This window comes from Aerosakkonema sp. BLCC-F183 (assembly GCF_041929145.1).
GTDB lineage: Bacteria > Cyanobacteriota > Cyanobacteriia > Cyanobacteriales > Aerosakkonemataceae > Aerosakkonema.
In genome coordinates, this window is record NZ_JBHFNU010000032.1 from 1 (window position 1) to 57,671 (window position 57,671).

45 protein-coding genes and 1 pseudogene are annotated in these 57,671 nt (G+C 44.0%); 23 read left to right on the plus strand and 23 right to left on the minus strand.

Annotation, left to right across the window (positions count from 1 at the left end):
* The first annotated feature begins 143 nt into the window (after positions 1–143).
* Genes ACE1CD_RS08245 through ACE1CD_RS08255 form a run of 3 tightly spaced genes read left to right on the plus strand, consistent with a single transcriptional unit; the run spans position 144 to position 2,527 of the window.
* Positions 144–1,094, plus strand: a complete 951-nt coding sequence (locus ACE1CD_RS08245) for an alpha-E domain-containing protein (RefSeq protein ID WP_374798345.1) — start codon at positions 144–146, stop codon at positions 1,092–1,094.
* Between the two features lie 24 nt (positions 1,095–1,118).
* A complete protein-coding gene (locus tag ACE1CD_RS08250; RefSeq protein ID WP_374823062.1) occupies positions 1,119–1,619 on the plus strand; it encodes an ester cyclase in 501 nt (166 codons plus the stop codon).
* A gap of 53 nt (positions 1,620–1,672) precedes the next feature.
* Entirely contained in the window at positions 1,673–2,527 is an 855-nt protein-coding gene (locus ACE1CD_RS08255) for a transglutaminase N-terminal domain-containing protein (RefSeq protein WP_374823065.1), read from the plus strand.
* A gap of 48 nt (positions 2,528–2,575) precedes the next feature.
* Here the strand turns inward: ACE1CD_RS08255 and ACE1CD_RS08260 are convergent, their stop codons facing one another.
* Complete coding sequence (locus tag ACE1CD_RS08260; RefSeq protein ID WP_374798351.1) at positions 2,576–2,956, minus strand: cupin domain-containing protein; 381 nt, start codon at positions 2,954–2,956, stop codon at positions 2,576–2,578.
* Positions 2,957–3,002: 46 nt separating this feature from the next.
* On the opposite strand from ACE1CD_RS08260, the gene ACE1CD_RS08265 reads away from it, so the two are divergent.
* Positions 3,003–3,179, plus strand: coding sequence for a hypothetical protein (locus ACE1CD_RS08265; protein ID WP_374823068.1), 177 nt, complete (start codon positions 3,003–3,005; stop codon positions 3,177–3,179).
* Here the strand turns inward: ACE1CD_RS08265 and ACE1CD_RS08270 are convergent.
* Positions 3,157–6,663: an ATP-binding protein gene (locus ACE1CD_RS08270; protein WP_374823071.1), complete on the minus strand. Its 3,507-nt coding sequence runs from the start codon at positions 6,661–6,663 to the stop codon at positions 3,157–3,159. The two genes, ACE1CD_RS08265 and ACE1CD_RS08270, sit on opposite strands and share 23 nt — an antisense overlap.
* 404 nt (positions 6,664–7,067) lie before the next feature.
* On the opposite strand from ACE1CD_RS08270, the gene ACE1CD_RS08275 reads away from it, so the two are divergent.
* Positions 7,068–8,213, plus strand: coding sequence for a sulfate ABC transporter substrate-binding protein (locus tag ACE1CD_RS08275; protein ID WP_374823074.1), 1,146 nt, complete (start codon positions 7,068–7,070; stop codon positions 8,211–8,213).
* Between the two features lie 53 nt (positions 8,214–8,266).
* Here ACE1CD_RS08275 and ACE1CD_RS08280 read toward each other — a convergent pair whose 3' ends face one another.
* Together ACE1CD_RS08280 and ACE1CD_RS08285 are read right to left on the minus strand one after the other, a co-directional pair.
* Positions 8,267–9,733, minus strand: a complete 1,467-nt coding sequence (locus ACE1CD_RS08280; protein ID WP_374823077.1) for an MFS transporter — start codon at positions 9,731–9,733, stop codon at positions 8,267–8,269.
* Between the two features lie 276 nt (positions 9,734–10,009).
* Complete coding sequence (locus ACE1CD_RS08285) at positions 10,010–10,939, minus strand: LysR family transcriptional regulator (protein WP_374798361.1); 930 nt, start codon at positions 10,937–10,939, stop codon at positions 10,010–10,012.
* 157 nt (positions 10,940–11,096) lie between these two features.
* Between ACE1CD_RS08285 and ACE1CD_RS08290 the strand changes: the two genes are divergently transcribed.
* From ACE1CD_RS08290 to ACE1CD_RS08300, 3 genes and pseudogenes are all read left to right on the plus strand, one after another.
* Positions 11,097–11,786, plus strand: a complete 690-nt coding sequence (locus ACE1CD_RS08290) for a type 1 glutamine amidotransferase domain-containing protein (RefSeq protein WP_374823170.1) — start codon at positions 11,097–11,099, stop codon at positions 11,784–11,786.
* Positions 11,750–12,433, plus strand: a pseudogene (locus ACE1CD_RS08295) (NADPH-dependent F420 reductase); the annotation flags it as partial. The gene ACE1CD_RS08290 and the pseudogene ACE1CD_RS08295, both read left to right, overlap by 37 nt.
* Positions 12,434–12,907: 474 nt before the next feature.
* Positions 12,908–16,051: an MFS transporter gene (locus ACE1CD_RS08300; RefSeq protein ID WP_374823080.1), complete on the plus strand. Its 3,144-nt coding sequence runs from the start codon at positions 12,908–12,910 to the stop codon at positions 16,049–16,051.
* A gap of 215 nt (positions 16,052–16,266) precedes the next feature.
* On the opposite strand, the gene ACE1CD_RS08305 is transcribed toward ACE1CD_RS08300, so the two are convergent.
* Both ACE1CD_RS08305 and ACE1CD_RS08310 read right to left on the minus strand, forming a co-directional pair.
* Positions 16,267–16,410: a hypothetical protein gene (locus ACE1CD_RS08305; RefSeq protein ID WP_374823083.1), complete on the minus strand. Its 144-nt coding sequence runs from the start codon at positions 16,408–16,410 to the stop codon at positions 16,267–16,269.
* Between the two features lie 16 nt (positions 16,411–16,426).
* On the minus strand, positions 16,427–17,263 hold the full coding sequence (locus ACE1CD_RS08310; RefSeq protein ID WP_374823086.1) for a hypothetical protein: 837 nt from the start codon (positions 17,261–17,263) through the stop codon (positions 16,427–16,429).
* 298 nt (positions 17,264–17,561) lie between these two features.
* Between ACE1CD_RS08310 and ACE1CD_RS08315 the strand changes: the two genes are divergently transcribed.
* Together ACE1CD_RS08315 and ACE1CD_RS08320 are read left to right on the plus strand one after the other, a co-directional pair.
* Positions 17,562–18,902 (plus strand): arsenic transporter, encoded by a 1,341-nt coding sequence (locus tag ACE1CD_RS08315; protein ID WP_374823171.1) that lies wholly within the window; start codon positions 17,562–17,564, stop codon positions 18,900–18,902.
* A 182-nt stretch (positions 18,903–19,084) separates the two neighbouring features.
* Entirely contained in the window at positions 19,085–21,016 is a 1,932-nt protein-coding gene (locus ACE1CD_RS08320) for an ATP-binding protein (RefSeq protein WP_374823089.1), read from the plus strand.
* 122 nt (positions 21,017–21,138) lie between these two features.
* On the opposite strand, the gene ACE1CD_RS08325 is transcribed toward ACE1CD_RS08320, so the two are convergent.
* Entirely contained in the window at positions 21,139–21,381 is a 243-nt protein-coding gene (locus tag ACE1CD_RS08325; protein WP_374798371.1) for a hypothetical protein, read from the minus strand.
* A 612-nt stretch (positions 21,382–21,993) separates the two neighbouring features.
* Positions 21,994–22,242 (minus strand): KGG domain-containing protein, encoded by a 249-nt coding sequence (locus tag ACE1CD_RS08330; protein ID WP_190464445.1) that lies wholly within the window; start codon positions 22,240–22,242, stop codon positions 21,994–21,996.
* 737 nt (positions 22,243–22,979) lie between these two features.
* Here ACE1CD_RS08330 and ACE1CD_RS08335 point away from each other — a divergent pair.
* The 4 genes from ACE1CD_RS08335 (at position 22,980) to ACE1CD_RS08350 (ending at position 28,091) form a co-directional block, all read left to right on the plus strand.
* Complete coding sequence (locus ACE1CD_RS08335; RefSeq protein ID WP_374823092.1) at positions 22,980–24,155, plus strand: PAS domain S-box protein; 1,176 nt, start codon at positions 22,980–22,982, stop codon at positions 24,153–24,155.
* A gap of 590 nt (positions 24,156–24,745) precedes the next feature.
* On the plus strand, positions 24,746–26,638 hold the full coding sequence (locus tag ACE1CD_RS08340; RefSeq protein WP_374823095.1) for a PAS domain S-box protein: 1,893 nt from the start codon (positions 24,746–24,748) through the stop codon (positions 26,636–26,638).
* Between the two features lie 85 nt (positions 26,639–26,723).
* The gene (locus tag ACE1CD_RS08345; RefSeq protein WP_374823098.1) at positions 26,724–27,278 is read left to right on the plus strand and encodes a type IV pilin-like G/H family protein; all 555 of its coding nucleotides are present in this window, start codon (positions 26,724–26,726) and stop codon (positions 27,276–27,278) included.
* Positions 27,279–27,281: 3 nt separating this feature from the next.
* Positions 27,282–28,091: a Nif3-like dinuclear metal center hexameric protein gene (locus ACE1CD_RS08350; RefSeq protein ID WP_374823101.1), complete on the plus strand. Its 810-nt coding sequence runs from the start codon at positions 27,282–27,284 to the stop codon at positions 28,089–28,091.
* Between the two features lie 3 nt (positions 28,092–28,094).
* On the opposite strand, the gene ACE1CD_RS08355 is transcribed toward ACE1CD_RS08350, so the two are convergent.
* From ACE1CD_RS08355 to ACE1CD_RS08380, 6 genes are all read right to left on the minus strand, one after another.
* Positions 28,095–30,599 carry a hypothetical protein gene (locus ACE1CD_RS08355; protein WP_374798381.1) on the minus strand — a complete coding sequence of 835 codons (2,505 nt, stop codon included), beginning with the start codon at positions 30,597–30,599 and terminating at the stop codon, positions 28,095–28,097.
* 260 nt (positions 30,600–30,859) lie between these two features.
* Positions 30,860–31,408: a hypothetical protein gene (locus tag ACE1CD_RS08360; protein WP_374823104.1), complete on the minus strand. Its 549-nt coding sequence runs from the start codon at positions 31,406–31,408 to the stop codon at positions 30,860–30,862.
* A 40-nt stretch (positions 31,409–31,448) separates the two neighbouring features.
* Positions 31,449–31,874, minus strand: a complete 426-nt coding sequence (locus ACE1CD_RS08365) for a hypothetical protein (protein ID WP_374823107.1) — start codon at positions 31,872–31,874, stop codon at positions 31,449–31,451.
* A gap of 59 nt (positions 31,875–31,933) precedes the next feature.
* A complete protein-coding gene (gene secF / locus ACE1CD_RS08370) occupies positions 31,934–32,923 on the minus strand; it encodes a protein translocase subunit SecF (protein WP_374823110.1) in 990 nt (329 codons plus the stop codon).
* A complete protein-coding gene (secD, locus tag ACE1CD_RS08375; protein WP_374798389.1) occupies positions 32,920–34,320 on the minus strand; it encodes a protein translocase subunit SecD in 1,401 nt (466 codons plus the stop codon). The genes secF and secD overlap by 4 nt, the downstream gene beginning before the upstream one ends.
* Before the next feature lie 376 nt (positions 34,321–34,696).
* Positions 34,697–35,680 carry an alpha-ketoacid dehydrogenase subunit beta gene (locus ACE1CD_RS08380; RefSeq protein ID WP_374798391.1) on the minus strand — a complete coding sequence of 328 codons (984 nt, stop codon included), beginning with the start codon at positions 35,678–35,680 and terminating at the stop codon, positions 34,697–34,699.
* A 119-nt stretch (positions 35,681–35,799) separates the two neighbouring features.
* On the opposite strand from ACE1CD_RS08380, the gene ACE1CD_RS08385 reads away from it, so the two are divergent.
* From ACE1CD_RS08385 to ACE1CD_RS08395, 3 genes are all read left to right on the plus strand, one after another.
* Positions 35,800–35,958, plus strand: coding sequence for a Uma2 family endonuclease (locus tag ACE1CD_RS08385; RefSeq protein WP_374823173.1), 159 nt, complete (start codon positions 35,800–35,802; stop codon positions 35,956–35,958).
* 496 nt (positions 35,959–36,454) lie between these two features.
* On the plus strand, positions 36,455–37,342 hold the full coding sequence (gene lgt, locus ACE1CD_RS08390) for a prolipoprotein diacylglyceryl transferase (protein WP_374823113.1): 888 nt from the start codon (positions 36,455–36,457) through the stop codon (positions 37,340–37,342).
* 97 nt (positions 37,343–37,439) lie between these two features.
* Positions 37,440–38,207: a peptidase gene (locus ACE1CD_RS08395; protein WP_374823116.1), complete on the plus strand. Its 768-nt coding sequence runs from the start codon at positions 37,440–37,442 to the stop codon at positions 38,205–38,207.
* An 85-nt stretch (positions 38,208–38,292) separates the two neighbouring features.
* On the opposite strand, the gene ACE1CD_RS08400 is transcribed toward ACE1CD_RS08395, so the two are convergent.
* The 6 genes from ACE1CD_RS08400 to ACE1CD_RS08425 form a co-directional block, all read right to left on the minus strand.
* A complete protein-coding gene (locus ACE1CD_RS08400) occupies positions 38,293–42,120 on the minus strand; it encodes a filamentous hemagglutinin N-terminal domain-containing protein (protein WP_374823119.1) in 3,828 nt (1,275 codons plus the stop codon).
* A gap of 192 nt (positions 42,121–42,312) precedes the next feature.
* Positions 42,313–42,510, minus strand: a complete 198-nt coding sequence (locus tag ACE1CD_RS08405) for a hypothetical protein (protein ID WP_374823122.1) — start codon at positions 42,508–42,510, stop codon at positions 42,313–42,315.
* 10 nt (positions 42,511–42,520) lie between these two features.
* A complete protein-coding gene (locus ACE1CD_RS08410; RefSeq protein ID WP_374823125.1) occupies positions 42,521–43,588 on the minus strand; it encodes a hypothetical protein in 1,068 nt (355 codons plus the stop codon).
* 46 nt (positions 43,589–43,634) lie between these two features.
* The gene (locus tag ACE1CD_RS08415; RefSeq protein ID WP_374823127.1) at positions 43,635–45,185 is read right to left on the minus strand and encodes a hypothetical protein; all 1,551 of its coding nucleotides are present in this window, start codon (positions 45,183–45,185) and stop codon (positions 43,635–43,637) included.
* Positions 45,186–45,229: 44 nt separating this feature from the next.
* Positions 45,230–46,924 (minus strand): polyprenyl synthetase family protein, encoded by a 1,695-nt coding sequence (locus ACE1CD_RS08420; RefSeq protein ID WP_374798407.1) that lies wholly within the window; start codon positions 46,922–46,924, stop codon positions 45,230–45,232.
* A gap of 257 nt (positions 46,925–47,181) precedes the next feature.
* Positions 47,182–48,177, minus strand: a complete 996-nt coding sequence (locus ACE1CD_RS08425; RefSeq protein WP_374823130.1) for an RICIN domain-containing protein — start codon at positions 48,175–48,177, stop codon at positions 47,182–47,184.
* Positions 48,178–48,780: 603 nt separating this feature from the next.
* Between ACE1CD_RS08425 and ACE1CD_RS08430 the strand changes: the two genes are divergently transcribed.
* Positions 48,781–50,082: a glycosyltransferase gene (locus ACE1CD_RS08430; RefSeq protein WP_374798411.1), complete on the plus strand. Its 1,302-nt coding sequence runs from the start codon at positions 48,781–48,783 to the stop codon at positions 50,080–50,082.
* 14 nt (positions 50,083–50,096) lie between these two features.
* On the opposite strand, the gene ACE1CD_RS08435 is transcribed toward ACE1CD_RS08430, so the two are convergent.
* Positions 50,097–50,606 (minus strand): hypothetical protein, encoded by a 510-nt coding sequence (locus tag ACE1CD_RS08435; protein ID WP_374823133.1) that lies wholly within the window; start codon positions 50,604–50,606, stop codon positions 50,097–50,099.
* A 327-nt stretch (positions 50,607–50,933) separates the two neighbouring features.
* Here ACE1CD_RS08435 and ACE1CD_RS08440 point away from each other — a divergent pair, with 327 nt between their 5' ends.
* The 3 genes from ACE1CD_RS08440 to gntT all read left to right on the plus strand — a co-directional run bounded on the left by ACE1CD_RS08440 (position 50,934) and on the right by gntT (position 53,461).
* Positions 50,934–51,497, plus strand: coding sequence for a hypothetical protein (locus ACE1CD_RS08440; protein ID WP_374823135.1), 564 nt, complete (start codon positions 50,934–50,936; stop codon positions 51,495–51,497).
* Positions 51,498–51,630: 133 nt separating this feature from the next.
* Complete coding sequence (locus ACE1CD_RS08445) at positions 51,631–51,819, plus strand: PEP-CTERM sorting domain-containing protein (RefSeq protein WP_374798417.1); 189 nt, start codon at positions 51,631–51,633, stop codon at positions 51,817–51,819.
* A 211-nt stretch (positions 51,820–52,030) separates the two neighbouring features.
* On the plus strand, positions 52,031–53,461 hold the full coding sequence (gntT, locus tag ACE1CD_RS08450; RefSeq protein WP_374798514.1) for a guanitoxin biosynthesis MATE family efflux transporter GntT: 1,431 nt from the start codon (positions 52,031–52,033) through the stop codon (positions 53,459–53,461).
* 148 nt (positions 53,462–53,609) lie between these two features.
* On the opposite strand, the gene ACE1CD_RS08455 is transcribed toward gntT, so the two are convergent.
* Together ACE1CD_RS08455 and ACE1CD_RS08460 are read right to left on the minus strand one after the other, a co-directional pair.
* A complete protein-coding gene (locus tag ACE1CD_RS08455) occupies positions 53,610–54,515 on the minus strand; it encodes a DUF3445 domain-containing protein (RefSeq protein WP_374823137.1) in 906 nt (301 codons plus the stop codon).
* 85 nt (positions 54,516–54,600) lie between these two features.
* Complete coding sequence (locus tag ACE1CD_RS08460) at positions 54,601–55,680, minus strand: aromatic ring-hydroxylating dioxygenase subunit alpha (RefSeq protein ID WP_374823140.1); 1,080 nt, start codon at positions 55,678–55,680, stop codon at positions 54,601–54,603.
* A gap of 731 nt (positions 55,681–56,411) precedes the next feature.
* Here ACE1CD_RS08460 and ACE1CD_RS08465 point away from each other — a divergent pair.
* Positions 56,412–56,540: a hypothetical protein gene (locus ACE1CD_RS08465; protein ID WP_374798423.1), complete on the plus strand. Its 129-nt coding sequence runs from the start codon at positions 56,412–56,414 to the stop codon at positions 56,538–56,540.
* Positions 56,541–56,632: 92 nt separating this feature from the next.
* Positions 56,633–57,526: a sulfotransferase domain-containing protein gene (locus ACE1CD_RS08470; protein WP_374798425.1), complete on the plus strand. Its 894-nt coding sequence runs from the start codon at positions 56,633–56,635 to the stop codon at positions 57,524–57,526.
* Positions 57,527–57,671: the final 145 nt, after the last annotated feature.

A 57,671-nucleotide genomic window follows, 5' to 3' on the forward strand; every position in this document is an offset into this window, starting at 1 on the left:
ACTGACAACTGACAACTGACAACTGACAACTGACAACTGACAACTGACAACTGACAACTGACAACTGACAACTGACAACTGACAACTGACAACTGACAACTGACAACTGACAACTGACAACTGACAACTGACAACTAACAACTATGCTAAGTCGCGTCGCTGATTCCATCTACTGGCTAAATCGTTATGTCGAACGGGTAGAAAATATCGCCCGCTTTATCAATGCCAATTTCAATCTAATTCTCGATTCCCATGCGGGTGTCGCGCAACAATGGGAACCTGTCGTGCTGACTACTGGTGATTTATCGCTATTTCAAGAACGTTATGGAGAAGCTACGGCTGAAAATGTAATAGAGTTTCTTACATTCGATCGCGATTATTCCAACTCGATTTTGTCCTGTTTGCAAGCAGCTAGAGAAAATGCTCGATCGATCCGCGAAATCATTGCCTCAGAAATGTGGGAACACATTAATACTTTCTATTTTATGGTGAGAGATGCGGCGGAAAAACAAACACCTTTTGAACCGCAAGAATTTTTTACGGAAGTCAAACTGTCAAGTCACCTATTTGCTGGTGTGATGGATGCCACGATGACTCATAATGAAGGGTGGCACTTCGGTCAAATGGGACGTTTTCTGGAAAGGGCAGATAAAACCGCTCGGATTTTAGATGTAAAGTATTTTTTACTGTTACCTTCGGTGAAAGATGTAGGCAGTACGCTAGATGAATTGCAGTGGATGACTTTATTGCGATCTGTTAGTGCGTATGAAATGTATCGCAAACGCCAACATCGCATTACCCCAACAGGTGTGGCGGAATTTTTAATTTTGGATCGGGAGTTTCCGCGATCGATCCGATTTTGCCTGATGCAAGCAGAACGCTCTCTCCATCAAATCACCGCCTCTCCCCCAAACACTTGGAGTAACCCCGCCGAACGTTCTTTAGGTCGATTGCGTTCGGAATTAGATTATTTGACGATTGAGGAAATCATTCAAACGGGATTGCATGAATGTTTGACTCACTTGCAGAAACAAATATATAACGTTGGCAACAACGTTTTTGAAACTTTCTTTGCCTTAAAACCTGTCAATTAACTGCCGCGATAACAGGAATATCCTATGTCTGACGAAGAGAAAAAAGCTATTGTCCTTCAATATTATGAAGAGTTCGACAATGGCAATTTCGATAAGATACAGGATATGCTTGCTCCTAACTTTGTCGCACACATACCTGGCAAATCTGAACCGCTAAATCGGGAAACTTTTAAAGAATTTGGCCTGATGTTTCGCTCTGCTTTTCCGGATCTTCGGCACAGCTTTGAAGATATCATTGTCGATGAAGATAAAGTTGTCACCCGTGGAAGTTTTGCTGGCACACATCAAGGAAAATTGCAAGGTTTTCCTCCCACAAATAAGCGAGTTACGGTGTCGTTCATTCACGTAGACCGTATTGAAAATGGCAAAATCGCGGCACACTGGGGAGAAGCCGATTTAATGGGTATGTTGCGACAACTGGGTGCAGTTCCTGTGCCAATGCCGCTGGTTTGGCAGGGACTGAAAATTGGTGCGATCGTCTTCACAATTTTATGTATCATCGGTTTCCTAATCTACAGATATTAACTGTCTGACTTAGTTAAACTGACTTAGTTAAAAACCTCAAACCTAAAATCGGGATGCGTTACCAAATCGTTCACACCATCACCTACACCTACGATCGATCAGTTCTTCTGAATCCGCACGTTTTAAGGTTGCGATCGCGCTGCGATGGCACTCAGAAACTGCATTCTTTCTCTCTACAAATTGACCCAGAACCAATTGGTATTTCTCACATTACCGATTTAGATGGTAACGGCATATTGCAAACTTGGTTTGGTGGCAGCACTGATTATCTCAAAATTGAGGTACGCTCAGAAGTTGAAACTTATCGCACAAATCCTTTTGTTTATCTACTAGAACCTTGGGCGTTGAGTCTGCCGATCGACTACCCCGCTTCAATGCTATCCCAACTTCAGCCATATTTGCAACCGCAATATCAAATCAATGCAGACCCTGCCGTCATCCAATTAGCTCAAGAGATTGCTTTTGCTGCGGATTATCAAATCGGTACTTTCTTGATGCAGCTAAATCAACAGATCTACGAGAATTGCCAATATCTGAGGAGAGAAACCGGCGAACCGTTTCCTGGTGGGGTCACTTGGAAGGAAAAATCGGGTTCCTGTCGCGATTTGGCAGTTTTATTTATGGAAGCGTGTCGCGCCGTAGGTTTAGCTGCTAGATTTGTTAGCGGTTATCAGGAAGGAGATCCAGACCAAAAAGAACGAGATCTTCATGCTTGGGCAGAAGTATATTTGCCGGGAGCGGGTTGGCGAGGCTACGATCCCAGTCAGGGATTAGCAGTAGCCGATCGCAATATCGCTTTAGCCGCCAGCGCATTACCCGCATATGCTGCCCCCATTACGGGAGGTTGGCAAGGTACAGGAGTGCGATCGCAAATGAAAACTCACTTATTGCTAATAACTAATGACTAACTTGCACAAACTTGTCAGAACTTTGCTAGTGCAACAATATCAAAATTGTTAGGAATGCAAAGCTAAAGAATCTTCTAAGGAGATAAGTTCGTATCCCGCATCGGCTGGCGACACGACTGAAATAAAAACCAATGGTTCATCCCCGTTGTTTAATACTCCGTGTACGCATCCGGTATGAGCGACTACCACATCTCCTGCAACGATCGGCTTTGTTGTGCCTGCTTTATCCAAATAATATTCTCCTTGACCGCTCAAAACAGTCCAGGTATCTTGTCCGTTAGGGTGGATGTGCGGGAGAATTTGCTGACCTGGCTTGATGTACCAGGCGACAATGACAGCATCCTGCGATTCCGTGACGATCGATCGAATAGGCTCTCCGTCCGTCGGTTGCAGATATTTAGAACTGTTGAATATCCTAGTCATACTCATCTTTATTATTTATCGCCATTGCGAATCGACTCCACCAGCAAAAACAATGCTGCGTTCGGCATTTATGCAAAACAAAATTGTCTCACCGATCGCCAGAATAGTTCTGTATAATATGCTGCTTTTGGTGAATAAAAATGTGAGCGATCGCAACATTTTCTTAGCATGGTTAGCCAGCACGTTTGATGAGATTATTGCTACAACTAAATCGGAATCAGAATCGTAAATTCTGTTCCCACTCCTGGCGCAGAAACACAAGTCAGCTTACCTCCATGTTTTTCTTCCACAATCTGACGGGAAATAGACAAACCTAAACCAGTCCCCTTACCCACTTCTTTCGTCGTGAATAAGTGGTCAAATACCCGCTCTTTTACCTCTTCTGGCATTCCACAACCATTATCTTTGATGCGAATAGCGACAGCAGCTTCCTCTTCTAAAACTTCAGTACGAATAATAATTTTATTGGGATTAGCTGCAATTTCAGCAAAAGTACGGCCTTGATTTGCTTCTTCAAACGCATCGATCGCATTGGCAAGTATATTCATAAATACCTGGTTGAGTTGACCGGGATAGCACTCGACTAATAAGGGCAAATTCGCATATTCTTTGATCGTTTCAATCTCTGGTCGGTTACTATTAGCTTTGAGTTTATGCTTCAAAATCATTAATGTGCTGTTGAGACCTTCATTGATATTGAATGGCACTTTTGATGTGCTATCAGCCCGCGAGAATGTTCTTAAAGACGTGCTAATTTGGCGGATGCGATCGGTTCCCTCTCTCATAGATAAAACCATTGTTGGCAAGTCTTCTATTAGATAATCTAGCTCGATAGTTTCAATTGTTTGAGCTATTTCTCCCCCAGGATCGGGAAAAATGTCCCGATATAATTTCAATAAATCAATTAAGTCTTTTATATAGTTTTCCGCATAAGTTAAGTTGCCGTCAATAAACGCAAGCGGATTATTAATTTCATGGGCAATCCCGGCGATTAATTGACCGATGACTGCCATTTTCTCATTTTGGATTAATTGTAGCTGCATCTGCTGAATTTGTTGTAAATATTGTTGCAATTGCATTGCCCTCTCGCGCTCTCTCCTTTCTGATTCCTGCAATTCAAAATAAAGGCGAGAATTTTCTAAAAAGATACTTGATTGGGTACAATGAGTTTTTATCCTTGCGAATAATTCATCTTTGGCAATCGGTTTAGTTAGGTAATCATTGGCTCCAGCTTCTAAACCAACTACTAGATCGGCAACTCGATCTTTAGCAGTTAATAATAGCACCGGTAATTCATTCGGTTGCCAGGTTTCGCGAATTTTTCGAGTTACTTCATAGCCAGTCATACGCGGCATCATTACATCCAGCAAAATTAAATCAGGTTTGGTACTGCTTGACAAAATTGCTAATGCTTCTATCCCAGAAGCAGCCTCAAGAATTTCATATCCATATAAAGATAAATGGTTAACCAACACCTGACGATTTACAGGTTCATCATCCACAACTAAGATTTTGTAAGGTGTACCTTCAGCATTATTTATTTGGACTCGATCGATAATTTCTTGTGCGTTATAGTTACTTAATTTTTCTGAATCATTCACAGAAAATAAAGAGTCATAAATCCCAGATGAAGCTAACTGATATTTTCTGGCTATTTCCAACCCGCGACTTTCAACATCTGCGGATTGACTAACTGGTAAGGTAAAGATAAACCGCGAACCTTCATCAAGGACAGACTCAACCCAAATCTTACCGCTATGTAATTCTATTAGTTGTTTGGTAATCGCCAAACCCAAACCTGTACCACCGTAAATCCGCGCTGTGGAACCATCTGCTTGTTCAAAAGATTCAAAGACGCGCTCCAATTTATCTTCTGGAATGCCAATACCTGTATCGGATATAGTAACTTGAATTTCGCTCCTGGCATTACTAACTACTTGAGCCGATATATTCACACTACCGCTATGAGTAAATTTAATCGCATTACCGATGAGGTTATGGAAGATTTGCTGAAGGCGATTTTCATCACCCAAGACTAAAGGTAAATCTGGGGTAATATCATTGATTAATTGTAAATCTTTTTGATTTAGTAAAGGTTGGCTGAGAGTAACCACGAGATCTACAATTTCTCGCAATGCCACTGGCTTAAGTTGCAGTTCGATCGTTTGGTGTCTCAGTTTAGAAAAATCCAGAATATCGTTGACTAAATTAGCCAATCTCCGACCGCTACTGGCAATCATAACTAGATTAGAAATTGTGGCGGGTGGTAGCTTACCCGTTGCTCCCTCAATCAAAGATTCGGCAATCCCAATTATGCCGTTTAAGGGTGTCCGCAGTTCGTGGGAAGTATTAGCTAAGAATTCATCTTTTAATTTATCAGTTTTTTGGAGAGCTTCTTGTGCTTGTTTCAGTCTCGCTTCACGAGCATAAACTTCCGCAGCCATTGAGTTAAATGAATGCGCTAATCTCCCTAATTCATCCTCTCGTGCGGTATCCAGTTGAATATTGAAATCTCCAACTGCCACCTGTTCGGTAGCTGCCATTAATTTATGTAAAGGAGTAGCGATTTGTTGTTTGATTACAAACAATAATATGCCTATTTCAACTAGCAAGGAAATTCCGCCTAAAATTAGGACGAATCGGGCATTATCGAATGCTACTCCTGCTAAAATTGATTTGGGAAAAACTGTGATAAAGTACCAGTTAGGGCCATTTATTTTAGTAACTGCTAGATACTCTTGGGTCTTAGTATTATCAATTACTATCTGCCCCGGCTTTAAGTTTTTCACATATTCATAAATGCGGATTAGGTCTGAGTCTCCCGATTTCATTATATCAAATTTGCCTTTTTTATTTTTGATTTCATCCATCTTTTTGGGATGAGCAATTAGGAGACCGTCTTCTCTGAAGATTAGATTATAAGTACCGGGAAGGCTGTCTTTTAACGTGCGATCGAGCAATTCATTCAAAATGATATCATTTCCAATAGTCGCGATTTGTCGATCGCCTATATCAACAGGTGTCTCGCAAGAAATAATCCAATCTCTAGCAACTTTATCGTAATAAAGCCCCGTGCAAACTGTCTGACGGGAGGGATTATGTTGGCGATCGGCAATCCAGAAATATTCTTCATCGGGTATATATAAATCGGATTTAGCATTTTCCGCCCAAGGGACTTCTGGCCAATACATAACTACTATGTTCTCAGGTGCGTTAATGTAGGTATTTTGAAATCGACCGCGCCACGCCGGTCCAGAAGACATAACTAAGTTATAAAAAGTCATGACGCGCTGACGAATTTCCGAATTGAGTTGGACATTTTTTCCTATATAAACTCCAGGTTGACGGCTGCGATCGAACCCTTCTGGTTTATTTCTAATGACACCATCTTTTGATGGCTGGAAAAGTACCTCAAATTCATCTTTGACATCTTTATTTGCCTGTTCGTCTAGGCTGCGCTTCAATTCTTGCTCTAAGACAAAATGACTATCTTCTACTAAGCTAAAAATATTACTTTCTCTTTGACCTCTCTCGACGATATATTTTTCTAGCTGTCGGCGAGTTTGAGTTTCCAATGTTGACATTAAATGTACATAACTGAGGGCTGTCGAACCAATAATTACTAAAGCAATTCTCACGGCCATTTTGCTTAAGGTTTCGCGGGTAATTGAACCCTTTATTTTGGGGTAAATTTTTAGGTTTAACAGGGACATTATTTTTCTCTTTTGCAATTTGAAAGGGGAAATTTTAGCCACTTACTGCGTAAGTAACTCCCAAGTAATATGAACTAGACTAAGCTGTACAGACGTTTCCAGAAACGTCTGTACACCGGGTTTTTGAACGGAAAGCAAAAGGTTCCACGTTTCTTTATTGCCAGTAAAAAAACGTGATGAACCTGGTGGAAGATCTGAGTTCGCACCACTATGTAATATAATATACGGTATTCCGACCGATTAACAGTAGTTTAACAAAAAAATTTACTTATGGAGTGACAAATAGCTAACAACACCTAGCAGTTAATGCTTTGAGATAACACAGTAATAGGGTGAGCAAAGCCGCACCCTACAAAGAGCTTTGCATTCATGCTTAAAGTCAACCAATCTCAAGGAGTTTTTTTATGAGATATCGTCAAGTGCCGATCGCTACTCTTAGGTCTAAATTAGGGCCATTTGGCCAACGTGACAAAAATTACATTTTCCTTCTGTTAGTAACGATTAGTCTCAGTTTGAGTCTCTCGATCCGTGCCTGTGGTAAAGACAATCTTTCGCCAAACTCATCTCCTGTGGCGCAAATACAATCGATCGCGCAGAAGCGCAAACCGATCGAATTAAGTTTAGTTTCGTTCTCCATCACCAAAGCAGCTTACACAGAAATAGTACCTTTATTCAAAGAAAAATGGCGGCGCGAACATAACCAAGAAGTAAAATTTCGTTTAAGTTTTGCTGGCTCTAGCACGCAAGCAAGAGCGGTGATTAATGGATTGCCAGCAGATGTAGTGCATTTAGCATTAGCACTGGATACAAACAAAATTCAAAAAGCAGGTTTGATTAAACCAGGTTGGGAAAAAAGAGTACCGAATAATGGGATTGTCACTCAGACAGTAGGAGCAATTGTTACTCGTGCCGGCAATCCCAAACGAGTTTATACTTGGTTGGATTTAGCTAAACCGGGAGTAAATGTGATTACAGCAGATCCAAAAACATCTGGAATTGCGAGGTGGAATTTCCTAGCTTTCTGGGGCGCTGTCACCCAAACAGGAGGTACTGAGACAGAAGCATTAGATTTCGTCACAAAAGTTTTTCAGAATGTCAAAGTATTAGCAACAGATGCTAGAGAAGCGACAGATTTGTTTTTGCGACAGCAAGAGGGGGATGTTTTAATTAACTATGAAAATGAGTTGATTGTAGCCAAGCGGGAAGGTTTGGCAAAAGATACCGTTGTTGTCATTCCCGATATCAATATTTCCATCGATAATCCGATTGCTGTAGTTGATAAATATGTCGATCGAAGGGGTAGCCGGGAAGTCGCCGAAGCTTTTGTCAAATTTCTTTATACTCCGGAAGCACAACGAGCTTTCGCCCAAGTCGGATTTCGTCCTTTGGATTCTCAAGTAGCGCAAGAGTTGTCTGGTAAATTTCCTCACGTGACCAAATTGTTTACGGCTGAGGCATTCGGGGGATGGAATGCAATTCAAGAGAAATTTTTTAAGGATGAGGGAGTGTTCGATCGCATCCAAGCAAAAATTCGGGCGAAACGCTTATAATAGCAAATCCGACTTGGCACACTTAGTTAATTTGCCCCTGATTTTGACTTTCCCTATTCCCTAGCTACAGATCGCCACCACAGAAAAAGCCCTACAATTGTGGCAGCGATCGCAATTCCTAGCGCCAACTCAAAAGTAACGTCTACCCCTTCAACCAATGCTTCTACAGGTGCATTTGTGACATCGATTTTAGCAGCAGTATTAGCCCTAGAAATCGTCGATTTTGAAAACAAAGTCCCCAGTAACGCCACACCTGTTGTTAAGCCTAATGTCCGCCAGAAAGACAACAAACCGGAAGCTATACCTAACTGTTCCCGCTTCACCGTTCCCATCACGGCGCTACTATTGGAAGTATAGAACGTTCCCAGCCCCATCTGCACCGGTACAAGCCTGACAATAAAGCCCAAATCGGTCGATTTGTCGTCCAACGTGCTAGTTGCCCAGCACCCCAAGATCAGCAATAACAGCGCTACTGTGACGATCGTATGCTCTCCGAAGCGATCGGACATTGTGCCGGCAATGAATGAAGCTAACACCGATGATAACGGCAAAATTGTCAGCAATAACCCCGCCTGCAAGGGAGAATATTGCTTAACCAACTCTAGAAAGAAAGGTACGATCAAATCCATCGCGGCGATGATGATATAAACCATCCAAACTAGCAATAAACTAAAGCTGAATTCGACAGAGCGAAACATCCCCAAGTCGAGCATCGGCTCTTGAATCCGAGACTCTACCGCCAAAAAACAAATTAAACCGATCGCCGCTACAGCCAGCAAAATTTGCTCTGTGCGATCGCCTAAGCCAAAATTTTGTATTCTTGTCATTGCCAAAGCAAAACAAGTCAATGTTAGCGTCATTAAAAATACGCCAATCCAATCTTGTTTTTGTTTGATATTTATGCTAGAAAAAGACGGCACAAATAGGGCAACTATTAAACTCGCAATCATGCCGATCGGCACATTTACCAAAAAGATTAAACGCCAGTTACCCAAAGCGAGCAAAAGTCCTCCGATCGCCGGTCCCAGAGCAATTCCCAAAGTGAATACCCCGTTGAGAATTCCCAGCGCCCATCCCCGTTCCTGTTGGGGAAATGCTTCCGTTACGATCGCTACTGGCAACGCCGATACAAACACAGCACCGAGCCCTTGTAAAGCGCGAAAAGCGATTAAAAACTCTACCGTTGGTGCAAGTCCGCACAGCAAGCAGCCAATGGTGAACATGATTACTCCACCTAAGTACAACCACTTCTTGTTGTACATATCGCCCAATCGCGCTGCACCCAGCACCATAACTGTCAGCATCAGCACATAACTTAAGAGCGTCCATTGAATAGTCGCAAAGTTGGTATCGAGCGCTGTTATCATTACGGGAAGTGCTATGTTGACCAGGTAGAGCTGCAAGCCAAACATGAACCAACCAATTCCCGCACCCAGCATCGCTCCCCATTTTCCAGACGCACTGGGCGTTTGAGCCAGTTCGTTAGATTCTTCATTCGGGCTTTGTAATATTTCCACCATTTCTCTGATTTCAACAAGCGATTACTGGAATTTTATTGTTTTGTATTATATGGGAATTTTTGATATTTTAGCAAAAATTAGGTGGCGTACTACTTGCCATCAAAAAATGAAAGCTTTCGGCTTTATGAGGTAAAATGTTCATTTTTGTTACCAATTTGGAGATGCTGCGTTAGGCACGCCAATTTAATTATTGGTTGGCATATTCAATTTTTCGCCCGTGCTTAACACCCCCTACAGTTAAATCAGATTTTGTTATGCCCATAAATACGGGAGAGCCTATTGGACTGGCGCTGTAGCTTCCTCAACCAGTTTACCTATATCTGCGAAAATTTTCCGCAGCCATACACTCGCGGGATGATTTTCATTGCTCATATGCCAGCGAATATATACAGAAAAGCCTTCCATTCCTAAAGGTAAAGCCAAAATTTTTAAGTTCTCGACTTCTGTAAACTTTCTCGCTACTCGTTGTGCCAGCGTAGCAATCAAATCAGTTTGAGCCAAGATAAACGGTGCGATCGTAAAGTGAGGAATAGAAATGGTGATATGACGTTTGAGATTTTTTGAAGCTAAAACCTCATCTACTCGACCGATCATATCTTCTTTAATAGATACAAGCAAATGATTTGCCGCAACATATTGTTCTAGAGAAAGAGAGTCTCCAATCAAAGGATGGTTGCGGCGACAGACACAAACATAGTTTTCCTGAAACAGAAACTGTTGGGAGTGCCATTTTACCTGTTCTGGGAACAATCCGCAGATCAGATCCAGTTCGCCGCTATCAAGTAAAGATAGCAGTTTTTGGCGATCGCCTGACCTTATTCTCATCCTCACCCTCGGTGCAACAGCCTGTAATTTTTGCATCAATAACGGAAGCAGGACAAATTCTGTGTAATCTGACATCCCAATTGCAAATACAATCTCGCTAGTTGCTGGGTCAAAACTATCCTCGCACAACAGTGCAGTTTCAATCTGCTGCAAAGCGGGTTGAATTTGTTTGGCAAGTTCCAGCGCTTTAGGAGTCGGTTGCAGTCCCGTCGCACTTCTGACAAACAACTCATCGCCAAGCAAATTCCGCAAGCGTGCTAACGCATTACTTGTCGCGGGTTGGCTTAAGTTTAGTCGTTCTCCCGCACGAGTAACGTGTCGTTCGGTCATCAAAGCATCGAAGACAACGAGAAGATTCAGGTCAATGCCAGCAAGATTCATCTTATGAATAACACTTATACAAATTATCTATTAGACAAATAATTGTAGCCATTCCATAATGATCGGTAAAAGAATCTAACGATTCTTTACATTTCGCGGCAATGCTACAGCACCAGGAAAAAGACTAATGAGTGCAGATAAATTAAAGCGAATTCTGATGATAGTTGCCAACCCTTCTGTTTCCACAACTTTGGGATGGCCAGTCGGTTTTTGGGCAGCAGAATTGATTCATCCCTACGACAATTTTGTCAAGGCAGGTTGCCAAGTTACGATCGCCAGTCCGAAAGGCGGTAAAGTCGAATTCGATAGCCTCAGCGACCCTCGCGATGCACAAGGCTACTCAAAAGATGATACGCTTTCCCTTGAATACATTAATAAGCCGGAATTCATGGCATTGTTGGAGAACACGCCTGCGATCGCAAACTTCAACCCCAATGATTTTGATGCGATCGTAGTCTGTGGCGGTCAATCTCCCATGTTCACCTTCCGACCGGATAAAGAATTAGCAAATTTGTTTGTAAAATTCTATGAGTCGGGCAAACCAAGCGCCGCTCTCTGTCACGGAACTTGCTTGCTTTTGGAAACGAAGTTATCAAGTGGAGATTATATCATCAAAGGCAAAACTATAACAGGTTTTGCGAACAGCGAAGAAGACTACGCCGATCGAGCAATCGGCCAACAAGTGATGCCTTTTCGCATTGAGGATGAAGCGCAAAAACTGGGGGCAAACTTTCTGACCGAAGCAGCCTTTTCTCCCTATGCCGTTCGCGACGGCAATCTCATTACCGGACAACAACAAAATTCCGGTCACGCAACAGCCAAACTTGTCTTAGAAGCGTTGGGATGAACTCGATGAACATTGCTTTTATTGGTGTAGGAAATGTGGGCGCACCGCTTGCCGATCGCTTACAAAAATTAGGCCACAATGTTAGTATTGCCGCCCGCGATTCTAACTCGCAATCTATTCGCGATGTCATAACGCGCAATGCCAATCTAATTGTACAGTCTCCTTCGGAAGCGATCGCATCTGCGGAAGTCGTATTTCTAGCCGTACCCTTTGCAGCCATTGAGCCTGCTCTTACCAGTTTGGGAGCAGCACTCGATGGTAAAGTGTTAGTTGATTGTACCAATCCTGTGGGAGCAAATCTTTCTCACGGACTGGAAAGCAAGATTTCAGGAAGCGAGAAAGTACAGCAACTGGTACCGAACGCTCGCACGGTCAAGGCATTTACAATCTACGGCTTTGAAAACTTTGAAGATAGCTTTTATCCAGGCTATGAAAATGTTAAGCCTGCGATGTTGATAGCCGGAAATGACTTGGCTGCTAAAGAAACTGTTGCCGAACTTTGCCGTCAGTTAGGCTGGGAACCTGTTGATACAGGCAATCTCTCGATGAGCCTGCATTTGGAACATATGACCTTGCTTTGGATTAAAATGGCACGAGTTCAGGGACGCGGATCGGGATTTGTTTGGGCAATGCTGCAAAGAAGCTAGAAAAGTCAAAAGTCGAAACAAAAAAACGGTGTCGGGCGTCGGAGAAGAAGAGGGAAAAGAAGAAAGGGAAAACAGGAAAGGGAAAACAGGAAACCTCGGTTACGGTGTTGCATTTGGATAAAAAAATTGTTGCCGATCGCGATCGATTGTCGCCCAAATGCGAGAGCCCCTACACAAAACATATTTAGTTATTTTTGTCAATTCATTCTACTCGACTGGCGCTCTAGCCCCTTTTTTTGACTTTTAACTTTTAACTTTTAACTTTTAATTTTTGATTCTCTACTACAGAAGAGGTAGAAGCTCTTAAATAAGCCTATCCCGCGTCAGATATGGATTTCAGACTTAGGAGGGATGTTCTTGACCCTCAGATCCGGCGATTCTAAGCCATAGAACATTAGTTTTGCCGAAATATAGAGTTTATACTCTCGGAATCTTTATCTCGGCGGGAAAATAAGATTGGATGAGGAAAATACTATGTTTGATATTGCCAGATTAAAGCTGGGATTGTACGGCCAGCCATTCTGGATAGCTCAGATTACTCCAAACGATCGCGCCGTTACCACACCAGCACAAGCAGCAGGACTGTTTTCTGGCCCGCAATTTTTCGTAGTCTTGATTGCTGGAATAGTACTGGCTTTTGCTTTTCAACTGCTGCTGACAAACCTCTCAGTTGCAGCCGGGATTTCATACATCGGACGAAGATCGGACGAAGATGATGATAGCGACGATCAAAGTAGCTTAGGCGGCACAATCCGTAAAGTTGGCAAAGCCGTCGGGATCTGGACTCTGATTACTGTGACGATCGCTTTATTCTTTGCTTGTTTCCTAGCGGTCAATCTCAGCCTCCTCAGCCCTCTCGATGCGGGTTTGGGCGCTATTCTGGGTTTGGTAATCTGGGGCGCGTATTTCTCCCTACTCGTTTGGGTAAGTTCGACAACAGTCGGTTCCTTAATCGGTTCGGTGATTAACACGGCGACTTCCGGTTTTCAAGCGATTTTGGGAACCGCAACCGCCGCCTTGGGTGCTAAAGCTGCCAGCCAGCAGGTAGTTGCTACTGCTGAAGCCGCAGCCGCCGCAGTCGGTCGGCAATTAGGTGCAGCGATCGACCCCACATCTGTACGGGAAACATTAGAAGATTATTTACAGACCCTGCGTCCGCCAGAATTAGATGTGCAAGGCGTCAGAAAGGAATTTGAAAAGCTGCTGAATAACCCCCAATTGAAAGCGATCGCACCCAACAATCTTCGCGATATCAATCGTCAAACATTTGTAGACTTGGTAAGCAACAATACCAACCTCTCCAAACGCGACGCAAATCGAATCGCAGACGCCCTACAAGACACTTGGAATCAAGCTGTCAATCGCACCCAAGGGCGAGATGTGATGGGCGAATTGCTCGATTATCTCAAATCCGCACAAGCTAAAGAGTTGCGATCGCCAGAACTCAACTCCAAACTCGACCAATTAATCGCAGAAATGCGCTCCTCGCGCCAAGCAACTGAAGAACAAACAGAGAAAACTCCCGGTTTGATGGGACAAGCGCGGCAAATGGCGATGACCGCAATTACCGGAGTACTTCTCGGCAGAAGCGACCTTTCCGATTTGGATATTCAAACTATCTTAAATCGACTGCAAGGTTTGCGAGAGCAACTAACATCTGGAGCAGATCGGCTCAGTTCTCAGGTGAAAGAGAATATCCCAGGTTTACCCGGCACTCCCAATACTATTAGATTGGATGTAGAAAACTACCTGCTCAATTCTTATCCCTGGCACTTTAACCGGGAAACTGTTAAACACGAATTCAAACAGGTAATTTACGACCCCGATGCCGATCCGGGAACTGTTCGCCGTCAATTGGAACAAATTAAGCGATCGGATTTCGTAGATTTGCTTCAGTCGCGGGGTTTGTTTACCCAAGATGAACTCAATCAAATTGCCGATCGCTTAGAAGAAGTTCGGCAAGAAGTTCTCGCTACCGTTCAGTATCGGGAGAAGGAAGAAAAAACTCTGGATGTTCGCACGCGAGTAGAAAATTATCTGCGCGATACTCGTTACGAAGACTTGAATTCAGATGCGATTAAACGCGACTTCAAAGCTATTCTGTCAGACTCGGATACCAGTTATGAAGAGTTGCGCGATCGCTACTCTCAATTTGACCGCGCCGCTTTCTTGCAAATCCTCGGTCAGCGTCCAGAAATAACGCCGGAAGAAAGAGATAGAATTATCGGGGATTTGGAACAAACTCGCGATCGCTCGATCGTGGAAGCCAAAGGTCTGCAAGACCGCGCCAAAGCTGAAGCAGAAGCGCTGTGGTTGAATTTGGAGTCGTACTTGCGTAACACTGGCAAGGAAGAACTCAATCCCGATGGTATTAAGCGCGATCTGGCTACTTTGTTGAACAATCCGACGGCGGGAACTTACCTGATCCGCGCACGCTTGTCTCGCTTCGATCGCGATACTTTGGTGAAATTGCTCAGTCAGCGCCAAGATTTGAGCGAAGACCAAGTAAATCAAATTATCGATCGGGTACAATCAACTTGGAATAATGTTGTCAGCGCACCGCAAGTTGTGGTTGACAAAACCAAAGAGCAGTACGATCGCGTTACGACTGCGATGAGCGATTACCTGCGGAACACCGGTAAGGAAGAACTCAATCCGGAAGGAATCTCTCGCGATTTAGCCAGACTGTTCCAAAATCCTAAAGAAGGTAGTTTGGCTTTACGCGCACGCCTGTCTCAAGTCGATCGCGATACGCTGGTGAAGTTGCTCAGTCAACGCCAAGACCTCAGCGAAGAACAGGTCAATCAAATTATCGATCGCGTACAGGATACGATTCGCAGCATCGTGAAAGCGCCTCGTCGCTTCGCACAAAGGACTACAGCCACTGTGCGGGATTTCCAAGCTACTTTGGCAGATTATCTGCGTAATACTGGTAAAGATGCTCTTAACCCAGAAGGCATTAAGCGCGATTTGTCTCTGGTGCTGCACGACCCGCGTACTGGGATGGAAAGTTTGGGAGATCGCCTCGCTCGCATAGACCGCGATACCGTCATATCCTTGCTGTCTCAGCGTCCGGATATTTCTCCAGAGGAAGCCGCTCAAATTGTAGATCGAGTCCTCGCCGTGCGCGATCGGTTTGTGGAACAAGTGCGGAGCGTTCAACGCCAAATTCAAGATGCGATCGACAGCGTTTTTGCCCAAATCCGCAATTACCTCAATTCTCTCGATCGGCCCGAACTCAACTATGATGGCATTAAACGCGACGTTCGTCAGTTGTTTGACGACCCGCAAGCCGGTTTTGACGCTCTGCGCTATCGTTTGAGTCAGTTCAACCGCGATACGCTGGTAGCGATTTTGAGTTCCCGCGAGGATATCTCTGAGGCTGACGCCAATCGCTTGATCGACCAAATCGAAGGCGCTCGCAACAGCGTACTGCAACGCGCAGAACGCATTCAGCAAGAAGCGCAGCGACGCCTAGAAGATGTGAAGCGCCAAGCCGCCAAACAAGCCGAAGAAACCCGCAAAGCCGCTGAAAGTGCTGCTTGGTGGTTATTTGGCACCGCGCTTACTTCTGCCTTGGCTTCCGCAATTGCCGGTGCGATCGCTGTAGGCTTGTAAATTTAAACAGATTTTCTCCGCTAACCTCAGATGCAAGCCTCTCCTGCGATAAAAGTGAGAGGCTTTTTTATTTTTGGTCTGCGGTCATCGGTCATTGAGTAATCGAGGGTTAAATTTTTACCGCAGATGTAGGCAGATTAACGCAGATTAACGCAGATAAGAGGGCTCTCCCGTTTTTGTTGCGATCGTAGAAACTTATCTAATCGTAGGGTGGGTTAGGCACGGGCGATAATTTCAACACTTTCGATCGATAATTTACTTCCCGTGCCGTAACCCACCATTCCACCTATCTGTAACATACATAAACATTTTCCACCATAAACCCGAAAGACCCAGATTCCGTAGTTGCCTAATCGCACAACCGTAATTTTCTCTTTAAGCAGTTCTCAAAAGTTGATTGTATCGCTCTAGTACCTTCAGATCAATCTCAGGTAGTACTTCTTGAAGATAGTCATGCTTTGCACCTGTATATTGCATGAGCTTGAAATCGGCTCTAATTTTGTGTAGGAAATCTGTAACTTTTTCAGGCTCTATGGCATCTATGACATACCAATATATACTTTTTAGTAACGGGTATAACTCAACTCGGTGTTGAAATTGATAAAGTGACAGATTATAGAAAGATTTTTCGGAAGTGTTTACAAAAAGGCACGCTGTGACATTGCTGAAAACTGTTTTCACATTGATATCCGTATTAGGTTCAGCCGCTCTAACGAAATGAGTAACTACGCAATAACCTTGCAAATCTCTTTGATAAGACACCACATTTTCAGATACACCTGATATTCCTTGTGCGATGTATGCTCTGACCTGATCTCCAGAACATCCGCGTAACTGCTTTCCAAGGCTATCAATGTATAAATAATCTTTATCCCTAAATTCCATTTTACTCCAAAACATTGGAGAGTTGTAATTACGCTCTATCCATTCCATGTGTAACTTACCACAGTAATGAGATTGGTCGTTTAATAAGATCTTGAAGTGAAACTTATTATTTTCTTTATCAAAAAATATCGAACTTCCTTCTAAGAAAGATAAATTAAAATCTGAAAATAAACTTTCGGCAAATTCATGATGAGAAAATCCAGCCATATATGTAATGAAATTACTTTCAAATTCAGAAAGTTCTTGTCTGCACAAAAGTGCCTCTCTAAGTAGCTCGGTAGTGGGTTTTCTACACAAATTTATTAGTTCCGCGAGTTTTTGATTCACAGTTCTATACCTTATCTAAGCGTGACAATTCCTTTCCGCACGAGTTGATGTACTTGAGCTTGAATGACAGTTAAGGAGTACTGGGTAGATTTGATTTTATGCACCGAATATGGCTCCTTACCTAGCGGGATAATGTTGAATAGTATACCTCCCTCAAAATAATTTGTCGGTTGTTAATATCACTCTTTGGGTTTACATTCTTCTCTACCTTTAGATAGAAGAAGATATATCTACCTGAATTAATGTTCCCTTAAACTAGGTTGGCAGTACCTAACTGGCTTGTAAAAATATGCTTTTGATGACAATATCGGTAGATATCAGTGCCGCACCGAAGGCGATCGCAATCTTCATTTTCACCCTCACCCTTGTCATCTGGCAGCCGCGAGGATTGGGTATCGGGTTTAGCGCTGTGGGAGGAGCGCTTTTGGCTCTCGCTACGGGTGTTGTTAGCTGGAAAGATATTCCAGAAGTTTGGCAAATTGTTTGGAACGCTACTTTCACGCTAGTAGCTTTGATCGTGATTTCCCTAATTTTGGATGAAGCCGGTTTTTTTCGTTGGTTGGCACTTCATGTGGCTCAGTGGGGTAAGGGTAGAGGTAAGCTACTCTACCCGTTGGTGATTCTGCTGGGAGCGGTTGTAACGGCTTTGTTTACCAATGATGGGACTGCTCTAATTCTCAACCCAATTGTGATGGAAATGCTGTTAGTGCTGGGTTTTGGTTTCCAAGCTACCCTCGCCTTCGTGATGGCGACCGGTTTTATCGCCGACGCTACCAGTCTGCCGCTCACGGTGAGCAATTTGGTCAATATTATCTGCGCTGACTATTTCCATATTTCCTTTGGCGAGTACGCTTTGGTGATGGTGCCGGTGAATTTTGTCGCTACTGCTGCGAGTTTGGGGGTTCTGTGGTTATACTTTCATCGCTCTATCCCGTCGCGCTACTCTGTTGCGGAATTGGCATCGCCGGCAAGCGTAATTCGCGATCGCCTCGTGTTTCGTTGCAGTTTTGCCGTGTTGGGGTTGCTTTTGTGCGGTTATTTCCTTGCGGAACCTCTGGGGGTGCCAGTTTGTTTAATTGCCGGTTTGGGTGCTTTGGTACTGTTGGTTTTAGCCGGACGCTGGCTTCAACCGAAAAGCAAGGCGGTGATTCCCATTCGCAAGATTTTGCGAGAAGCGCCTTGGCAGGTGGTGGTGTTCAGTTTGGGGATGTATCTGGTGGTGACGGGACTGCGAAATGCGGGTTTAACGGCGATTCTCAGCCATAGTTTGGCGCGATTGTCGGATTGGGGTTTCTCTGTAACCGCGATCGGTACTGGCTTTATCGCAACTTTATTATCTGGCGTGATGAATAATCTGCCTACAGTTTTGATTAACGCGATCGCTATTCAAGATGCAGCCGATCTCGATCCTCATATTCGACAAGCTATGGTCTACGCGAATGCGATCGGCTGCGATGTGGGCGCAAAGATAACGCCCACAGGTAGTCTATCTACTCTGCTGTGGTTGCACGTTCTCGATCGCAAAGGGTTACACATCAGCTGGGGACAGTATCTGAGTATCAGCATAATTCTCACCTTACCCGTTCTTTTTGTGACGCTCCTCAGTTTGGTGCTGTGGCTTCCCTTGGCAAGAGCGTAGAGGGGTTAAGTACTCTGTGACTTACATCACATCAGTCACTAACGGAAATCACGGGGAATACTGATATACATCACTAAATAACTGTAAATGTCATCACAAGATACAAGAGATTGCGGTCACTCAAACTATCCTGAAAAAATTCCATACTAGGTGTAATAATTCAGTAGTTTCTCGGATGTGCTATGCAACTGCTGCACAACACCGATTTTGAACAGGCAGACAATTGGTTATACCAATCAAAAAAAGTGCAAGAAAGTTTGAATGAATACACGATAAATCTGACACCAGTCTACCCAAAATTGGTAAAAACAATTCCTCACCAAAAGCGGGTAGACGCCAGACGGCGCGAAAGCAAAATCTCTGTTAATCATGCTTTTGGCAAGCAGGAAGATAGCCAAATAACAGCTAGTTTGAACGCTAAACTGGCAGAATTAAATTTTTATGAAGAAAGCATTGAATCTAATTGTCCGGCAGAAGAAGCTGTTAAGCTTTTTAAGGCTAACCCTTTGCTTCCTGGTATCATCCTCTCGGAGGAAGGTAAGTTTTTTGGGATGATTTCGCGGCGGCGCTTTTTCGAGTATATGAGCCGTCCGTATGCTTGCGAGTTATTTTCAAAAAGACCTATTGTTGCACTCTACGGTTTTGTTCAAACTGAAATTTTAATCCTTAATATCAATACGTCGATTGTGGTGGCAGCTCGTCAGTCTTTAGAGCGATCGCCTGAGTTGCTCTGCGAACCGATCGTTGTACAAGACGAACGGGGAATATATAAAATGTTAGACGTACATCAGTTACTTTTGGCTCAGTCGAAAATTCACGACTCGGCAACAGAAGCACTTCGGCAAGCTGAAGTTAAATATCGCAGTATTTTTGAAAATGCTGTGGATGGGATCTTTCAAACAACACCAGATGGACTTTACCTCAGCGTTAACCCAGCACTGGCACATATTTACGGTTACGACTCGCCGGCAGAACTAATACAGAGTTGCACGGATATCGGACGGCAACTTTATGTAGATCCCAATCGGCGGGCTGAGTTTGTTGCTAAGATTGAAAAATACGAATCTATATCCAGATTCGAGTCACAGGTTTATCGCAAAGACGGTAGCATTATCTGGATTTCCGAAAACGCTCGCACAGTTCGAGACGAAAAGGGCAATTTACTTTATTACGAAGGTACTGCGGAAGATATCACCGAGCGCAAACAAGCAGAGGAAGCTTTGCGCCAATCGGAAGCGCGATCGCGCCAACAAGCAGCCGAACTGCAAGCAGCTTTACAGCAACTTCAAAAAACACAAGCTCAATTGATTCAAACTGAAAAAATGTCGAGTTTGGGACAGTTGCTTGCTGGTGTTGCTCACGAAATTAACAATCCGGTTAACTGCATTTACAGCAATCTTCCTCACACCCATAGATATATAGAAGATTTGCTCAATCTTCTCAAGCTCTACGCTAAGCACTATCCCCAACCTCACGAGGAGATCCAAGCTGAAGCTGACGCGATCGACTTAGAATTTTTGATGGACGATTTGCCCAAAATCTTGTGTGCTATGCAGCAGGGAGCAGAGCGCATTTGCGAAATAGTTTTGTCGCTGCGAGATTTCTCGCGCCTGGATGAAAAGCAAATGAAGCCTGCCGATATTCACCAGGGAATTGATAGCACTCTGCTCATCTTGCAGCATCGCCTCAAAGCAAAGGGAGGACATCCAGAAATTCAGGTGATTAAAGAATACGGCGAATTGCCTTTAGTAGAGTGCTATCCCGGACAAATTAACCAGGTATTTATGAATCTGCTTAGCAATGCAATTGATGCTCTGGAAATGGGGACTGGGGAAAATAATGTATTCCCAATCCCGACAATTTGGATTAGCACCCAAGTTATTGGCGATCGCGTCAGAATATGTATTGCCGATAATGGCCCTGGTATGACCCAAGATACCCACAAGCAGATGTTTGAACCTTTCTTTACCACCAAACCCGTCGGTAAAGGTACGGGTCTCGGTTTATCGATCAGCAGTCAGATTATTGAGGAAAAACACAATGGCAAATTAGAATGTAGTTCTATACTGGGACAAGGAACAGAGTTTGTCATCGAAATCCCGATTCGTCACTAGGGAAGTGAGGTGCTAGGGGTTAGTGATTAGGGGCTAGAGGAAGAGACAAGAGGGAAGAGGAAAGACGGAAAAGGGAAAAGATTTATTCTCCCGCTCCCCCGCTCTCCCACTAGAACTCTCAATTAATCTTTATGAGCAATCCCCAAGTTGTGCGTAGTATATTTAAATTCTTTCCACAGAAGTTTAATTTGTTCGTATGCCTGTGTGGGAGAAATTTTACCGCCTGTTTCTAATGCAGAGATATAAGAAACTTTTTGAGCTAATTCTTGGAGATTGGCATTATAAAGTAAATGCTCTGGAGTTAACTGACCGCGATAAGAAATATGCGGATATAAAAAGTTATTTTTATCGAGCGATTCAGTCATTTACATTACTCCTCTGTTAATTATTTATCGATAAATCTCACAACCTACAGCGGGGTTGATATTTGGCCTTTTGCCTGAAATCGGATAAATGGAAAAAACCTGGTAAGTTTCTCTGCCATAAATAAACAATAAAATTGTTTATCAGGGCTGAGCGCTTTTTTTGGCGGAGAAACTACCAGGTAAATCATCTTTAGTCCGATTGCTGTCCTTATTAAATAAAATAATCTTTATTGTTTACCCCCCACTTCTTTCGTAAGTATAGTCCCGATGTTAAGTTAGTCTGTGTTTGCTAATACAGCGATCGCCTAAAAAAACAACCCCGTCCTTCACATCGGGGCTGTCTTTTCTGGGAGGGCATGACTAATGCAGCATGAGACAAGTAACCCCCCAGTTCAATTCTTCTTCGCCTTGCCTTCTGCATAGATGTACCCTGCCATAGGTATGGAAGGGAAATTGTTGTCGCGCTGCACGAATCATCTTATTCGATCGCTGCTGCTCAAGCTATCAAGGTTTGAACTTAGCAAATTTTTCGTTATAATTTACAGTCCTATTCCTGCAAGCTATTCGTCTTCGCCTCACCGCCCCTCAGATCAGATCGCATTTGATACCGCATTACTCCGAATCGGTCTTGTCTTTTTGATTTTTGTGGCTGTGTTTTCCGCCTTCGCGACCAATTTCAGCCATATGTTCGCGATCTTTACTGACCGCTTGACCGCCTTTGCGACCGGCTTCTCTAGCTTCTTCGGGCGTAAACTCGTGAGCGGTTCCCTTTTGATGTGCGGCTTGTCCTCCCTTACTCGCGATTTCGCGTTGCTTGTCTTTGTCCATAGAAGCAAATCCGCGCTTGCTTTTCTCCGTCATAGTATTTGTCCTCACCTTACTAGCTTTTTTAACTAACTATACTTCTACAGACTAAACCTGCTGAGTTTGCCTAATCCTCTGCCTGTAGAAAGAAGCACCAGACGAGAGGGAAAAATTAGCACAAGGAAGAATTTAACTTTTTTATCCTTCGATCTTCTTAGTTATTGATATGGCCATTGTTGAACTAATTGAGTTGTCAACCTATATTCTAAGTCGATCCGCACCATACAGTGCAACAAGCCAAGTTAGTTCTAACAGCAACTCGCTTTTCCTGAGAAGAGTTACGTAACCTCCCGAATATTTTTTATACCATAAATTTATAAGTATAGAATATGGGGTAAAGTTAACATCTATCCTTGGATAGATAAAATAAATTTTGGCTTAAATTTAAGCATGGCAAATTTAATTGATGTGCTTTAATGGTATAGATTTTTTTAAGATTTGAATTTATAAAAAAATACTATAAAATAAAGCTATACATATAAACGCAATCATTTATTCGCGCTCGGTCATAGAGTTGGTTGAATGCGACGATAAAGAAACAAGACAGAAAAGAGCATCGTTGATTAGGTTTGCGCCTACACCCTACAGAGGTATACACTGAAAAATAGATACCTGACGACCAAAGAATAATGACTGGGTAATCAAAAATAGTCAAAATATCTTTCTTTAGTTAGTATGCAAAAATCAAAAATACCTGTACCTTTTGTTTATCAGGGAGAGTTTAAAACTTGCATATGAACGTAGATTTATTTGCCAAACAGATAGAAGCAATTCACGGTCGCTTATACCAGCTGTACGAAGGAGCTAACGCAACCCCTTTGCCGCAACCGGACTTGCTGCCAAAAGCTTTTAAAGAACTGGGTACGGCCTCGGAAGCACTACAAATAGCAGCAGAGGAACTGTACCAGCAAAATGAAGAGTTGATAGAAGTCAGATCCCAGGTAGAAGTAGAACGCCAGCGCTACATGGATCTGTTTGAGTTCGCTCCGGATGCTTACATAGTGACTGACGCACAAGGGAAAATCCGGGAAGCCAATCGCGCCGCCTGCTCACTGCTGAACCTAACACAAAAGTTCCTGATCGGCAAACCCCTGATAGTTTTTATCACTGAGTCAGAACGTTGGGTTTTTCGTTCTGAATTAAACCGAATTCAGCAAAAAGACCGGGTGCAAGAATTGGAAGTGCGAATGCAAGCTCGTGGGGGTGAGCAGTTTGATGCGTCTGTAAAAATAGCTCCCGTCTTAGATGCGGAAGGCAGACCGATCGCCCTACGCTGGATGCTGCGAGATATCTCAGCACAGAAGCGGAGTCTACAGGCGATCGATCTTTTCGATCTGCATCCGAGCTGCGATCGTCCCGCTCAAGTTTATGCTAAAGGTGAAGTTATTCCCCTCAATTCCCAAATTATTTGGCTAGTATGTCACGGCTTGGTGAAACTGACTACCTTGAGCGAAACCGGCCAAGAAGTATTAGTAGGATTGGCAGGCGAAGAAATGCCTTTTGGTTCCAGCTTAACCTCCCTGCAAGCTTACCAAGCGATCGCCCTATCGAAAGAAGTTCGATTAGTGTCGGTTTCCTTAACAGAAATAGCCGCCTCCCCAAAACTCGCGCAGACACTTTTCTCTAAAATTAACCATCGACTGCGCCAGACAGAATCTCTTTTAGCCATTTCCGGACAGAGGCGAGTCAAAGACCGCTTGTACTATTTTCTGCTGCTGTTGAAACAGGAATTTGGCGAAGCAGTCCCCGAAGGAACTCGTCTGAGAGTTCGCCTCACCCACGAAGACTTTGCAAATGCTTGCTGTACCACCAGGGTGACGATTACCCGTCTGCTTAGTAGGTTACAGCAACAAAATACTATCTTGTTTGACTCTAAATCTCATATCATCATCAGGAATAGCAATTTGTGATGTGTAGTGAGGTGGAACAGCAACAGTTTTTGTGTCGAATTTAACAGCAAAATATTCTAACCATTGACGAAAATTAGACCGAGCTACATCATTGATGGTCAAAATTCTTCCTCTTCCCCTACTCCCCCGCTCAAGAGCCTATGCGGCTAACGCCCCAGGCTTCGCCAACAGGACTGGTGGGAAATTTCTGCCGTCTTGCACTAGCCCTCTGGCTTCTCATCTTATCCGTATAAATAAGTAATTTTGGTTTTGGGCTAAGTAATAATACGGAAGTATCTCTCGGCTTGAAAAAGGGCTATGGCGATCGCACCTAAACCTAAAACATCACGATTATAATTTTTATTAATAAATATTGCTAAATAAGAAAATAAATATTAAAGTTTAAACTAGCTGTAAAGATACAGAATTTCTTAATAGGGCTTACGCATTTAATCGCGGGTGCAGCGGGTAAAGGTGCAGAGGAGCCGATCCTCTGCTGTCAATCGAGCGTTGAAAAAATTAAATCCTGTTTAAAACTTTAGTTTTTCTCTGGATTTATAAAAACATAAGCATACGAAGAGTGGATACAAGCAAACCAGGTGGATACAACAATGGCAACGGAAGGTAAAGAAAGCGCGATCGTTGAAAACCGGTCACTCAAAGTAGAGCAGAACTTACGGTGCGCCTCGGACAAGTTTTTCGCTCTCTCCCTAGATATGCTTTTCGTCGTGGGTTTAGACGGCTACATCAAACAATTGAACCCCATGTCGGAAAAAACGCTCTGCTTTACAAGCCAAGAATTTCTTTCCTTACGGTTGCTGGAATTTGTTCATCCCCAAGACCGGGAATTTACCCGGACACAATTTCAGAAGCTCGAAAATATAACAGAGACTGTTTCCTTTGAAAATCGCTGTCGGTGCAAAGACGGCTCCTACAAATGGCTGTTGTGGAACGCCACCCTATCTCATGAGGAACAATTAATTTACCTTGTCGCGAGGGATATCACTGCGAGTAAACAGGAAAAACAAGCTTTGCAGGAAACTGAAGAACGTTACCGCTTGTTAGTTGAAAGCGTCAAAGACTATGCCATATATATGTTAGACCCCCAAGGGCACGTCATCAGTTGGAACGCAGGAGCCGAACGGTTAAAAAGATATCGGGCAGAGGAAATCATCGGTAAGCATTTCTCATGTTTTTATCTCAGCGAAGATGTAGAACAAGGCAAACCGGAACAAGAATTAAGAGTGGCTCAAGCGGAAGGCAGGTTTGAAGACGAAGGTTGGCGCGTGCGAAAGGACGGGTCGCGATTTTTGGCCAATGCCGTCGTCACAGCTTTGCGAGGGAAAGACGGACAGCTGCGCGGTTTTGCCAAGGTGACGCGAGACATCACCGAACGCAAGCTAGCACAAGAGGCGCTCCAACTGGCGCACGACGAGTTAGAAAAACGAGTAGAAGAACGAACGGCTGAGCTAACTCAAGCTAATGCCCTTTTGAGACAGGAAATCGACGTTCGCAAGCGTACTGAAGTGGCATTGCGCCAATCAAAAGCACATTTAAAAGAGCAAGCCAAGCAGCTGGAAGAAGCTTTGCTCGAACTGCACAGCACCCAAGCGCAACTAATTCAAAAAGAAAAAATGTCTAGCTTGGGGCAATTGGTCGCGGGTATCGCCCACGAAATTAACAATCCCGTCAGTTTTATTTACTGCAATCTAGATTATGCAAATCGCTATATGCAAGACTTGCTCCACTTGTTACGGCTTTACCAACAAAACTTCCCTCAAGGTACGCCAGAAATTTTGGAAGCAGAATCAGCGATCGATTTGGATTTCCTCGTAGCAGATATCACTAAATTGTTATCCTCAATGAAACGGGGAGCGAAGCGCATTCACGAAATTGTTTTATCCTTGCGGAATTTTGCGCGACACGACGAAGCCGAGATGAAATTTGTCAATATTCACGAAGGGATTGACAGCACCCTCAGTTTGCTGCAAAACCGCCTGAAAGCAACAGAAGGTTGTCCGTCTATTCAGGTGATTCAAGCTTACGGCGATCTACCTCTGGTGGAATGCTATCCCGGACTGTTGAATCAAGTGTTTATGAATTTGTTCGCCAATGCAATTGATGCTTTGGAAGAGTTAGAACGTACTAAGGTTACAAGTCTCTCACCTTCCCACCCTACCATTATCATTCGCACAGAGGTTGTCGGTCAGCGGATAAGAATAAGTATTGCCGATAATGGCCCAGGTATGACAGAAGAAGTGCGCCGACGGTTATATGACCCATTTTTTACCACCAAATCCGTAGGTCAGGGTATAGGTCTTGGTTTATCGATTTGCTACCAAATTGTTGTGGAAAAACATCGCGGTCAATTGAATTGTATATCCCAGCCTGGGAAGGGTGCGGAATTTGTAATTGAAATACCCGTTTTTGCACGCTCGACGCAGCCGACTTCCTTGCTGTCCAAGACAGAGGTATCCTCTCAGCAACAATTGGCGTTAAATTGAATTGAAGAGTCTTGGCTTCCTTTCCCCTTATCCCTTTCTCCCCCACTCTCGGCTCTCTTTCTCAGAGATATTTGAGGTTGCTTTCATGACACAGCCATCAAATTCTAACGACTTCGTACAAACTCCGCAACCAAATCGATCGTCAAATATTTTTATTTGGATTATGGCGAGTTTAGGTTGCGGCTGTTTGGGTCTGTTTGTATTAATGATTATTGCCGCCATAGCTTTGCCTACTTTTCTCAACCAAGCTAATAAAGGAAGACAATCAGAAGCCAAACAATATGTCAATGCTATTGTCAAATCGCAGCAAGCTTTTAGAATCGAAAAACAGACTTTTAGCAATTCTCTTGAAGAATTAGGAGTGGGAATTAGGCCGGAAACGGTCAATTATAGCTATAAAATAGTGCCTCAGCCGGATAAAAGCAAGAGCGCGATCGTCACTGCACAAGCGAAAAGATCCGGTTTGAAAAGCTATACTGGTGCTGTGTTCGCGATTAAAAATGGCAACGATGTCACTACCGTTACAGTTATCTGCGAAAGCAATCTCTCTACCAACAAACCTCCAGCAGCACCAAAACCTCCTCAAGGTGAAAATAGTATAATTGAATGTCCTTCCGGTTCGCAAAACATCAGCCGTTAAAATATGAAAATTATCGATTTAATTACTTGGTTTGAAAATTGGGCTCCCCCATCATGGCAAGAAAGTTGGGATAATTGCGGTTGGCAAATTGAGCCGGGAATTTTGGATGAACCAGTACGGGTATTAGTTTGTTTGACTCCCACTTTGGCGGTGATGCAGGAAGCAATTTCTCTTCGCGATAATGGGATTCCAGTTAATTTGATATTTGCTCATCATCCGCTCATTTTTAGTCCGCTGAAATCCCTCCAAAGTGGGAATCCTATTGCGGAAATGGTTAGACTTGCCTATACCCACAAAATTGGGGTTTACACCGCTCACACTAATTTCGATCGAGTTAATGATGGTACGGCGGATATGTTAGCGCAAATTTTGGATTTAAAGCAAGTTACGCCGATAACTCCCAGTCAAGATGGATTGGGATACGGTCGCGTTGGCTATCTGGAACCATCCCTTACTTTGAAGGATTTGCTCACGGAAATTCAAACTCGACTTTCTCCTCCGAATCTGATATTTTCACCTGAAAGTAATTTAGATATAACTATTGACAAAGTGGCGGTTTTAGGGGGTTCGGGAGCAAGTTTTATTTCGGCTGTTGTGAAGACGGGAGCTAAAGCTTATCTGACTTCTGATTGTAAGTTTCACCAATTCCAAGAAGCACGCGATCGCGGTATTATCTTAATCGATGCCGGACATTATGCCACAGAAAGACCGGCGTGCGATCGCTTAGTACAAAAATTCAGAGATTTAGGTGTAGAATGGGCACAACTGAGCCAGAAAGATGAAGACTTTCGCCAATTTTTTCAACAGCGATAAACATTACAAACCTAGATTGCTATCTACAGCATAGAGTTGATAAATATCACTCTGTTGCGACGGGTCAATATTGGGTAAATACTCGTGAGTAGTAAACAGAAACCGATCGTTGAAAATGCTAAAATTACTCGGTTCTGGCCCAACAGCACCTGGGTTAACATCATTTACCCTTACCGTACTTTCCGACGTACCGTCACTTCTCCAAAGCTCTTGAATGCTATTTTTATCACCCACATAGGCAGAAAAGTACAAAGTATCCTTAAAACTGTGAAAATTTGTCAGGAAATTGTTATCAAACTGTGATTCGATGTTTTTTAGCATCGTCGTACCTGATGCCGTACCGTCACTTCTCCAAAGCTGATGGCTGTTGCCATAGTTATTAACGAAGTACAGCGTATCGTTGACTTGGGTGAAGTTATTCAGATAATCGTAATAGTTAGAAGTAATTTTGTTTAGCATTACTGTGCCAGCTTCACTACCGTCACTCTTCCACAGATAAGTTCCATTATCAAAGCTTTCAGTCGTGAAAAACAGCGTGCCATCAACGACATTGAAGTCGCTCAAACTCTCTTTTGGAAAATCTTTAACCATCACGGTACCTGCTGTCGTTCCATCGCTCTTCCATAAAGAATTTCCACCGCCATATCCACCTCTCAAAAACAGCGTACCATTAACATTTGTTAAATTGGGCTCACTGTCAAATTGGTTAAACGCTTGGTTAAAATCTTTAACCATGACCGTACCTTCTGTTGTTCCATCAGTCTTCCATAACTCATCAATGTTGGCAAGAAAGTATAGCGTATCGTTAACATTAATCAAATTATTTGGGTTTGAAGCATCTGGCCCGGATAGAATATCTTTGACTAAAACAGTACCCTCTGGAGTCCCATTAGTCTTCCACAATTCCTTTCCGTATGTCTGATATTCATCATCGAATACAAAATAAAGTTCGCCTTTAACAGTAGTAAACAAAGGCTCCCAGGATAAGCCACCATACTTGAAGTTTTCCTTAACGAGCATTATCGTACCTTCTGGGGTACCGTCACTCTTCCAGAGTTGGGGAACACCAGTATTAGAATAATTAGAAGAAGTGAAATACAACGTATTGTTGACACTGGTAAATTTCCTATTAAACGGCATACCATAAGGCCCTATTTCGGCAATATTTTTGATAAAAACAGTACCATTTGATGTGCCATCGCTTTTCCACAGTCCATACCCGTTAGTTTCATCGCTGGCCGTGAAGAATAGAGTGTTACTCACATTAATGAAGTCGCTCGGCAAGACACCCAAATTATTTTGTAATTCTTTCACTAAAGTAGTGCCTGCTGGTGTACTATCACTTTTCCAGAGCTGATACCCAATGTTAAAGTACAGGGTGTTGTTCACATTGCTGAAGCTACGTGGGTATGGATATCCGGTCAATGTTCCCGTGCGAAACTGAAAAGTATAAGGCTGAGGTCTGAACTCTTTAATTAGCCTTGAGCTTAAGGGATTCTTGGCATAACTGCTAGCGAAACGTCCCTCTTGTTGACCGGAAAGTAAAAAGTGGTCATATGCCTGAGCGTTATTCAAACCCGCAGCTTTTAAGTCGGAATTATTGCGGAGGTAATAGCCGATATCGAAATAAGGAGATGATGCCCGTTTTTCGTTCAAACCAGTAGTTTGAAAGTTATCGAGCAATTGGGTATTAGTTAGTCCTTGCAATTCTATGTCTGCATTGACAGTCTTGTAGAAGTTAACATCAAAAGTTATAGAGGATGCGCGTCCTTCATGCAAACCATACTCGACAAAGTGGCGCAACAATTGATTGTTGTTCAAATTAGCATTTGCCAAGTCGGAGTTGTGGGATTTATAGAAATTGGGATCGAACCACCGAGAAAACAGCCTTCCTTCGTCTAAACCATACGATTGCAGGTGATTGAGCGCTTTTTCTCTGTTGCTTGCAAAAGTTTGGTTGACATCGGCATTAGCAGCTAAATAGAAGTCGAGGTCTAATAATCGCGAAAAGCGGCGTCCTTCTGCAATACCTCTGGTTACTAAATGCTGGAATAATTGCTTGTTGCTGGTTAAACCTGCTGCTGCTAAGTCTGAGTTGCTAGCTTTATAAACATCGAAATCTATCAAGGGAGCAAAACGGCGTTCTTCGTTCAGACCATTTTTTTGCAAATGCTCGAACAATTGGCTGTAGCTGGTTAAACCTGCCGCTGTCAAGTCTGAGTTACTATCTAGATAAAAGTCGAGGTCTACTAATGGTGAAAAGCGGCGTCCTTCTGCAATCCCGAAGTTTTGCAAATGGTCGAAAAGTTGCTTGTTAGTTGTTAAGCCTGCTGCCGCTAAGTCGCGGTTGCTATCGCGATATAAGTTTAGATCTATTAATAGGTTAAAGCGACGCCCTTCGTTTAGCCCGATATTTAGAAAATGAGATAAGGCTTGCGTATCATCTAAATTAGCCAAGTCTGGATTGAGCGAACGATAAGTATTCGCGTCAAACAATTGGGTAGTCATATGTTTGAACTGTGCAACTTTTAAAGTTTTGCATTTACTAGAGAATTTGTTATCTCTAGCAACTGGCTTTTCTATTTACTGCCAATTTAATTAACCGTCTGCGGACAAGTTTGTTCGTAGAGCTTTTTGGATTTAAATCCGCTTTTGCTTATAGGTATAATTTACCATACAATTTCGAGGCTGGCAGGTATTAAACGATTTGTAACTAAAATAATATAAATTTTATGAATCGTTTACATATGTTGTTGACGTAGCTAATATTATTGGCTATAACTGGTAGAAAACAGGCGCGATCGCACGCGCTCAACTAAAATCTCGTCCAAGCAAATCCATCCCCATTCAGGCTTTAGCTGAGGACGCTTGTGGGGTGTAATAATTACCATTGAGTTGGCAATCAAACTCAACTGGTAAGCTAATAAAGGCAGACGCGATTCTGCAACCAAATGCAAGGCAAAACTACAAATTATGATGGTATAATGCCTATGGCAAAGAATACCGGATGCTACCTCTTCAAATGTATATCTTTCTGCTGGCTGTCCTGTTCGTTGCAAATAGGCATTGTACGTATATGGATCGATACCATCAATATCCGTAGCTCCCAAACTTTTCAGCGCTAAAGTAACTTCGCCGCTACCGCAAGCTAAATCCAAAACTTTGTGCAAATTCAACTGCCATTTTTTGACAGCTATTTGGAGAACTTGCTGAATGACAACTTCGTGAGGATTCCTGTACTCATCGCCAAATTGCTCGTAAAAACCTTTAACGCTGTATTCTTCGTATCCTTTTCTAATAGATTGGCGATCGGTCATTAGTCAGTTGTTAGTTGTTAGTTGTTCTTTAGTACTGACACTACCCATTACCCACCACCCACTTCCACAGCGGATGAGTCGAACCTTGTTGACGAATTCGGTTGACTTGTTTTTCCAGACGTCGGTGTTCCTCCTGTGGCATTCCCACTAAAATATTACGACTTTGCCAGATCAGAACAGCAGCAGTCATCCCGACACATAAAGCCAATCCCATTGCTGGTAAGTGATTGTAAGCAATACTGTATTTAACGGCTGTCCAGGTGAAATGCTGCCGCAAAAGACCTATTTCATATCGGAGTCCCCACAAGCTCAAGGGAGCGACAGTTAACCAAAGCAAAGCAACGACCAACCACCTACCCCAGACGGTGAGATTGTGCAATCGCTGCACTTGCTTTTGGAAATTTGGGTCAAGGCTGGCGGTTCCTATTTCATCTGTTAGTTCGGATTTGTGTTCCGGTCTATCCATAGGGGTTTTACCCGCAAAGTGTGGGAAGGTTTTAGATATCCTGCACGATATCTTAACGCTCAAATACTGCTGGCATCATTGGAACTGGTAGCATCAACCTGACTTAACCCTTCTGCGGGAGTGGGGATACCGCGACCCGTGCGTTCTCTCCACCAAGCTAACAGAGAACTGGCGATGAAGATACTGGAGTAAGCGCCTGTGGCAAAGCCGATAATTAAGGCAAGGGCAAAGTATTTCAGGGTTTCTCCGCCAAATAGGAAGATGGAAAGCAATGTTAGCAATACAGTTAATGTAGTGTTGATCGATCGCGCCAATGTTTGATTGACCGCATCATCTACAATATCAGCGATCGCACGATTGCCATCTTTGCTGATAATCTCCCGAATTCTGTCGTAAATAACCACAGTATCGTTAACTGAAAAACCGATAATCGTCAGCAAAGCGACGATAAACAAACTATCGACTTCCACCCCCAGCACCAAACCGAAGATAGCGAAAAAGCCCGCCGTCAGCCAAACATCGTGGAACAGAGCGACGATCGCAAAAATGGCGTAGTCCAACTCAAATCGGACGGTCATGTAAACCACAATACCGAAAAACGAAATCATTAAAGCTAACAAACCCGTACTGAGTAGCTGCCGTCCGATTGTCGGCCCAACCGTATCGATTTGAGTTTTATTAGGATCGAAAGTGCCAATTTTTTCGCTGAGAGCCTTTTCTAGCTGCGTGCGTTGCTCGACTTTCAAATCTCTTTCTTTTGTCCGCACAGAAAGACCGTACTGACCTACCACTTGGATGCTGCTATTAGTTAGACCCCGATCGTCTATTATTTGCCTAACTGTGCCTACATCGATCGGTTTGCTGCAATTATTCGGTATTTGACAATCCAATTCATATTGCAGTCGCGTCCCACCAATAAAATCCAAACCCGGACGCAGAGGGGAGCCAATTTGCGCCCAAGAAACCAGCATAGCAATTAAACCACTGATGAGGATAATGGCAGAGATTATCCACCAGCGCGATCGCTGCTTGTTTACCTGTAATTTCATGGGGATACCTCAACTTTTTTGGGGGCAAAATATTCTGGTTTGCGTAATTCGGGAATAGAGATGGCAAACATCAATAGTGTCCGGCTACAGGTAATCGCTGTAAACATACTCACCGCCACACCCAACGCCAGAGTCAGGGCAAAACCCTTGACCAAACCGCTGCCCAACCAAAACAAAGCGCCACAGGCAATCCACGTTGTCACGTTACTATCCAAAATACTAGAAAAAGCCCGGTAAAATCCCGACTCAACGGCGCGATACAAACTCTTACCCGCACGCAATTCTTCTCGCGTCCGCTCAAAAATCAGCACGTTAGCATCAACTGCCATCCCGATACTGAGAATAAAACCGGCAATTCCAGGCAGAGTGAGGGTAACGTTCACCAAAGCGAAGCTAGCTAGAGTTAGCAAACTATACACTATCAAAGCTAGGTCAGCAATTAACCCCGGCAGTCGATAGTAAAACACCATAAAGATTAAAACCAAAAGCAGACCTCCAACGCCTGCATAGATACTGCGTTGGATGCTATCTTTACCTAGCGTGGCACCCACCGTGCGGTTCTCCACTATTTCTACCGGCACCGGTAACGCACCGCCTTTAAGCTGAATTGCCAAATCTTGGGCTTCTTGTACGGTAAAGCGTCCGCTAATTTCAGCACTTCCGCCTGTAATACCCGCTTGGGCGTACTTAACGTCCACGGTAGCGGCGCTGATCAATTCGTTATCCAGGAAAATGCCCAAAGTACGTCCGGTACCGGCGATGTTTTTAGTCAATTCCGCAAACAAATCGCCGCCCTGACCGTCAAAGCGCAACGCTACACTCCAGTTAACGGCAGCTTGATCTGTGGTAGCGAAAGCACCTTTGAGGTTTTTACCGGTGAGTGGGGGGGTGGTACGCTCGTACAAAGATGCGATCGCTTCGTTGCTGCTGTTAATTTTCGTCTGAATTTCTGCCAACTTGGTTTTATCCCCAGCCTTTCTCAACTGTTCTCGCTGTGCTTTCAATTCCCTTGCGATCTGTTGTTCGGCAAATAGCTGAGCTTCCGTACCGGGCTTTTGTTTGCGAAAATCTAATTGAGCTGTGCCACCCAGCACTCGTTCCGCCTGTTGCGGATCGCTTACTCCCGGCAACTGCACGACAATCTGATCCTGTCCGACAGTTTGTACCAAAGATTCGGAAACGCCCAAACCGTTAATGCGGTTTTCGATCACTTTCTGAACTGCTTCCAAAACATCTGGAGTAATTTGTTTGACATCCTGTGTCGGTTTTACCTGAATTGTCAGCTGTGCGCCACCCAGAAGATCCAATCCCAATCGGATCGGTATTTTAACGATTACTATGATGGCAGCAATTACCAGGACTAGGATCAGAGCTAATAAGGAACGCTGTTTTTGCATACAAAAGAGAGTAGAAAGTCAACAGAAAATTAGGGCGTCGGGACTAGGGGTTAGGGACTAGGGAAGAGGGGGAAAGGGGATAAGGGGCTAGAAAATAAATTATTCTTGCTGCTGAGTTCTTTTTGCTGAGGATGGGATTTTTAGATACTGTTTACTCCGTTATTCTTTTCTCCCGCACTCTCCCGTTCTCCCACTCCCCCTTCTGGCAATACATATTTCTTGAGCGGGAAGGGAGTAAGGTTTGGGGACAAGTGCTATCATAATCCTTTTCGAGCAGGTTTATCAGCCCAGAGCGTTGAGAAACCGGGTTTTTCGCTGGGATTCGATCGCGCTTTTTTGCCACATCGCCCAACTAAACCCGGTTATGGGTGGATGGTTACACTCGTAAGGCGACCATCTTTTGGACTGCTTCGACAATTTGCTCTGGTTGTACGATCGTCAAGCGTTCCAGGTTACCGTTGTAAGGTGTGGGGATATCCTGGGAAGATAAGCGCAGTACTGGTGCATCCAGTTCGTCAAATAAGCGATCGTTGATTGAGGCAATCACTTCTGCGCCGATACCGCCCGTTTTCATGCACTCTTCCACCACAATAACTCGGTGAGTTTTGCGAATCGAAGCGCCGATCGTCTCGAAGTCTAGCGGTTTGAGGGAAATCAGGTCAATCACTTCTGGATCGAAACCTTGTTTTTCCAATGTCTTAACTGCCTGCATCGCGTGATGGCGCATCCGGGAGTAAGTCAAAATCGTCACATCTTTACCGGGTCGCACTACCTCAGCTTTATCCAAAGGCAGCAGGTACTCTTTCTCTGGCAAGTTTTCTTTTAAATTGTAGAGCAGGACGTGTTCAAAAAATAACACCGGGTTATCATCGCGGATCGCAGATTTGAGCAGTCCTTTCGCATTGTAAGGCGTAGAGCAAGCCACAATTTTCAAACCCGGAACTGCTTGGAAGTAGGCTTCGAGTCGCTGGGAGTGTTCTGCACCCAATTGTCTGCCTACACCACCCGGTCCTCTAATTACCATCGGAATTTTGAAGTTACCGCCGGAAGTGTAGCGCAGCATCCCAGCGTTGTTAGAGATTTGGTTGAAGGCAAGCAGCAAAAATCCCATATTCATGCCTTCCACGATCGGGCGCAGTCCGGTCATTGCCGCACCTACTGCCATCCCGGTAAAACTATTTTCCGCGATCGGGGTATCTAAAAGACGCAGTTCTCCATATTTTTTGTACAAGTCTTTCGTCACTTTGTAGGAACCGCCGTAGTGACCTACGTCTTCTCCCAGCACAAATACGGAGGGGTCGCGTGCCATTTCTTCATCGATGGCTTCTCGCAGTGCATTGAAGAATAGTGTTTCTGCCATAGGAGGGTAGAGAGGAGTTGCAATAAGGTGGAATCATCTATATTACCATTTAGATAACGAAACGCAGCCAGATGTCTTGCTATGAATAGATTCAGATTCCAGTCTAGGCAGTCATCTCGATCGGCGACGGTGATTGTGTCGAAGGCACACCAGAATTAATTGTAGAAGTAGCCGCCACTAGCGCCTTTTTCGATTTGTCAGACAAATTGAGAGTCTATCGTCACAAGGGTGTGCAGGAACATTTAATATGGCGGATTTACGATCGGCAATTAAATTAATTAGATTGAGAAAAGGCGAATATGTGCAAATTAAACTTTCTTCCTCCCATCGCCATATGCTCAGTCTAGAAATTTGGCAATTTATGAGACATTTCCAAAAATTGTTGTGGGGTAGGCATCCTGCCTGCCCTTTGAGATTCTTTTGGAGAAGATGTCTATTGCTCACCTTGATGTGACTGATTATATTGTCGGCAGTACCAATGTCAGAAACCGAAATTTGACGCCTCATCCGCGATCGCTCTAAAAATACCTACTCTCTAGTAATAATTATTTCCCAGTACAAGGCATACTGTGTATTTTTTTGTTAAACAAAAATTATTTTTGATTCTTTCATCGTCATTCGCTCATATGTTCTTTATATGGCAGAAATTTTCAACTAAAATACCGCATCCCATGTTCGGCGCTGCCATTGCGCTATAAAATACAATCCTGTATCTTCGTTCAGGGTGCTGAAGTCTTTTATGGCTTTAATTGTTCCATTATCAAAGGAATTTGCATGGTTTTCGGTATTCCTATCCAGTCCTTAGCCTTTCAATTCGCTTCTCCAGGGCCGATTTTCATTCAGTTGGGGCCACTGACGATCCGCTGGTACGGTCTGTTAATTGCCTCAGCAGTTTTAATAGGGGTGTGGCTTTCCGGATATTTAGCCCAGCGTCGCAACATCAACCCAGATTTACCGGGTGAACTGGCAATCTGGCTTGTCGTTGCAGCAATTCCCTGCGCGAGACTGTACTACGTGTTTTTTCAATGGCCAGAATATGCTAAGAACCCGGCTGAGATTATCGCGATTTGGAAAGGTGGCATTGCCATTCACGGTGCTATCCTGGGCGGTATTCTGGCGGCGACAATCTTTGCGCGAGTTCAAAGAGTTTCCTTCTGGCAATTAGCCGATTTGGTCGCTCCTTCTCTCATTCTGGGTCAGGCGATCGGACGTTGGGGAAATTTTTTCAATTCGGAAGCTTACGGCGCTCCTACCAATCTACCTTGGAAACTGTATATTCCGCCAGAGAGCCGTTTCCCCGGATATAAAAATGTGGAATTCTTTCATCCCACATTTCTTTACGAGTCCTTATGGAATTTAATGGTGTTTGCTATATTGCTTACCTTATTCTTTCGTTCTTTGAAGGGAACGCCACGCCTAAAAGTGGGTACTCTGGCGCTAGTTTACCTTGTCTGCTACAGCAGCGGTCGGTTTTGGATTGAAGGACTGCGAACTGATAGCTTAATGTTGGGGCCGCTCCGTATCGCTCAAGTGGTCAGTATAGTAGGAATTGTGTTGGGATTGGTAGGTTTGGCATGGCTTTACCTTTTGGGGCGCAACCTTCCCGATGTAGTTCCAGCCGATCGCAACCAGTGGGAGAATGAGACAAAAGAACAGGATTGACACTCCGAAACCTTTCGGAGTTGTTTTGTAAATGTTCCCAAAAGAACATTTTTATTTCTCTTTTCGCTCTTCCCATCACATTCACACTGCTACGTTCATGACATACTGCGTTGGCATTATTACCCGCTTCGGTCTCGTTATGGCTGCTGACTCTCGCACTAATGCGGGAGTAGATTACATCTCAACATATCAAAAACTATTTGATTTTTCTTATCCTGGAGATCGGGCAATTATCATGTGTACTTCGGGAAACCTGTCCATGACCCAGGCGGTTATGACTTTAATCCGAAAGGATCTCAAGGCGCAAGATGAAGCCAATATCCATTCCCTGCCAAATATGTACGAAATCGCTCGTTATATAGGTAGCAAAATTCGTCAGATGCAGGAACAAGATCGAGCATGGCTGCAAAAAGATAACATTGATTTTAAATGCAGCATTCTTCTGGGCGGGCAAATTAGAGACGAAGAACCAGGACTTTATCTAATTTACAGTCAAGGTAATTTTATTCAAGCTACGCCGGAAACGCCTTTTTTACAGATTGGCGAAACAAAATACGGCAAGCCAATTTTAGACCGCACTCTCAATTTCGAGACGCCTTTAGATGCTTGCGCTAAGTGTGCGCTGCTTTCGATCGACTCGACGATGAAGTCAAATATTTCTGTTGGGCCACCAATTAGTATGGTGATGTACGAAACTGACTCTCTTGCAATTCGTCACAAGTTGCAACTGCGTTTGGGAGATCCTTACTTAGCTAAAATTCGGAATTGGTGGGAAGAGTCTTTGAGAAATGCTTTCGATGGGATGCCCAAGATCGAATGGGAACAATGTCTGGAACCATCTCTAGAAAATGTTGTGATTGATTGAAATCAAATTTTTAGTCATTTGTTATTGCTTGTCAATACTATCATAGATTCCCCTGCGGGTGAACGCATGAGCGATAGATGTTCGTTCAAGGCGCATGACATTGTTGTTGTGCAAATCCAGAATTGTGAGGTGTTGCTGTTGGCGCTTGTGCTATCAATTCCACTTCTCCTTGAGCATTAAAAATCCATCCTTGCGCCTCCACAATTTGAGTATTGGCGACTGGTAATTCTCGGAAGACCCTTTGCCCCTCTGTCCGTCTGCTGCGAAGTTCCGAATTTGAGCTTGTTCTCAAATCTATCCAAATCGCGTTAGGGCTAATGGGTTCTAGAGGATTAGGTGGCAAACCACCTCTACCTGCTACAATCAATCGATTTTCCTCTTTTGAGGAAGGGCGGCAAACAGAAACAACTAAACTGGTGATATTCACAACATTATCTGGCAATGCGACCAATCCAGCACTGGGGTCAACATCGGGAGTGTTGACGGCGACGCTACCACTTGAAAAAGAATCTGCGCCTGTGGCGGTGATGTCGCTGGTAAGCAAATTACTCGGATCTAAAGTAGCATCTTTAGTATTTAGTAAAGTTTCCAGTTCTGCCCTGGTGCGTGACTGTGCGCCAAAGATTGCTTGTGCGTTGATGATGACATTACCACCCAAGGAATTTTTAGAATTGGCGCTGATGTCGCTATTTTCTAAAGCGGCGAGAACATCAGTGTTGATGGTGATGTTGCCACCTTTGACATCAGCACCAGAAGCGTCGGTAGCAATGCGGCTGCCATCGCGCAACTGTAAAAATTGAGAACCCAGTTGGATATTGCCACCGCTATCTCCTCCTGTAGCGTTGGTAGTAATGCCGCTACTTCGTAATGTGATGACAGGCGCATCCAGCTTGATATTGCCAGAACCTTTTGTAGTGTTAGAAATGACAGATGCTTGGTTTTCCAGAAGGATAGAGTCAGCTTTCACAACTATCTCACCAGCCGAACCATTGCCCGCACTGGTAGCATTCAGTTCAGCCCCATTGCTTATTGTGAGAGAACCAGTTGTAATTTCAATGCCACCCCCTTTCCCTTGAGCTGCCTCTTCCACCGTGCTATAGGCGGCACTGCGGAATCCATCTGCAATCCCATCAAAAGAAACAACATCGCTGGCAGTAATCTTGACACTCCCGGCATCCCCTTTGCCACGAGTGAGAGCTTGCAGTTGAGCGCCACCAGTCACAGAAACGGATTTGGCTGTAATTTCAACGTCACCCGCATTACCTTCGCCTTCCTTCTCCACCGTGCTGAAGGCGTCACCTCCATCAAAAGAAACTAAATCGCTGGCAGTAATCTTGACACTCCCGGCATCCCCTTTGCCGCGAGTGAAAGCTTGCAGTTGAGCGCCGCCAGTCACAGAAACGGATTTGGCTGTAATTTCAATGCTACCCGCATCCCCTTTGCCTAAAGTGTTGGCATCTAGTGCAGCGCCACCAGTTACAGAAACGGATTTGGCAGAAATTTCAATGCCACCCCCTTTCCCTTGGGCTCCCTCCCCCACCGTGCTACCGGCTGAACTGCGGAATGTATCTACACCCCCATCAAAGGAAACAACATCGGTGGCAGTAATCTTGACACTCCCGGCATCCCCTTTGCCGCGAGTGATGGCAGTTAGTTGAGCGCCACGAGTCACAGAAACAGATTTGGCATTAATTTCAATGCCACCCCCTTTCCCTTCCCCTCCCTTTTCCACATTGCTGATGGCTGCACTGGTGAATTCATCTACACCCCCATCAAAGGAAACAACGTCGCTGGCAGTAATCTTGACACTCCCAGCATCTCCGGAGCCTAAAGTGCTGGCATCTAGTCGAGCGCCACCAGTCACAGAAACGGATTTGGCTGTAATTTCAATGCCACCCCCTTTCCCTTGGGCTCCCTGCTCCACCGTGCTGAAGGCTGCACTGGAGAATCCATCTACACGCCCATCAAAAGAAACAACATCGCTGGCAGTAATCTTGAGACTCCCGGCATCTCCTTTGCCCAAAGTGCTGGCAATTAGTCGAGCGCCACGAGTCACAGAAACGGATTTGGCAGAAATTTCAATGCCACCCCCTTTCCCTTCGGCTCCCTCCCCCACCGTGCTTCTGGCTCCACTGGAGACTCCATCTACACGCCCATCAAAAGAAACAATATCGCTGGCAGTAATCTTGACACTCCCACCATCCCCTTTGCCAGAAGTGCTGGCATCTAGTCCAGCACCACCAGTGAAAGAAACGGATTTGGCTGTAATTTCAATGCCACCCCCTTTCCCTTGGGCTCCCTTTTCCACATCGCTGAAGGCTGCACTGGAGAATCCATCTACACGCCCATCAAAAAAAACAATATCGCTGGCAGTAATCTTGACACTCCCGGCATCCCCGGAGCCAAAAGTGCTGGCATTCAGTCGAGCGCCACGAGTCACAGAAACAGATTTAGCTGTAATTTCAATGCCACCCCCATTACCTTCGCCTCCCTTTTCCACCGTGCTAAAGGCGGCACTGGAGACCCCATCAAAAGAAACAACATCGCTGGCAGTAATCTTGACACTCCCAGCATCTCCTTTGCCAAAAGTGCTGGCACTTAGTCCAGCGCCATCAGTCACAGCAACGGATTTGGCCGTAATTTCAATGCCACCCCCTTTCCCTTCGCCTCCCGCTTCCACCGTGCTGAAGGCTGCACTGCGGAATTTATCTACACCCCCATCAAAAGAAACAACATCGCTGGCAGTAATCTTGACACTCCCGGCATCCCCTTTGCCACGAGTGCTGGCACTTAGTTGAGCGCCACCAGTCACAGAAATGGATTTGGCTGTAATTTCAATGTTGCCACTATTTCCGTAAGCATTCTGATTAACTTCATTCTCAATTCGGCTTGAGTTGACACCTATCGCCTCTGTTGCATTCAGAGTAATATCTCCTGCCGGACGATTCGACTCTAAATTTGCCCCTATTCCCGCACTCAGCAGGCTTTTTTCCAAAATATTGATATTTCTGGCGTTGATTTCGATGCTACCGCCACCAGATGCCAGCACGTTAATTCCTGCTTTATTCCTAATCGATACATCTGCTTGTGGGACAGGCGTCTCGCCTGTCACCTCATCGGGAAAACTCAAACTCCCATCAGCATTGATTCCTACTGTTCCTTCTCCTGCAATTCCCCCTAACTCTACACGACCCCCAGGAGCTTGGATTATCCCACCATCAATAATTACATTCCCGCCTACTAATGTTAAACTTTTTCCCGGCAGCACTTCTAAAGGATTCAAGGAACTATCAAAACTTTCTAGCGTACCAATCCGAGGTAATTCCTGGCTTTTTCCCTGTACGCGAATCTCACCTGGATTGTTTCCATATTGCAATCCAATCGGTACATTAATACTCAGCAATGGTGCAGCTTGGGAATTAGTAGCACTAAACTCCACTCCATCACCAAATTTGATACTATTTGCGGTACTCCCCAAAAACGAACCGCCAATATTTAATTTGGCATTCGGCCCAAAAATAATTCCATTGGGATTAATCAAAAATAAGTTAGCCGTGCCGTTAGCCCGAATCAATCCATCTATATTAGATATCGATAATCCCGTCACCCTACTAAAAATATTCTGAATATCGACAACGTTATTGAAAAACGCCTCTCCGCCAGTAGGGACGGAAAACTCGCGAAAACTATGGAACAGGTTATTTCCGGCTCGATCGCCCTCATTTATCGTAAAGTTAAGATTATCTGTTGTTGTAACGTTTGTGGATAAAGTGCCGTCTGGGGCAATTTGCGATCGCACTTCCCCACCCCATCCCCAATAACACAGCGCCAAACTACTTGCTAACCAAAGCTTGAGGCCGATTTTAGGATACGCTAGCAGAGATATTTGTGCGTAAGGCGATCGCTTTTGCATAAATCAAGCCCGAACGATTTGGGGATTATATCTCGATCGAGTTAAACATTTACCTATGTGCAACAAAAATTTACCTATTTAGGTGCGATCGCTTGCTAATATTGGCCTAAAACCGATGAGTGCGATCGGCGTTACCATAAAGAAAGTTTACACATAATGCGATCGCAAAACCTTTATCATTACAAGTACTTATTAATTAGAAATTTCGTGCATATTTTGCCGCACTTTTTCTAGCCTATTCCTCTTTTGTTCGCGAATGTGTTTTTCTAATCCAGCCTCAATCTCCTCCAATTGCAAGCCAAATTCTTGCAATTCTAAAATACTTTTGCGTAAGTTCTTTGAGAGACGTTTTCTCGTTTCTTCATCAGGAATCCGGGGTTCTTCTGTCATGGCATTATTCCTAAAGTACATATTCTCCATAAATTATTCCCTTTCCGCGCAGAGTTTCTCCTTGCAGAAAAAGATTAAGTTCTAGAGTGCCAGTTACTTCTTCGATGAAACTGTATTGACGTGCTTGATTATCGGGAATTACTAACTCGATCGCACTTTCAAAATCGACGTTGAGTAACAATCGATCGCCTTCGTAGGCGGCTTCTACTTGCAAGCTTTCGGGAACTTTTAAAGTGCGATCGGCAAACACGGAAGCCATGATTCCAGGCAGACGCACAGGCATTACCGGATCGTCTGACCACTGCCAATTAACCGCTAAACTAGAACCGAGAAAAGTTTTGACTAATTCGTCATCCAGATATACAAAAATATAGGGAAATGCCTTGGCAGAATGGTCTTTGTTGGTACGTTGGTCTAATACCAAAGTAATTTGTCTGCCATCATCGCAAGTGGCAAAAGCAACAAACCATTCCCAACCGATATCTTCTCCCCAACGAAAACGACCGAAGTTGCGATCGTGATAGGTAAACCAATTGCGATCGATACTGAAATTTTGCCCGCCTACAGATAATTCTCCGGTTACTTGCAAACCCGGTACTAATCCCCAACCGATGAAACCGCTGCCAAAAGGCGAATCTTCTGTTACTAATAAAGGTGTAGCTTGCGCTTCTCCTTGACAGCGAATCGATAGCTGCATTCGTTCGTCTTGAACTTGCAATATGGAATGTTTGCCATCGACTTGCAGCAAGATGCCGTTTCCTTGAATACGCAAGGGATTTCGCCGCACCATATCCGCTTGCCATTGTAAGCTGAAAGCAGTGCCGAATGTTGCTAGAGGAATATCCAATCGGTACTCTGGGGGCAGGTATTCGCTGGCTAAGTTTACCAGAAAGGTGACTTGAATTTCTCCGCTTTCCGGTCTGCCGATCGTAGTTATATTAACCAATACCCGCACTTTTCCTTGTTTATCTAAAAAAAGGAAGTGATACCAATCTTTCCAATCAATCGGGGAGGTGGGGTCATCCAAGGGGATGCGTAGGGCTTCGACGCGGGCTAGGAGTTGTTCGTCAATGGTCATTCAATTTTGGATTTTGGATTTTGGATTTTGGATTTTTGGATTTTTGTTATCGCTGTAGCGATCCTGCTTCTTGGAAAACGTCGTTAAGTATTGTTTGTTCGCCAGATTTTGGCAGGGGAGAAGTTATATTTTTACTAGAGGCGATCGCTTGGCAAAGGGCGGCAATTCTTGGCGATATTAATCCCAGTCCCAGCACAACGCAACTAAACCAGCGTTCTGCATTCATACCTACAGATTCTACAAAATTATCTGCCGCCGCATTCGATACGGTAATAGGATCTTTTGGCTGAGTTAAGTTTAACTCTGTTGGCACCAAACTCCACAGCCACTGTTCTCCTAAATAAAGCAAATTACCTTCCCCTTTCTCTAGTGCAACATGAGTATGATAGGCAGAGGCGGCTTGTTGAGAGATGACTGTCCAACGGGGAAATTCAGCTGATGCAAAAGCGAGTACGCCATTTTGAAAGAAGTCAGTACGCTGCAACTGAGTCAGTAGTTGACTGCCTGCTTGGGTGCGGGCGTAGCGATCGCCTTCTTGACAAACCAGTAACAATAATTCTAGCACCAGCCAACGTACCGGAGTAGTGTCTAAACCCGGTAGTCCGGATAGTAAACTTTTAGTTGCTTCGGTTGCGCGATCGATCTCTAATTTGGCTGCCGAGTTTCGATCTGCACTGGCGATATTTTGCAATTTCTTCGCAATTGCAGGGGATATATGTGCCAGTCCCAAGAGGATACCACCAAACCAGCGATCGGCATCCCCTCCTAATTTAGGAACAAACTTTTCTCCTAACAAAGGATAACCATCAATTTTGTCTTTTTTCTCATTTAATTTTACATCTTCTGGAGCCAGATTTAACAGCCATTGTTGCCAGATATGTAACAAACTCTGACCTGACAATACTGCACTTGTACTTTTGATACTATCGCTAATCCAGTTGGGAATTTGAGCGGATGCAAAAGCGGTGACTCCATTTTGATAGAAGCGGGTAGGTTTGAGTCGATCGAGTAAAGTTCTACCCGATTCGGTTTGGGCGTATTCTTCTCCTTTTTGACACAAAACCACGAAAAGTTCAGCTGCTAGCCAACGGGATGGAATTTTATCCAAATCCATCAAACCTGACATCAAGCCAAAGATTCCGGCTGTTATTTTGTCTGGGGTATTCCATAAGGAGTTTCCCTCTGGCACACTGAATGGCACAGTAACTTCCAAAGGAACTTCAAAAACTCGCTCTTTATCTTTTTCCGATGCTGGCGACAAAATTGCCAGTTCGATCGGAATAGCTTCTTCCTGAATTCCCGGAAAGCGCAACCAACTCACGATCTTTTGCTTTGGTTGCAGGAGAAAAGGAACCGTAAATTTGATTTTTTGGTTTAATTTGCTCCCTTTATGTATGTACAGATAAGGAGGAGACATATTGCTAGCTATACAGATAAATTGACCGTTAGCTAGCAGCCAATCATCTAGAGTTGGACGAAACAATAAAGTTTCATCTATCTGGCTATGGAGTAACAGTTCGATCGCCACTGTCGAACCTGGATAAACTTCGATATTGACACAAGGCAAACTTTGTGTTAATCCCAATATTTCGCTCATTTAATTTTTGGCTCTTTGACTATTTTTTTACTGCTTGTTTTGCTTCAGACATTTCTGTAAATGACGTAATCGATCAACTCTTTAAGGAATCGTCGATCGTGTACTGGGCATTCCCATTCTTCGTGCGATCGCAGTGGGGTTTCTCTCTGAAGAAAATCTAGACTTTCAAAAATTTCTGCTGCTTTGTTTGCGAGCGATCGCGCCACCTTCCAACCGTGTTCTATACTACCGCACTGCTGCATCTTATCCAGAATAAAAGCAAGTTGATCCGGCGTCTTTTCGTCACGGGGTAACGCAAGTATATCCAGTATCTGCTGAGATGCGTTTCCGCTATTTGCCAAGACGTGATTCAGCATCAATGTGCGTTTGCCTTCATAGATATCGCCGCCGATTTCTTTGCCGTATGCTTCCAGTTCGCCCTGTAAATTAAGTAGATCGTCTTGAATTTGAAAAGCAATTCCTAAAATCATCCCAAATCTTGTCAACCCTGCCAAATGTTTAGTCAATTCTTTATTACTAGCTGAAGGATATCCGACAATCAAACCGATTCGGCAGGGAGTAATAAAAGAATACCAGCAAGTTTTCTTGACGCACATTTTAAAGTAATCTCGATCGGTTAGATAGGCAGCATTGGTAGCAACCCAATCTAACTCCATTGCTTGTCCTTCCACAGATTGCTGCGCCATAAACTCGATTTCGTGCAACACGTTTAGAGCTTTGGCTACTCCGATTGTTGATAAATTTTCTAGCAATAAACCTACTGCCAATACGTTGGTTGCATCGCCTACATTGATGGCGCGAGGAATGCCGATCATTTGGTGTAAAGTGCCCTTACCTCGTCGAGATTCGGAACCGTCTTCGATGTCATCGTGGATCAAAAAAGCATTGTGATAAAGCTCAAGCGCAGCTGCCGATGTCAAAGCTTCGTGTCCCATTCCTCCGACTGCCCTGGCAGCGCTAATGCACATAGTTGGGCGCAGCATTTTGCCAACTCGGAAGGGGTAATCTGTTAATAATTCATACAAAGGTTGATAGGAACCTAACGTCTGATTTTTTGTTTCAACGAATTCTTTGATTTTTTTTACGACTGCGAAGCGAGATTTTTCTATTGCTAGGTTGATAATTTGTTTATCATACATTAACCTATCTTCGGCAGGATGGGAGACTGACTCAGCCTGATGCTTTTCTACGGTTTGCTCATTTGAGTCTCCATTTAAGTCTCCATTTAAGTTTCCATTGGAGTGCCCATTGGAGTTTCCATTTAAATTCCCATTGGAGTTTCCCTTTAAGTTCCCATTGGAGTGCCCATTGGAATGCCCATTTGGTAAACTTGTAGTTATGTTGGTAGAAGAGGCGATCGCTACATTTGCCTCAGCAGCTAATTCTACTGAATTAGAGACTGAATTAGAGGGTGGAACAGCGGCTGCTAACGTTGTTGATAAGTTTTTCGTGGCTTCGCTTCCGTTGCGATTGGTGCTGTAGGTGGCAAAGGCAGATTTGCTAGCAGGAGGATAAACCTGTTGGCCGTTCTTAAATTGGTTGTTATTACCGTTGCCTACACTGACAGCGACAGTGAGTACCGATCGATCTTGCGCTTCTCTCTTTGGTGTCGCCGTGATAATTTTAATATCTTCCGCTTGTGATACTTTTTTAAGTTGACTTACTTTTTCATGCTTCGGTTCGCATACTATCCAAGCAAAGAAAGAAAGATAAAGCGCAAATAAGATAATCCCAAGCATTAAGTTTCTCTATGAGTCAAAAGGTTTAAGTTATTGTACACGAACCAATTAGTATGAGCTAGGGCGTCGGGAATACCCTCTAAAGTGTTAGACATAAATTTCGTGTCTTTTGGCATCTTAGACCGCTAAGGGCTGAAAATCTTTCTGGTGAAATTGTATATTCATATACATTCCTTAGCGCCTAAGTAACTTATTACTCAAAAGTATTCCCTAGCTTCTAGCGCCTAATCTGCGATCCTGTTGCTATACAGTGACAATTACTGTATGACAGGTTTGAGATATACACCCAAGCGAACTAACACGTTATAATTGCCGCCATAGGCACCGAAAAAGCCTACGATTTCGTAACCGGGAGGTGCTTCAAAAGCGAAAGAATCTACTTCTTTTTCGCTATTGCTGCCGCCGAAGACTGCGGATTTAAGGCCCTTGTTACTTTTAAACTGTAACGTAACGATATCTTCTTTGGGATAACCTGGGGCTTCTCTTCCCCAAGTTCCATATACTGCGGTGAGATAATCTCCCGGCAATAGGCTGAATTCGCCATAGCCACCACCAGGCCCACCAAATGCTGCTGACTCGTAGGTTTGAGGTGTATTAGTGGCGATATTTTCATATTGAATTTGTAATTTGTCTACTGCCCAAGCAGAATGAATACGTACAGTTTTAATCCTGGATTTGGGCAGTTCATTTTTTGGTAGAATCTCGAAATCTGTGGCGGCGATCGATCCTCCGGCTGGGCCTTGTTTTTCCAGGGGGATCGGCGCTAAAGCTTCTGGTGGAATTGGGACAAGTTCCCACAGTTGGTTTGGTGTACCGTTAGTCTCGTTGAGGGGAGCCATCACAACGGGGTTCAACGGTGCTGTACCAGATCCAAAAATATCCAGCACAAAGTTATTTAACTTGCTGACGATCGCGCCATGCTCTGTAATTGTCCATTGCTGGTTAGGCTCACCGTTACCAACCTTGAGCGGCGAAACAACTACCAATGTATAATAATCTTTTTTACTTCCTTCTACCTCTAACGCAAAACCATTGAGCCTACTTCTGATCGACCCATTCTCGCTAATTGCCCACTGCTGATTGGCGTCACCGTAAGTACCATTTGCTGGGTATACAACTACGTGGCTTCCAGGCTGCGGGTTACTGCCAGCAACATCTAGGACTAGGCCGTTAAGCTTGCTTTGGATCAGATAGTAACCACTACTCGAACGTTCTGGAACGGTACTACGTGCAACCATTTTTTCTCCTTGCATCAGAAGTTTTATTTTTTTCAAAAATCCGTCTACCATACGAGTATTTTAGAGTAAACTCCGCTTTATTTTAATATAAATTCAAATTTCAGCAAGGGGGCTGCATCTTTTGACAATTCAGACGCTCTCGCGAAATATTGCAAACATTGGCAAAATGTAACTATGGCGACATCTGAAATAAATTTAGCTGGGTCACCCGATGCAAGGATTTTGGCTGAGATGATTTGGGATTGGCTCCTCAACGAGCGGACAAAGGTTGAAATTGGGAAAATTTTTTGATGATGCCCATTGCAATCGGACGATTGAAACCCCTTTTTGGGAATGCTTTTTCAGAATGTTTTGCGAACTGATTGTCTTGTACCCCCTGTTAATGGTGAGCTTGTCAATCGGGAACTTGATTGTACAAACATCCTGCTAGTGAGACTTTAGGGAAAATGCCAGCAACACCAGATCGCGATTTATTGCACTTGCTTTTGTTCGCAAAAAAGTGATTAATGGAAATTTAAGCCTGCAAGTTAGAGGTAGGAAAAGTAGGATTAATAGTCAAAGTAAAATATGATACAAAAGAAACCAAAGATTACATCGAATTTGGCAAACGACAAAAGAATGAGCAAATATATTGCGATCGCAACTTTTGGCTCTTTAGGAGATTTATACCCCTACATGGCGATCGCTCGCGAGTTGCAAAAAAGGGGACATCGTGCCGTCGTCGCTACCAACGAAATTTATCGCCACACCATCGAATCGGAAGGGATTGAGTTCCGCGCCATCAGACCTGATGGGTTAATTAACGTGGAAGAGGAGGGAGAATTTATCCAGTTGCTCAGCGACTCCCAACAAGCTCTGAACTACGGTATCAGCTATTTGATCGCGCCCCATTTGCGGGCAACTTACACTGACTTGGTGGAAATAGTACAAGAAGCAGATGTGTTACTGACGCATCACCTTGCTTTTGCCGGTTCTCTAGCGGCTGAAAAAACTGGGACTCCTTGGATATCTACTGTCCTGTCGCCTGTATCGTTTCTTTCTGCCTACGATTTTCCCAGCCTTTCGCCCCAGCCCACATCTCCTTACGAACGCGCCTTGAGGTTGGTTGTCGATGATGCCATAGTTCGTCTTTTTAAGTGGCAGGCACGCTTTTGGGGCGCACCGATGCGGCAGTTGCGGGCCTCACTTGGTTTACCGCCGAAAGGCAACGCTGTCTATGAAGGTCAGCATTCACCGGAATTGGTGCTAGCTTTGTTCTCGGAAGTTTTGGGCGTTCCTCAAGCCGATTGGCCACCCCATACTCGCATTACTGGCTTTCCTTGGTATCACCACCAAAAGGATCGCGGTTTATCTCCGGAACTGGAGAAGTTTTTGCAAGCAGGGCCACCCCCGATCGTCTTTACTTTGGGGTCGTTGATGGTGTGGACAGCGGGAAACTTTTATTCTGAGGGAGCCATTGCCGCCCAGCGCTTGGGCTACCGATCGGTTCTGCTGATGGGACAGGCGGCACATCAGATTCCCTCCCACTCTTTACCGGAAGGTGCGATCGCAGTGGACTACGCTCCTCACGATCTCATTTTTCCGCAAGCAGCTGCGATCGTCCATCACGGCGGTGTGGGAACTACAGCCCAGGCTTTACGTGCGGGGCGTCCTATGCTGGTGGTTCCCTTTGCCCACGATCAGCCAGATAACGCTGCCCGTATGGTTCGCCTGGGTGTAGGGCGCACGATCTCCCGTCAGCAATGTACCGCCGACCTTATCGCTGCGGAACTCAAACATTTGCTGTTTGACCCCAGTTATCAGGCTAAAGCCACAGAAGTCCGTCGTTCGGTCGAGACGGAAGATGGCGTCCTGGCAGCTTGCGATGCGATCGAAGCGCATTTAGAAAAAACCAAATTAAAAACAGAAAATCCTTTTTAATTTGGCTTTTTCATTTATCTTGCGGGGTTACCAGTAACCAAGCCGATCGCAATCCAAATCACCAATAACGTCAGAGAAACTAGCACAAGCAAAAGCAACGAGCCAAAGTTCAATTTCGGATCTACTGAGTCTGGGCTAGTTTTCTTCACTGCTAATGACATTCCTCCCCGGTTATCTGGGAGTTCGTCGTCACTGATGAAAAAGTTAACTTTGCTATCTGACGTGAGAGTAAATGATGTATTTTGAGCCTTCTCAAGCGCTTGTTTGGCTGTTGCATATTTCCCACTACTGGGAATATTGATGCTAAATTCATTTGAGGTGATGTTATATTCATTCACCCATCCGGTAGTGCAGTTTTCTCCTTTTTCGTCACAGCCGATCTCTACACTCCAAAGAGTCCACGCATCATACTGTCCCCCCTCTGAGACGCCAATCACCTTCACTTCATAAGTTCCTGCTGCGAAGGATTGGACGACTGGATTTTGTTTGTTGTTGCTCTTGGCATCTATGTTAATAATAGTCACAGTATTCTCCTCAAACTTTCAAAATGTTTTCGAGATGTAACTGGATCTACCTGAAACTTTTTCTTGTTGTCTTTGTCTTTTTAACACCAATGTTTGCAACTTTGCCATCAAGCTTTGTGGCTCTCCTGTATTGAGTATGATAAGTTTATCTAATCAATTAGTAGCTTGGGTTGAGCCAAGCGAAATCCAACTGCTCAGGCTGCTGATAATTTGAGTTATCATACGGGAAGCCTGCGCCTATGTTACGCAACCCAAGGTAAAACCTTTACGGTACAAGGTGTGGCGGTAATTGATAAAATTTTACCGACAGCAAAGCCAATTGTATAGATGGAAAATCAATCTTTTGAACGCCAAGCACAGCTAACTCAATGGCTGCAAAGTCTTGTAGAAATTCTCCGAATCCAAGGAGGTTCTACATGGGAATCTCTGGTGCGAACAGTGGCGGGGAAAACATCTGGGATCGATTTAGATGGAATTCAGTTGCGAGTGCGAGCAACTGGTGGGGAAAAACTGCAAATCGAAACCGAATATCCCGTAGAATTGGAGTCAGTCAATTTTCGCACTAAAGCCGAAACTCTGCGAGATGCGATCGGCGGCCAATTGACCTTAGATGCAGCCGTGGTAGAGGACAGCATTCACCTAAGCGCTAGTTTGGAAGACTTGCTCGATATACACCAATTAGTAACGGAAATCTTAGCCGACAGTGCCTTCAACCCGCAACTGCGCCATCTGTGGTCAGAATTCGATCGATTGTGGCCGCGTGCTGCTTCTGGATGCCCCTGCCTTGCTCTGGAAAAACAGAAACCGTCTTACGGCGAGCTGATTCGTTTGATACCCGAAGACGTGCTTGCCATTCAAATTTACCCCCCAGGAGAAGATAGCCCAGAATGATATCGAGTGGCAGTTAAAAGCGTAACTTAAAGGCGAGCGGTGGAGTGGGGGAGCGGGGGGAAGAAAGTTAGGCTAACTTGAATGCAACTGAGTAGAAGATACTGTGTATAAAAATTTATCAAACTTTCGGTAGATGACAGAAGGAAAAAGCTGGGAGCTGAATCTCTTGCAGGGTCCAGGTGCAGAAATTGGTTTTGATGATGTTCGCTTAGAGGCGACTTCCGTTCCCGAACCTACATCAATTTTTGGTCTGTTAGGATTAGCTGCTTTCGGCGCAGTTTCAGCCGTTAAGAAAAAGCTAACATCCTGCCAAAGAGGATAGCTTGGCAGTAGGTGTTAGCCAAATTAAACTAGAGCTATATGTATGCTAGCCCTAGTTTTTGGGGCTAGCAGTCGATCGAATTTGACTAATTATCAATAAAAAACTCTGGCTGTAGACAAGCAGCGATCGCCGACAAAATAATGTAAATTAATGTAAAGAGCCAAAATCTCTTTGAATGCAGATTTTGGGAAATACCAACTTGACTGAATCTATGAAGCAAATGCTGTCCAGCCAGTATGACTTCCTGCCTCGCTTCTTCCGACTGGCGATCGCGAACGTCCTATCAAATATCATGGTGCCACTGGCCAGCTTAATCAGTGTCATCTTCCTGGGCCATTTGTCGGAAATCCACCACTTAGCGGGAGTCGCCCTAGCTGCAAACCTGCTCAACCTCCTCTACATGGTGTTAATCTTCCTGAGAATGGGCACCACTGGGGTAACAGCTCAAGCTGTAGGACGAAATGACCGAGAGGGAGTGCTATTGGTGGGGCTGCGTAATGGCTTAATAGCCATTATCTTGGGCGTTGCCATCATTTTCTTGCGGTATCCTTTAGGAGAAATTGGGTTTGCCCTGCTCAAAGCGGAAGCGGATGTAAAAGCAGCGGGTATAGCTTATTTTTACAACCAAACATGGGGAGCGCCTGCCATTTTGCTCAACTTCGTCCTGATTGGTTGGTTTCTGGGACAGGAAAAAAATGGCTTAGTTTTGATTTTGTCTGGTGTTGGCAATGCCAGCAAAATTGCACTGGACTACCTATTTATCGTCAAGTTTGGCTGGGAAAGTGCAGGAGCGGGAATTTCCTATGCTACAAGTCAGTATCTAGCCCTGTTAATCGGATTGACTTTTTTCTGCACGCAAGTCAAGTGGCAAGAAGTAAAAGCTGTAGCTGGAAAAATTTGGGATACGGCAGCATTAAAATCCACAGTCACCCTGAATGGAAACATTTTGGTGAGCAATTTCGTTACCCTCGCAGCTTTCGTCTTATTTAACTACGAAGCCGCCAGTTTGGGAACGATTATCTATGCTGAAAATGCCTTGCTCTTGCAGATATTTGCTCTAAGTTTCTATTTTGTGGAAGGATTGGGATTCGGCACAGAAACTTTGACCGGAATCTTTAAAGGTAAAGGAAATGCGGAGAAGTTAGTACCTCTAGTTGCAATTTCTGTATCGATCAGTTTTCTGGTAGGAATAATTTTTGCTGGAGTGCCTACTTTATTTCCAGATACTGTATTTGGTCTGTTAACTAACCACACCGAAGTCACCCAAAATATTGATGTTTATGTTCCCTGGTTACTGTCAGTCGTGGGATTTACTTCCATTGGGTTCATGCTGGAAGGATACTTTTTGGGTTTAGCAGAAGGGCATACGCTCCGCAATGTCAGCTTGGCCTCTATTGTCGTGGGATTTACACCTGCGGCTGTTGCTGCTTGGCATTATGAAAATAACCATATCTTGTGGTTGGCTTTGTCTTTATTCCTGGCAACTAGAATGGTATCGCTTGGGGTGCAATTACCTAGAACTTTTAAGAGCAATATTGGAGATGGTAGCGTTTCTTTACCAATGATTGAAGAAGAATCATCCAAACAGTTGCTAGAGGAAAATTTGCAGATTGCTTCGGAAGAAAAAACTTTGATAAATTAATGATTGAATTTATCAAAATTAGTGGCAATCCCATTTTCGACCGATAACGATCGCCTTTCTTATTTTGACCATATGTAGAGAGGTTTCATGAAACCTCTCTACATATGGATATTTCAGTAATGCGATCGCACCCTCAGCCGATCTAGAACTACCGATCCAAATAAGTAAGCAGTGGCTCTAAAAATGGCCCCATAACCCGATATGCCCGCGTTTCCGGAGACATTTGTCGAATCACTTCTGCCAAATTTTTGCGGATTTCGGGCAGAAGACTGGAAATTGGGTCCATAAATGACCGCACCGTAAAGATAATATCGCCAGTTTTGGGCAAGCGTCGGATAGTTTGATACTCCGATCTCAGCCACAAGCGATCGCCTACATTTTCCGGCGTCAGCTCTTTTTCCCATCCCTCTTTTGGCTCATACCAAGCTACCACCAATAGAGGAGTTGGCACAATTCCCCAGGCAATTCTAGTTCCCGGTCGATCCGGTTTGAGATTTTCAAAGTAAAGGTCTAGCGGATGCTTTAGTTTTTCTGGATATTCGGGAACTGGGCCATGAATTTGGTATAGAGGACGTCCGATTTTCTCCGGCAGTCGCCAAAATAGGGGAAAACACATTAGCGCTGCCTTAAGAGTATACCCCCCCTCACCTGGTTGCAACAGACAAATATCTTCTTGCACCAATTGCCCAGCCAGCGCAATGGGAGCATCTTTATAATCGGATATATCCCAAACTTTCCCCCATTTAAGGTTTTCTATTTTTGTTCCTTCTACTCGATAGTATTCTGGGAAGTATTTCAGAAGATGTTCGATCAGCATCTCCAATAGTTCTTGCTGACCCGCTTCGCTTCCCGGTAAACTGGCTAAGACATCTGAGTAGCTTTCTTTAAGCAGTCGCTCTTTCAGTTTGAGTTGCGGGATTAAGTCTTCATCAATGTCAATCCATTTTGACATTTCCATATGTTCTAAGGCGGGTCTGAGCACCCATTTTCCCCTAGCTATGTGAAGAGGAAGATATTTAGGTATTTTTAGGTTGGTTTCTGTGTTCGCGGACATTGGCAACAAAATTTTATTTACTAGCTTATCCAGACAACAAAAACGAAATCTGGGCATTAGCTGACGGCTGAATGCTTACGACTTTTCAGCTATTGTTCATCACTTGTAGGAGAGCTTTACGAAAATATAGAACTCCGTCTTCTGGCCCTTTAGCTAATTTCTGCTTGCCGTTGTAAGCTCTAGATTTAACTTGCTCCTGTAGCGTGCGGCAAAAAGGAATATCTTCTTCAAAAACCATGCGAAATTGCTTGGAAATTATCTCTTCACTTTTCATTGGGAACTTTTCTATCTGCGCTGGAGTTTGCAGCAAGAATTTCTCAATAACGGTGAATTCTGGGTTGACCGGATTAACTTGCCAAACTAAGACATATTCATCTAATGTCAAGATCGTCGTGTTTGGAAAAATCCAAGATATGTAAGTACGTTCTCGCGGCACTAAATAATCATAGTACTGAAGCGTGTGCAAACCGCTCATACAGCCGCCCACAAAACCGGGCATCTCAAATCTGCCTCCCAGAGTCGGCGAATGCACCATCGGGATGTGGTAAGCATCAATATAGTTTTCCAGCAGAATCTTCCAGTTAAACGGCACCTCAAAGGTAGCTCCATGAGTTGCTCGCATCTCTTCCCACGGTTGGGAATATTGTTGCATATGCTCTGGAACGCCTGCGAGATAGTCTCTCAATGGCCCCGCTTCTGGGTCAAGGTTGACGAAGATAAAACCGCCCCAAGTATCCACCTGGACTTTAGTTAGCGCAATTGAGGATTTGTCCAGACCGGGAAAGCATTCCTGCGCGTATGGTACGCCTTGAAGCTGACCATCTAAACTATAAGTCCAGTGATGATAAGGACAGAGCAAATGTTTGCAGTTACCCTGTCCCTCGACTATACGCATACCTCGATGGGGACAAACGTTGTACATCGCTTGCAACTTTCCGGAGTGCGTGCGGATGACAAAGATGGGCTCGTCTCCAATTTTGCAGGTAATATAATCGCCAGGGTTGGCTAACTTTTCCAATCGACCCGCAAACAGCCAACTTTTATACCAAATCTTCTCCCGTTCTTGGTTAAAAATATTGGGAGCGGTGTACCAGTAACCGGGGACTGCCACATCTGCATCTGTGTCGGCTACGCTCTGGCTTACGGAAATCTCTTTACTTGTCATTTATCTCAACTCTTTTGATATATCTTTACAATTTTTTGAGGTGGCGATGCTTTTGCATACTTTGAAAAGTGTTATAGCAAGTTGCACATCTAGCACGACACGATACTAAGTCCTGACTTTGCTGCCAAATCAGTTTATCTGCGTGCTTTCAGCTAATTTACCATTTAGTGCTGGTCTTCTACTTGAATTTTTAGAGAATAGTCACAGCACTTGTTTTAAATTTACAATATTTTAAACTTATATTGACAAGGCTTTTGTATATTTTCCGTTTTTTCCCCTTTTTTCCTACTTTTCCTGCTGCCATGAGAGGTAATATAATCATGTTGTGTGCTTTGCCATCAAGACTCTTTAAAATGGGAGTTTTTGCTAAATTGTCAAACCGACGCCTGCAATCTCACCCTCCTATCCCTCTCTAGAAAAAGTAGGAAAGGTAGGAAAAGTAGGAAAGGTAGGAAGCAAAATACATATTTTGTAACTATAGCAATCCTACGCTGCGATCGGCTTTTCTTCGGAAGGCGATCCCTCTTTGTTACCCATATCGAAATTGATAGATTTTCTCAAAACCTCACAGGATAAGGAAATGACCGATTGCGAAACCCAAAAAATCTGAAAAATTTCAAAATATCATCGGTAAAAAGCAAACCCTAGTTCTATTTTTGTGTAGACTATTGAATTGTATAGATCCATTAGGGTAGTCACCAGTACTCCCCATCTGTGTCGAGCGATTGGAAATGCTTAGTTTAGCTAGCCAATACTTGGCTCGATCGCACGGCTTGTGTTGGCGTTTTGTCTTGGCACAATCGCTGCAAAATTGCTTTGGCATTATTGCTAGTTCTGACGGTGCAATTATGATAGATTAACTGAGGTTCGAGAAAAAATCTGTGCCTTTGTGTCGTTAACTCAATCTTTCCTTTCTCTAATTTCTTGCAAAAAACTTGTTCGGCAATAAGTTATGAACTTAGTAGTAAAAAACATTTACAGCGATTCAACTATTTGGAACGCTGTCACCGCCCGCCCAACAGATATAATTATCGCTTCTTGCTACAAAGCGGGAACAACTTTGACGCAACAAATCGTCAACCTTCTCATAAATGGCAACAGCGAATTTAGCGGTTATAATACACTTCAAGAATTAAGCCCGTGGGTCGAACACACTCCCGATCCGCTTTTTGCTTCTCTAGAAGAAAAAATTACCCATATAGAAAAATTACCAGATCCAAGATTTCTGAAGACTCACCTACCTTTTGATGCTTTGCCTTATCATCCGGAGTGGAAGTACATTTATTTGGTGAGAGACGGAAGAGACGTAGCCTTATCCCTGTACAATCACAATGCAGGTTACGACCCCGCATTCTGGGATGTCAAATTGGAAGACAGTTTCTTAGAATTTTGGGATAACTGGCTAGAAACAGGAAGACATTTATGGCCTTTGTGGGATCATATAGATAGTTGGTGGCAAGTCAGAGATCGCCCCAATATACTTTTGATTCACTATGCCAACTTAATCGGCGATAAAGAAAACGAAATCGAAAGAATCGCTGAGTTTCTGGGCGTGAAAATGGATGCTACCAAAAAAGAAATTGTCATGCAGCAATCTTCCCTGGAATATATGAAAGAATATGCCGATAAATTCGCACCGCCAGGATTTATTCCGAAAGCTTTTTTCGGCAAAGGTAAAAATGGCGTGTGGAAAGATTTGTTAACAGCGGAGAAACTGGAAAAATATGAAGCTTTTATTATTGGGAAATTGGGAATAGAATGTGCCAACTGGGTAAAAAATGGCGGTTCATTACCTCCATTAGTAGAAAAAACTTTAGAAGAGGCAGTTGAACGCGATCTAAAATAAAATACTTTTTCATTAGTAAAATGATACCATGATGCCGTCGCAAAGTTCGTGCGATCGTCTGGTAAATAGCAGGCTATCCTGCACCAGCCCAACTTCAACTTTTCAAACCCTATTTCTGCTGAAATAGGCTTAGCAGCAAAAAGGA

Bases quoted from the DNA above. Each gene is read 5' to 3' on its own strand.
- ACE1CD_RS08245 (WP_374798345.1), top strand. From the start codon at position 144: ATGCTAAGTCGCGTCGCTGATTCCATCTACTGGCTAAATCGTTATGTC.
- ACE1CD_RS08250 (WP_374823062.1), top strand. From the start codon at position 1,119: ATGTCTGACGAAGAGAAAAAAGCTATTGTCCTTCAATATTATGAAGAG.
- ACE1CD_RS08255 (WP_374823065.1), top strand. From the start codon at position 1,673: ATGCGTTACCAAATCGTTCACACCATCACCTACACCTACGATCGATCA.
- ACE1CD_RS08260 (WP_374798351.1), bottom strand. From the start codon at position 2,956: ATGAGTATGACTAGGATATTCAACAGTTCTAAATATCTGCAACCGACG.
- ACE1CD_RS08265 (WP_374823068.1), top strand. From the start codon at position 3,003: ATGCTGCGTTCGGCATTTATGCAAAACAAAATTGTCTCACCGATCGCC.
- ACE1CD_RS08270 (WP_374823071.1), bottom strand. From the start codon at position 6,663: ATGTCCCTGTTAAACCTAAAAATTTACCCCAAAATAAAGGGTTCAATT.
- ACE1CD_RS08275 (WP_374823074.1), top strand. From the start codon at position 7,068: ATGAGATATCGTCAAGTGCCGATCGCTACTCTTAGGTCTAAATTAGGG.
- ACE1CD_RS08280 (WP_374823077.1), bottom strand. From the start codon at position 9,733: ATGGTGGAAATATTACAAAGCCCGAATGAAGAATCTAACGAACTGGCT.
- ACE1CD_RS08285 (WP_374798361.1), bottom strand. From the start codon at position 10,939: ATGAATCTTGCTGGCATTGACCTGAATCTTCTCGTTGTCTTCGATGCT.
- ACE1CD_RS08290 (WP_374823170.1), top strand. From the start codon at position 11,097: ATGATAGTTGCCAACCCTTCTGTTTCCACAACTTTGGGATGGCCAGTC.
- ACE1CD_RS08300 (WP_374823080.1), top strand. From the start codon at position 12,908: ATGTTTGATATTGCCAGATTAAAGCTGGGATTGTACGGCCAGCCATTC.
- ACE1CD_RS08315 (WP_374823171.1), top strand. From the start codon at position 17,562: ATGACAATATCGGTAGATATCAGTGCCGCACCGAAGGCGATCGCAATC.
- ACE1CD_RS08320 (WP_374823089.1), top strand. From the start codon at position 19,085: ATGCAACTGCTGCACAACACCGATTTTGAACAGGCAGACAATTGGTTA.
- ACE1CD_RS08325 (WP_374798371.1), bottom strand. From the start codon at position 21,381: ATGACTGAATCGCTCGATAAAAATAACTTTTTATATCCGCATATTTCT.
- ACE1CD_RS08330 (WP_190464445.1), bottom strand. From the start codon at position 22,242: ATGACGGAGAAAAGCAAGCGCGGATTTGCTTCTATGGACAAAGACAAG.
- ACE1CD_RS08335 (WP_374823092.1), top strand. From the start codon at position 22,980: ATGAACGTAGATTTATTTGCCAAACAGATAGAAGCAATTCACGGTCGC.
- ACE1CD_RS08340 (WP_374823095.1), top strand. From the start codon at position 24,746: ATGGCAACGGAAGGTAAAGAAAGCGCGATCGTTGAAAACCGGTCACTC.
- ACE1CD_RS08345 (WP_374823098.1), top strand. From the start codon at position 26,724: ATGACACAGCCATCAAATTCTAACGACTTCGTACAAACTCCGCAACCA.
- ACE1CD_RS08350 (WP_374823101.1), top strand. From the start codon at position 27,282: ATGAAAATTATCGATTTAATTACTTGGTTTGAAAATTGGGCTCCCCCA.
- ACE1CD_RS08355 (WP_374798381.1), bottom strand. From the start codon at position 30,599: ATGACTACCCAATTGTTTGACGCGAATACTTATCGTTCGCTCAATCCA.
- ACE1CD_RS08360 (WP_374823104.1), bottom strand. From the start codon at position 31,408: ATGACCGATCGCCAATCTATTAGAAAAGGATACGAAGAATACAGCGTT.
- ACE1CD_RS08365 (WP_374823107.1), bottom strand. From the start codon at position 31,874: ATGGATAGACCGGAACACAAATCCGAACTAACAGATGAAATAGGAACC.
- secF (WP_374823110.1), bottom strand. From the start codon at position 32,923: ATGAAATTACAGGTAAACAAGCAGCGATCGCGCTGGTGGATAATCTCT.
- secD (WP_374798389.1), bottom strand. From the start codon at position 34,320: ATGCAAAAACAGCGTTCCTTATTAGCTCTGATCCTAGTCCTGGTAATT.
- ACE1CD_RS08380 (WP_374798391.1), bottom strand. From the start codon at position 35,680: ATGGCAGAAACACTATTCTTCAATGCACTGCGAGAAGCCATCGATGAA.
- lgt (WP_374823113.1), top strand. From the start codon at position 36,455: ATGGTTTTCGGTATTCCTATCCAGTCCTTAGCCTTTCAATTCGCTTCT.
- ACE1CD_RS08395 (WP_374823116.1), top strand. From the start codon at position 37,440: ATGACATACTGCGTTGGCATTATTACCCGCTTCGGTCTCGTTATGGCT.
- ACE1CD_RS08400 (WP_374823119.1), bottom strand. From the start codon at position 42,120: ATGCAAAAGCGATCGCCTTACGCACAAATATCTCTGCTAGCGTATCCT.
- ACE1CD_RS08405 (WP_374823122.1), bottom strand. From the start codon at position 42,510: ATGACAGAAGAACCCCGGATTCCTGATGAAGAAACGAGAAAACGTCTC.
- ACE1CD_RS08410 (WP_374823125.1), bottom strand. From the start codon at position 43,588: ATGACCATTGACGAACAACTCCTAGCCCGCGTCGAAGCCCTACGCATC.
- ACE1CD_RS08415 (WP_374823127.1), bottom strand. From the start codon at position 45,185: ATGAGCGAAATATTGGGATTAACACAAAGTTTGCCTTGTGTCAATATC.
- ACE1CD_RS08420 (WP_374798407.1), bottom strand. From the start codon at position 46,924: ATGCTTGGGATTATCTTATTTGCGCTTTATCTTTCTTTCTTTGCTTGG.
- ACE1CD_RS08425 (WP_374823130.1), bottom strand. From the start codon at position 48,177: ATGCAAGGAGAAAAAATGGTTGCACGTAGTACCGTTCCAGAACGTTCG.
- ACE1CD_RS08430 (WP_374798411.1), top strand. From the start codon at position 48,781: ATGAGCAAATATATTGCGATCGCAACTTTTGGCTCTTTAGGAGATTTA.
- ACE1CD_RS08440 (WP_374823135.1), top strand. From the start codon at position 50,934: ATGGAAAATCAATCTTTTGAACGCCAAGCACAGCTAACTCAATGGCTG.
- ACE1CD_RS08445 (WP_374798417.1), top strand. From the start codon at position 51,631: ATGACAGAAGGAAAAAGCTGGGAGCTGAATCTCTTGCAGGGTCCAGGT.
- gntT (WP_374798514.1), top strand. From the start codon at position 52,031: ATGAAGCAAATGCTGTCCAGCCAGTATGACTTCCTGCCTCGCTTCTTC.
- ACE1CD_RS08455 (WP_374823137.1), bottom strand. From the start codon at position 54,515: ATGTCCGCGAACACAGAAACCAACCTAAAAATACCTAAATATCTTCCT.
- ACE1CD_RS08460 (WP_374823140.1), bottom strand. From the start codon at position 55,680: ATGACAAGTAAAGAGATTTCCGTAAGCCAGAGCGTAGCCGACACAGAT.
- ACE1CD_RS08465 (WP_374798423.1), top strand. From the start codon at position 56,412: ATGCTTAGTTTAGCTAGCCAATACTTGGCTCGATCGCACGGCTTGTGT.
- ACE1CD_RS08470 (WP_374798425.1), top strand. From the start codon at position 56,633: ATGAACTTAGTAGTAAAAAACATTTACAGCGATTCAACTATTTGGAAC.